Source organism: Algoriphagus kandeliae (assembly GCF_004571135.1).
Taxonomy (GTDB): domain Bacteria; phylum Bacteroidota; class Bacteroidia; order Cytophagales; family Cyclobacteriaceae; genus Algoriphagus; species Algoriphagus kandeliae.
This window is the reverse complement of the sequence record NZ_SPSB01000004.1, coordinates 575434-632245: the sequence shown is the minus strand read 5'-3', so window position 1 is coordinate 632245 and position 56812 is coordinate 575434. Positions and strand designations below refer to the sequence as shown.

General features: G+C 42.6%; 59 protein-coding genes and 1 tRNA gene (2 of these 60 running past the window's edge). 30 read left to right on the top strand and 30 right to left on the bottom strand.

The features are described from left to right. The 6 genes from E4S40_RS15185 to E4S40_RS15160 form a co-directional block, all read left to right on the top strand. A protein-coding gene (locus E4S40_RS15185; RefSeq protein ID WP_135076026.1) for an IlvD/Edd family dehydratase crosses the window boundary here: on the top strand, nt 1-1090 show its 3' portion. The gene continues 629 nt to the left of window position 1, outside the view; only the last 1090 of its 1719 coding nucleotides appear in the window; the start codon falls outside the window, past its left edge; its stop codon occupies nt 1088-1090. A 57-nt stretch (nt 1091-1147) separates the two neighbouring features. Further along, nucleotides 1148-1909: an SDR family NAD(P)-dependent oxidoreductase gene (locus E4S40_RS15180; protein ID WP_135076023.1), complete on the top strand. Its 762-nt coding sequence runs from the start codon at nt 1148-1150 to the stop codon at nt 1907-1909. Nucleotides 1910-1922: 13 nt separating this feature from the next. Continuing rightward, nucleotides 1923-2591: an acetoacetate decarboxylase family protein gene (locus tag E4S40_RS15175; protein ID WP_135076020.1), complete on the top strand. Its 669-nt coding sequence runs from the start codon at nt 1923-1925 to the stop codon at nt 2589-2591. Continuing rightward, the gene (locus tag E4S40_RS15170; RefSeq protein ID WP_135076017.1) at nt 2575-3366 is read left to right on the top strand and encodes an SDR family NAD(P)-dependent oxidoreductase; all 792 of its coding nucleotides are present in this window, start codon (nt 2575-2577) and stop codon (nt 3364-3366) included. The genes E4S40_RS15175 and E4S40_RS15170 overlap by 17 nt, the downstream gene beginning before the upstream one ends. A gap of 26 nt (nt 3367-3392) precedes the next feature. Beyond that, nucleotides 3393-4034 (top strand): hypothetical protein, encoded by a 642-nt coding sequence (locus tag E4S40_RS15165; RefSeq protein WP_135076014.1) that lies wholly within the window; start codon nt 3393-3395, stop codon nt 4032-4034. Between the two features lie 413 nt (nt 4035-4447). Further along, nucleotides 4448-5335 (top strand): Nif3-like dinuclear metal center hexameric protein, encoded by an 888-nt coding sequence (locus tag E4S40_RS15160; protein WP_237563207.1) that lies wholly within the window; start codon nt 4448-4450, stop codon nt 5333-5335. Nucleotides 5336-5378: 43 nt separating this feature from the next. Here E4S40_RS15160 and E4S40_RS15155 read toward each other — a convergent pair whose 3' ends face one another. Together E4S40_RS15155 and E4S40_RS15150 are read right to left on the bottom strand one after the other, a co-directional pair. After that, nucleotides 5379-5930, bottom strand: coding sequence for a retropepsin-like aspartic protease (locus tag E4S40_RS15155; RefSeq protein WP_135076011.1), 552 nt, complete (start codon nt 5928-5930; stop codon nt 5379-5381). A 70-nt stretch (nt 5931-6000) separates the two neighbouring features. After that, nucleotides 6001-6072 (bottom strand) — tRNA-Arg (locus E4S40_RS15150). A 144-nt stretch (nt 6073-6216) separates the two neighbouring features. Between E4S40_RS15150 and E4S40_RS15145 the strand changes: the two genes are divergently transcribed. From E4S40_RS15145 to E4S40_RS15090, 12 genes are all read left to right on the top strand, one after another. Further along, nucleotides 6217-6777, top strand: coding sequence for a 30S ribosomal protein S16 (locus tag E4S40_RS15145; RefSeq protein ID WP_135076008.1), 561 nt, complete (start codon nt 6217-6219; stop codon nt 6775-6777). A gap of 14 nt (nt 6778-6791) precedes the next feature. Next, nucleotides 6792-7322, top strand: a complete 531-nt coding sequence (rimM, locus tag E4S40_RS15140; RefSeq protein ID WP_135076005.1) for a ribosome maturation factor RimM — start codon at nt 6792-6794, stop codon at nt 7320-7322. Between the two features lie 3 nt (nt 7323-7325). Then, entirely contained in the window at nt 7326-8042 is a 717-nt protein-coding gene (trmD, locus tag E4S40_RS15135; RefSeq protein ID WP_135076002.1) for a tRNA (guanosine(37)-N1)-methyltransferase TrmD, read from the top strand. 51 nt (nt 8043-8093) lie between these two features. Beyond that, nucleotides 8094-8459 carry a 50S ribosomal protein L19 gene (gene rplS / locus E4S40_RS15130; RefSeq protein WP_135075999.1) on the top strand — a complete coding sequence of 122 codons (366 nt, stop codon included), beginning with the start codon at nt 8094-8096 and terminating at the stop codon, nt 8457-8459. Nucleotides 8460-8544: 85 nt separating this feature from the next. Then, on the top strand, nt 8545-8826 hold the full coding sequence (locus tag E4S40_RS15125) for a hypothetical protein (RefSeq protein WP_135075996.1): 282 nt from the start codon (nt 8545-8547) through the stop codon (nt 8824-8826). A gap of 150 nt (nt 8827-8976) precedes the next feature. Then, nucleotides 8977-10515, top strand: coding sequence for a glutamate--tRNA ligase (gene gltX, locus E4S40_RS15120; protein WP_135075993.1), 1539 nt, complete (start codon nt 8977-8979; stop codon nt 10513-10515). Nucleotides 10516-10525: 10 nt separating this feature from the next. After that, entirely contained in the window at nt 10526-10738 is a 213-nt protein-coding gene (locus tag E4S40_RS15115) for a hypothetical protein (RefSeq protein WP_135075989.1), read from the top strand. 171 nt (nt 10739-10909) lie between these two features. Next, nucleotides 10910-13678: a TonB-dependent receptor gene (locus E4S40_RS15110; RefSeq protein ID WP_135075986.1), complete on the top strand. Its 2769-nt coding sequence runs from the start codon at nt 10910-10912 to the stop codon at nt 13676-13678. 7 nt (nt 13679-13685) lie between these two features. Next, entirely contained in the window at nt 13686-14345 is a 660-nt protein-coding gene (locus E4S40_RS15105; RefSeq protein ID WP_135075983.1) for a porin family protein, read from the top strand. Nucleotides 14346-14412: 67 nt separating this feature from the next. Continuing rightward, entirely contained in the window at nt 14413-14907 is a 495-nt protein-coding gene (locus E4S40_RS15100; protein ID WP_135075980.1) for an RNA polymerase sigma factor, read from the top strand. Further along, the gene (locus E4S40_RS15095) at nt 14897-15211 is read left to right on the top strand and encodes a hypothetical protein (RefSeq protein WP_135075977.1); all 315 of its coding nucleotides are present in this window, start codon (nt 14897-14899) and stop codon (nt 15209-15211) included. The genes E4S40_RS15100 and E4S40_RS15095 overlap by 11 nt, the downstream gene beginning before the upstream one ends. A 12-nt stretch (nt 15212-15223) precedes the next feature. Continuing rightward, nucleotides 15224-15973, top strand: coding sequence for a Spy/CpxP family protein refolding chaperone (locus E4S40_RS15090; RefSeq protein WP_135075974.1), 750 nt, complete (start codon nt 15224-15226; stop codon nt 15971-15973). Nucleotides 15974-16033: 60 nt separating this feature from the next. Here the strand turns inward: E4S40_RS15090 and E4S40_RS15085 are convergent, their stop codons facing one another. Beyond that, nucleotides 16034-17323: an amidohydrolase gene (locus tag E4S40_RS15085; protein WP_135075971.1), complete on the bottom strand. Its 1290-nt coding sequence runs from the start codon at nt 17321-17323 to the stop codon at nt 16034-16036. A 130-nt stretch (nt 17324-17453) separates the two neighbouring features. Here E4S40_RS15085 and E4S40_RS15080 point away from each other — a divergent pair, with 130 nt between their 5' ends. Next, nucleotides 17454-18152 (top strand): SDR family oxidoreductase, encoded by a 699-nt coding sequence (locus E4S40_RS15080; RefSeq protein ID WP_135075968.1) that lies wholly within the window; start codon nt 17454-17456, stop codon nt 18150-18152. Nucleotides 18153-18267: 115 nt separating this feature from the next. Here E4S40_RS15080 and E4S40_RS15075 read toward each other — a convergent pair whose 3' ends face one another. Beyond that, nucleotides 18268-18645, bottom strand: coding sequence for a four helix bundle protein (locus E4S40_RS15075; protein WP_135075965.1), 378 nt, complete (start codon nt 18643-18645; stop codon nt 18268-18270). A gap of 276 nt (nt 18646-18921) precedes the next feature. Between E4S40_RS15075 and gldA the strand changes: the two genes are divergently transcribed. The 4 genes from gldA (at nt 18922) to dnaN (ending at nt 23565) form a co-directional block, all read left to right on the top strand. After that, nucleotides 18922-19827: a gliding motility-associated ABC transporter ATP-binding subunit GldA gene (gene gldA, locus E4S40_RS15070; RefSeq protein WP_135075962.1), complete on the top strand. Its 906-nt coding sequence runs from the start codon at nt 18922-18924 to the stop codon at nt 19825-19827. Continuing rightward, nucleotides 19824-20543, top strand: coding sequence for a gliding motility-associated ABC transporter permease subunit GldF (gene gldF / locus E4S40_RS15065; protein WP_135075960.1), 720 nt, complete (start codon nt 19824-19826; stop codon nt 20541-20543). Before gldA ends, gldF begins: the two co-directional genes overlap by 4 nt. Continuing rightward, nucleotides 20540-22216 (top strand): gliding motility-associated ABC transporter substrate-binding protein GldG, encoded by a 1677-nt coding sequence (gene gldG / locus E4S40_RS15060; protein WP_135075957.1) that lies wholly within the window; start codon nt 20540-20542, stop codon nt 22214-22216. Before gldF ends, gldG begins: the two co-directional genes overlap by 4 nt. A 224-nt stretch (nt 22217-22440) precedes the next feature. Further along, nucleotides 22441-23565 (top strand): DNA polymerase III subunit beta, encoded by a 1125-nt coding sequence (gene dnaN, locus E4S40_RS15055; RefSeq protein WP_135075954.1) that lies wholly within the window; start codon nt 22441-22443, stop codon nt 23563-23565. Between the two features lie 109 nt (nt 23566-23674). Here dnaN and E4S40_RS15050 read toward each other — a convergent pair whose 3' ends face one another. The 4 genes from E4S40_RS15050 to E4S40_RS15035 all read right to left on the bottom strand — a co-directional run bounded on the left by E4S40_RS15050 (nt 23675) and on the right by E4S40_RS15035 (nt 26614). Then, nucleotides 23675-23947 carry a VF530 family protein gene (locus E4S40_RS15050; protein WP_135076495.1) on the bottom strand — a complete coding sequence of 91 codons (273 nt, stop codon included), beginning with the start codon at nt 23945-23947 and terminating at the stop codon, nt 23675-23677. A gap of 128 nt (nt 23948-24075) precedes the next feature. Continuing rightward, entirely contained in the window at nt 24076-25488 is a 1413-nt protein-coding gene (locus E4S40_RS15045; RefSeq protein WP_135075951.1) for a S1C family serine protease, read from the bottom strand. A 63-nt stretch (nt 25489-25551) separates the two neighbouring features. Then, a complete protein-coding gene (locus E4S40_RS15040) occupies nt 25552-26085 on the bottom strand; it encodes a hypothetical protein (protein ID WP_135075948.1) in 534 nt (177 codons plus the stop codon). 28 nt (nt 26086-26113) lie between these two features. Continuing rightward, nucleotides 26114-26614 carry an RNA polymerase sigma factor gene (locus tag E4S40_RS15035; RefSeq protein ID WP_135075945.1) on the bottom strand — a complete coding sequence of 167 codons (501 nt, stop codon included), beginning with the start codon at nt 26612-26614 and terminating at the stop codon, nt 26114-26116. Between the two features lie 141 nt (nt 26615-26755). Between E4S40_RS15035 and E4S40_RS15030 the strand changes: the two genes are divergently transcribed. Next, nucleotides 26756-27358: a DUF7010 family protein gene (locus tag E4S40_RS15030; protein ID WP_135075942.1), complete on the top strand. Its 603-nt coding sequence runs from the start codon at nt 26756-26758 to the stop codon at nt 27356-27358. 212 nt (nt 27359-27570) lie between these two features. Continuing rightward, nucleotides 27571-28569, top strand: coding sequence for a PD40 domain-containing protein (locus E4S40_RS15025; protein ID WP_135075939.1), 999 nt, complete (start codon nt 27571-27573; stop codon nt 28567-28569). A 164-nt stretch (nt 28570-28733) separates the two neighbouring features. Here E4S40_RS15025 and E4S40_RS15020 read toward each other — a convergent pair whose 3' ends face one another. From E4S40_RS15020 to E4S40_RS15005, 4 genes are all read right to left on the bottom strand, one after another. Continuing rightward, the gene (locus E4S40_RS15020) at nt 28734-30536 is read right to left on the bottom strand and encodes a serine hydrolase (protein WP_161971812.1); all 1803 of its coding nucleotides are present in this window, start codon (nt 30534-30536) and stop codon (nt 28734-28736) included. An 84-nt stretch (nt 30537-30620) separates the two neighbouring features. Beyond that, nucleotides 30621-31565: a sugar phosphate isomerase/epimerase family protein gene (locus E4S40_RS15015; protein ID WP_135075932.1), complete on the bottom strand. Its 945-nt coding sequence runs from the start codon at nt 31563-31565 to the stop codon at nt 30621-30623. Between the two features lie 452 nt (nt 31566-32017). Then, nucleotides 32018-32317, bottom strand: coding sequence for a GIY-YIG nuclease family protein (locus E4S40_RS15010; protein ID WP_135075929.1), 300 nt, complete (start codon nt 32315-32317; stop codon nt 32018-32020). A 281-nt stretch (nt 32318-32598) separates the two neighbouring features. Further along, nucleotides 32599-34113 carry a Gfo/Idh/MocA family protein gene (locus E4S40_RS15005; RefSeq protein WP_135075926.1) on the bottom strand — a complete coding sequence of 505 codons (1515 nt, stop codon included), beginning with the start codon at nt 34111-34113 and terminating at the stop codon, nt 32599-32601. 147 nt (nt 34114-34260) lie between these two features. Between E4S40_RS15005 and E4S40_RS15000 the strand changes: the two genes are divergently transcribed. Beyond that, on the top strand, nt 34261-35904 hold the full coding sequence (locus E4S40_RS15000) for a sulfatase family protein (RefSeq protein ID WP_135075923.1): 1644 nt from the start codon (nt 34261-34263) through the stop codon (nt 35902-35904). A 70-nt stretch (nt 35905-35974) separates the two neighbouring features. Here E4S40_RS15000 and E4S40_RS14995 read toward each other — a convergent pair whose 3' ends face one another. The 4 genes from E4S40_RS14995 to E4S40_RS14980 form a co-directional block, all read right to left on the bottom strand. Continuing rightward, nucleotides 35975-36757: a hypothetical protein gene (locus E4S40_RS14995; protein WP_135075920.1), complete on the bottom strand. Its 783-nt coding sequence runs from the start codon at nt 36755-36757 to the stop codon at nt 35975-35977. Nucleotides 36758-37301: 544 nt separating this feature from the next. After that, nucleotides 37302-38102, bottom strand: coding sequence for a glycoside hydrolase family 25 protein (locus E4S40_RS14990; protein ID WP_135075918.1), 801 nt, complete (start codon nt 38100-38102; stop codon nt 37302-37304). A gap of 14 nt (nt 38103-38116) precedes the next feature. Beyond that, nucleotides 38117-39976 carry an alpha-amylase family protein gene (locus E4S40_RS14985; RefSeq protein ID WP_135075916.1) on the bottom strand — a complete coding sequence of 620 codons (1860 nt, stop codon included), beginning with the start codon at nt 39974-39976 and terminating at the stop codon, nt 38117-38119. A gap of 4 nt (nt 39977-39980) precedes the next feature. Next, a complete protein-coding gene (locus E4S40_RS14980; protein WP_135075914.1) occupies nt 39981-41270 on the bottom strand; it encodes a M20/M25/M40 family metallo-hydrolase in 1290 nt (429 codons plus the stop codon). A gap of 161 nt (nt 41271-41431) precedes the next feature. On the opposite strand from E4S40_RS14980, the gene E4S40_RS14975 reads away from it, so the two are divergent. Further along, entirely contained in the window at nt 41432-43138 is a 1707-nt protein-coding gene (locus tag E4S40_RS14975; protein WP_135075912.1) for a GMC oxidoreductase, read from the top strand. A 3-nt stretch (nt 43139-43141) separates the two neighbouring features. Further along, on the top strand, nt 43142-43735 hold the full coding sequence (locus tag E4S40_RS14970; protein ID WP_135075910.1) for a gluconate 2-dehydrogenase subunit 3 family protein: 594 nt from the start codon (nt 43142-43144) through the stop codon (nt 43733-43735). 35 nt (nt 43736-43770) lie between these two features. Here the strand turns inward: E4S40_RS14970 and E4S40_RS14965 are convergent, their stop codons facing one another. The 7 genes from E4S40_RS14965 to E4S40_RS14935 form a co-directional block, all read right to left on the bottom strand. Then, nucleotides 43771-45105, bottom strand: a complete 1335-nt coding sequence (locus E4S40_RS14965) for a PEGA domain-containing protein (RefSeq protein ID WP_135075907.1) — start codon at nt 45103-45105, stop codon at nt 43771-43773. A 94-nt stretch (nt 45106-45199) separates the two neighbouring features. Then, nucleotides 45200-46270, bottom strand: a complete 1071-nt coding sequence (locus E4S40_RS14960; RefSeq protein WP_135075904.1) for a dipeptidase — start codon at nt 46268-46270, stop codon at nt 45200-45202. Nucleotides 46271-46272: 2 nt separating this feature from the next. Then, on the bottom strand, nt 46273-46983 hold the full coding sequence (locus tag E4S40_RS14955; protein ID WP_135075901.1) for an SAM-dependent methyltransferase: 711 nt from the start codon (nt 46981-46983) through the stop codon (nt 46273-46275). Between the two features lie 22 nt (nt 46984-47005). Further along, the gene (locus E4S40_RS14950; protein WP_135075898.1) at nt 47006-47449 is read right to left on the bottom strand and encodes a DinB family protein; all 444 of its coding nucleotides are present in this window, start codon (nt 47447-47449) and stop codon (nt 47006-47008) included. A 12-nt stretch (nt 47450-47461) separates the two neighbouring features. Next, a complete protein-coding gene (locus tag E4S40_RS14945; protein ID WP_135075895.1) occupies nt 47462-48220 on the bottom strand; it encodes an alpha/beta fold hydrolase in 759 nt (252 codons plus the stop codon). 66 nt (nt 48221-48286) lie between these two features. Then, on the bottom strand, nt 48287-48637 hold the full coding sequence (locus E4S40_RS14940) for a four helix bundle protein (RefSeq protein ID WP_135075892.1): 351 nt from the start codon (nt 48635-48637) through the stop codon (nt 48287-48289). Nucleotides 48638-48724: 87 nt separating this feature from the next. After that, on the bottom strand, nt 48725-49441 hold the full coding sequence (locus tag E4S40_RS14935; protein WP_135075889.1) for a pyridoxine 5'-phosphate synthase: 717 nt from the start codon (nt 49439-49441) through the stop codon (nt 48725-48727). Between the two features lie 61 nt (nt 49442-49502). On the opposite strand from E4S40_RS14935, the gene E4S40_RS14930 reads away from it, so the two are divergent. Together E4S40_RS14930 and E4S40_RS14925 are read left to right on the top strand one after the other, a co-directional pair. Further along, nucleotides 49503-49955: a GatB/YqeY domain-containing protein gene (locus E4S40_RS14930; RefSeq protein WP_135075886.1), complete on the top strand. Its 453-nt coding sequence runs from the start codon at nt 49503-49505 to the stop codon at nt 49953-49955. A gap of 3 nt (nt 49956-49958) precedes the next feature. Further along, entirely contained in the window at nt 49959-50516 is a 558-nt protein-coding gene (locus E4S40_RS14925; protein ID WP_135075883.1) for a CvpA family protein, read from the top strand. A 44-nt stretch (nt 50517-50560) separates the two neighbouring features. Here E4S40_RS14925 and E4S40_RS14920 read toward each other — a convergent pair whose 3' ends face one another. From E4S40_RS14920 to porT, 7 genes are all read right to left on the bottom strand, one after another. Further along, a complete protein-coding gene (locus E4S40_RS14920) occupies nt 50561-51214 on the bottom strand; it encodes a LolA family protein (protein ID WP_135075880.1) in 654 nt (217 codons plus the stop codon). A 33-nt stretch (nt 51215-51247) separates the two neighbouring features. Next, nucleotides 51248-53734 carry an FtsK/SpoIIIE family DNA translocase gene (locus tag E4S40_RS14915; protein ID WP_135075877.1) on the bottom strand — a complete coding sequence of 829 codons (2487 nt, stop codon included), beginning with the start codon at nt 53732-53734 and terminating at the stop codon, nt 51248-51250. A 54-nt stretch (nt 53735-53788) separates the two neighbouring features. Then, nucleotides 53789-54829: a quinone-dependent dihydroorotate dehydrogenase gene (locus E4S40_RS14910; RefSeq protein WP_135075874.1), complete on the bottom strand. Its 1041-nt coding sequence runs from the start codon at nt 54827-54829 to the stop codon at nt 53789-53791. 144 nt (nt 54830-54973) lie between these two features. Continuing rightward, complete coding sequence (locus E4S40_RS14905) at nt 54974-55183, bottom strand: hypothetical protein (protein WP_135075871.1); 210 nt, start codon at nt 55181-55183, stop codon at nt 54974-54976. Further along, nucleotides 55183-55926, bottom strand: coding sequence for a M15 family metallopeptidase (locus tag E4S40_RS14900; protein ID WP_135075868.1), 744 nt, complete (start codon nt 55924-55926; stop codon nt 55183-55185). Before E4S40_RS14900 ends, E4S40_RS14905 begins: the two co-directional genes overlap by 1 nt. Nucleotides 55927-55933: 7 nt before the next feature. Then, on the bottom strand, nt 55934-56692 hold the full coding sequence (locus E4S40_RS14895; RefSeq protein ID WP_135075865.1) for an SDR family NAD(P)-dependent oxidoreductase: 759 nt from the start codon (nt 56690-56692) through the stop codon (nt 55934-55936). A gap of 44 nt (nt 56693-56736) precedes the next feature. Further along, nucleotides 56737-56812: the 3' end of a type IX secretion/gliding motility protein PorT/SprT gene (gene porT / locus E4S40_RS14890; protein WP_135075862.1), read on the bottom strand. It continues 725 nt past the right edge of the window; only the last 76 of its 801 coding nucleotides appear in the window; its start codon lies off the right edge, out of view; it ends in the stop codon at nt 56737-56739.

Sequence of the window (56812 nt, the reverse complement as noted above, 5' to 3'; positions counted from 1 at the left end):
TTTAGGCTTAGCTATGCCTGATAATGCAACGATTCCGGCTGCTGATTCCAGAAGGAAAGTTTTGGCTCATATGGCCGGTATGCGAATCGTAGAGCTGGTGAAAGAAGATATGCGTATGAGCAAGATTTTGACCCGAAAAGCCTTTGAAAATGCCATTATGGTCAATGCTGCTTTGGGAGGGTCTACCAATTTTATTCTGCATTTGACAGCCATTGCAAAACGGATTGGAGTAGAGTTGGATTTGACGGATTTTGATCATTTTTCATCCCAAATCCCACTGATAGCCAACGTCCAACCTTCGGGAGAGCACTGGGTGGAAGATTTATTTTATGCTGGCGGTTTGCCGGCAGTGATGCGGGAGATTCAATCCAAGCTCCATACAGATTGCATGACTATCAATGGAAAAACCATCGGGCAAAACATTGAAAAAGCGGAGTGTTATGATCGGGATTTGATCGGAACTTTAGAGAAACCCATTAAGCCGGATTCAGGAATTGCTGTACTTAAGGGTAATCTATGCCCGAATGGGGCGGTGCTCAAACCATCTGCAGCCAGTCCGCATTTGTTAAAGCACACGGGAAAGGCTGTGGTTTTTGAAGATATTGATGATTACAAAGCGCGTATTGATAATCCGGATTTAGAGGTGGATGAAGCCTCTGTTTTGGTACTCAAAAATGTGGGTCCAAAAGGCTATCCGGGAATGCCTGAGGTAGGAAATATGGGTTTGCCGGCTAAGCTTTTGGAAAAAGGAATTAAAGATATGGTTCGCATTTCGGATGGTCGAATGAGTGGAACGGGGTATGGGACGGTTGTGCTCCATGTTTCGCCGGAATCTGCCATTGGAGGGCCTTTGGCTTTGGTGCAAAATGGAGATTTGATCGAATTGGATGTTCCTAATCGTAGTCTGAACTTACTCATTCCTGAAAGCGAATTGGAACGAAGAATGGCGGAGTTTAAGCCAACTGAATTGCCTTATGATCGTGGCTATGTCAACCTATTCTTGGATCGGGTAAACCAAGCCCATGAAGGAGTTGATTTTGATTTTCTTCAGGGAAGTTCCGGATCGGAGGTGAAAAGGGACTCCCATTAATTTTAGAATAAACCCTGCAAGAGTTTTGATCCCTTGCAGGGTAAAACAAGTACAAAAATGAAAAATCCAAAGACAGTAATTATCACCGGGGCAGGTCAGGGAATTGGTCTGGAGATTGCCCGTAAGATGCTTGAAAATGGATCTCAGGTCGTGATAAATGACTCCGAAAAGAGTTTAGTTGAAGATGCGATAGCCAATCTTTCCAGAATGGGAAAAGGTAGCGTAATCGGATGCTCGGGGGATGCAGCTTCTGACTCGGTAATTCAAGAAATGGTTGAATTGGCTTTGCATCATTTTGGAAAAATAGATCAGGTAGTAGCCAATGCAGGAATTACCCTTTTTGGAAATTTTTTGGAATACAATCGGGATGATTTCATGGAAGTGATGCGAGTCAATCAAGCAGGGACCTTCTTTTTGGTACAGGCAGTTGCCCGAGTTATGAAAAGACAAGAAGAGGGAGGGTCGATCCTGTTGACCTCATCTGTTACGGCTCATCAAAGCCATGAGAATCTCACAGCCTATGCCATGAGTAAGGCGGCGATCGAGATGCTTGCCAAGAATCTAGTTCTTGAGCTTGCCCCACATGGAATTCGGATCAATGCCATTGCTCCGGGAGCAACACTCACGGAGCGAACAACAACCGATCCGGAGTATGCCAAAATCTGGTCTCAGCTGACTCCTTTGGGTAGGCCAGCGTCTACAACTGACATTGCAGAAGCAGCAGCCTTTTTACTATCCGATGCAGCAAGGCATATCACAGGTCAGACCTTGGTGATTGATGGAGGTTGGACTTCTGTAAGTCCTTCACCTTATTCCTAATTACTGACGAGGTATGACAAAACCCCTGTCGAAAGAGCTTTTTCAAAAAGCCCCTGCACCTTGGGATTTAAAAGGTGAAGGGGTGATTTTGGTATATAAATTTCCCAAAATCTGGGTGGAAGAGCAGGGTCAACTACCCGAATATCTGAAAGGGAAGTTTACAGGTGGTTTAGGATATCTCATGTTGGTCAATTATACCCAAAGTCCAGTCGGACCTTATCGGGAATTATTGTTAATCCCCGGAAAATTCAAACCTCAGGGGAAGCAGTCCATTACTCGGATTTTTGTGGATTCGGAGCAAAGCACTCAAAATGGTCGAGCTAATTGGGGTATTCCGAAGGAAACTATGGACTTTGATTGGATAGAGGAGGATGAGAAAATCAAAATTCAGGTAAAATCTCGAAAAGAGCCCCTTTTCTCCTGTGAGATCAAACCTTTTGGATTTCCATTTCCTGCAAGTACCAAACTTCTTCCTATTGATCTCTACCAACATTGGGAGGGGAAAGGATTTTACACGAAGCCTTCCGGAAAAGGGAAGGCCAAGTTGGCGAGGGTGAAGATTCAAGAAGTCAACCCGAAATTTTTTCCTCAAGTGGATCAAATCAAACCACTTTTAGCAGTTCATATCCGCCCTTTTCAAATTCATTTTCCAAAACCCATCATTCATGAAGGGAGCTTTTAGCCAAAAAAATATCATCGTCACAGGTGCAGCCTCAGGAATTGGAAAGGAGCTGGTAAGGCTACTGTATGGGCAAAAAGCCCATATTTTGGCGGTGGATTTCTCAGAAGAAGGTTTAGATGAATTGGAAATGGAATTCCCGGGTATTCAGATTCTAAAGGTAGATTTAAGTCAAAAGGAGGGGAATGAAAAGATTTTGGATTGGGTTCGGACTCATTGGGTTCGAGTCGATGTGAGCATTGCTAATGCAGGAAAGGCGGAATATGGAAAAGCCGAGCAGCAAAACTGGAGGGAAATGGATCAACTTTTCCAACTTAATGTTTTTAGCCCCATACAATTGGGGATGGAATTACGTCAACAGCTGAAAGAAAATTTTGGAAGACATGTGATTGTGGCTTCGGCTATTTCCTATTGGACAGTGCCGGGTTACAGCATTTATGCAGCTAGCAAGTCAGCCCTACTTCAATGGGCCCGTACTATATGGAAAGAATCAGGTGGGGATTGGTTGACTTTGGTATTTCCAATTGCTACGGATACGAAGTTTTTTGATGCAGCAGGAAAATCTATTCCCAAGGCATTTCCCCTTCAAAAGCCCCAAAAAGCGGCAGAAAAAATATTGAAGGGAATTATCCAAAGAAAAAAACGTATTTTCCCTTCTAGCTTGTTTCCTTGGATGATGAATTTGGATCGTTTTTTATTTTTGATCCAACCAATCTATCAAGCTTTAGAAAGAAAAAAATTAGAGAAATGGGTTCTAAACAATCCTAAAAATGAATAAGTTACCCTCATCTAACCCTTTAAATTATGAATAAGTCCTACCTCTTTGTTTTGGCGATTCTGGCGACTTTAGCCTGTTCTCCAAAGATGCCCGATACCCTTCCATTTCAGGTTGCAAAAGCCTACGGATTCGAGAATTTTGATGAGCTGAAGTCCATATCCTACACATGGAATGTTCAGCGGGACTCGGTAAATGTTTTTTCAAGAAATTGGTCTTGGGATATCAAAAATAGAATGGTAACCTACACGGGTCCTGATACCACTTTTACCTACAGTCAGGATTTACCTAAGGAATCTCTTCCCGATGCAGATAAGGGTTTTGTCAATGATAAGTATTGGTGCATGATGCCCTTTCAACTGGCTTGGGATACAGGATATGAATATGAGGTGACTGAAAATGTACCTACGCCTCTTCATCAGCAGAATTCTACCAAACTAACGGTGGTTTATGGCTCGGGGGATGGTTACACGCCAGGAGATGCCTATGATTTGTATTTGGATGAAAACCACCACATACTTGAGTGGACATACAGGAGACAAAATGCTCCGGAGGGAAGAACATGGACTTGGGAAAATCTTCAGGATTTCGGTCCGATTAAATTAGCAACCGATCATCGGGACGGAGCAGGTAACCGCTTTATTTGGATTTCTGATGTGGAAGTGGAGTAGTTTGACAATCGCTCAAAACTTACCAACCACCCCGATTTTGGGGTGGTTTTTTGTTGTCCTGAATGTAAAATCGGTGAGAGGAAGAAGTTTAACCCGGATTATGCATCTACCAAATCACCTTTCACCATTATTAAGCAGGATTATCCATTCTTTAGAATTCGAAGGATTTGATCACTCTCTTTTTCTCTATTGCAGAAATAGTGCGGACCATAATATCCGGATGTTGCAAATGGGTTTAGAGGAGTTTTATAGCGGCTAGCCATTGGATTAATCTTTTGAAGTTTACCAAGAGTAAGTTACTAAAGGTAATTTACCAAAAGTTAATTAAGTGACTAATTAAAGCTAAAATGCCGCTTGTTAACAATTAGCATTTTGTTCAAAAATTTTGGTAAATTCTTAAAAATATCCAGACCATGAAAAAATCCAGAAGAAGCTTTCTAACCCAATCAGGTCTGCTCTTGGGAGCAGGTTTGACTATCAATCCTATTTGGTCATTTGCTCAGCCCGAACAAAGAGAAATTACAGTTGGGGGAATCATGGATGCCTTTATCGCACAGGTTTCTGGAGCTCCTTTTCCGCAAACGGTGGATACTTTAAAAGTAGGTTCTCGAGATCAGATAGTGACTGGTGTGGTGACTACCATGTTTGCTACCATGGAGGTAATTCAGCGAGCGATAGCATTGAAGGCAAACTTTATTATCCCCCATGAGCCCACTTTTTTCAATCATTTGGATGAAACTGACTGGTTGGAAAAGGACAAAGTATTCCAAGCAAAGTATGATTTGATGGAAGAAAATGGGATTGCTTTATGGAGAAATCATGATTACATCCACAGGTTGGCGGATGATGGAGTTCGGCTAGGAGTCGTGAAAGATTTGGACTGGATGGCCTATTATCAAGCAAACAGTCCGGTTTTAAATATCCCTCAAACTAATCTCGCATCCCTAATCCAGCACATTAAAAGTAAATTGGATGTACCCGCGATGCGCTATGTAGGGGATTTGGATCAGCCTTGTGAAAAAGTCCTGTTAATTCCTGGAGCAGCAGGAGGAAGAGCTCAGATTGAAGGAATCATGAAGTATAATCCGGATGTGCTGATATGTGGGGAATCCAATGAATGGGAGACTCCTGAGTATGTGCGTGCTGCTAATTCGCAAGGGAAAAAGTTGAGTTTGATCGTCATCGGGCATTCCGCAAGTGAAGAAGGAGGGTCTGAATTTTTGAAGAGTTGGTTGGAATCTCAGTTTCCGGGTCTGCCGGTATTCCATGTCCCTTCCGGGAATTCTTTGAAAATCATTTGATTGACAAATTGCCCGAGGTAATGTTTTGTGATTTTGGTGGTGTTTAATTGGCTGTTTTCTCAGCCTTTTTTAAATATAGAATCAGATTGTTGTAGTCGATGATCGCTTCATTATCTGATAAAATATCAGCACCGATGATACCATCCGTTTCTTTTATGCCCAGGCTTATAAAGGCATTATTTACGTGATTAAGATTCATCAGCGTCAATTTTTGATTTTCAATTTTGACACTGCCTAACTCTATTGTGTTATTTCCGGAATCTTCCATTCTTAGGTTTGCTCCTCCGGCCCCGGTTCCTGTGCTTTGGGCTGCTCTTGATTCCATGTTGAATTTATTTTTCCGTTTGGTTTCGATAATAGTCAGACCTGCCCCTGTATCTAAAATAAAGTTTGCATCTACACCATTAATCTTTCCTTTTAGATGTAAGTGACCGGATTTTTCTTTTTCCATTTGCACTTTGGTGTAGCCACTTTCAAGTAGGTATTCCGAAAGAGTAGCGATTGGTTTTAGGTTGGAAGAGATATCTTCTTTCTGCTTTTCAGTACAATTAGAAAGTAAAATTGAAATGGTGCAGAGCAAAAGAATTTTTTTCATTCTTGATCAGTTTTTTGATTTTGGAGAGTTTCAAAAAATCTCAAGCTTTTTCATAGTGGAAAGAAATAAGTAGCCCCGACAGGAATCGAACCTGTATCTAAAGTTTAGGAAACTTCTATTCTATCCATTGAACTACGGGGCCAAAGGGACCTGCAAGATACTAGAAATGCCAAAAAACCCGCAAATATTCTGGAGTCAACTTATGGGGATTCAGAGTTTTACCCTATCTTTGCACTCCAAATTTAGGATGGACGGGTTCCATCCATTAAACAAACAATTATAAACTATGTCAGTAAAAATCAGATTAGCACGTCGAGGCAGAAAGAAAATGGCCATTTACGACGTGGTTGTCGCTGATGCGAGAGCTCCACGGGATGGACGCTTCATCGAGAAAATCGGAACTTACAATCCGAACACGAACCCTGCATCGATCAACATCAACAATGAGCGCGCTCTACAGTGGTTGTTGAACGGAGCCCAGCCTACCGATACGGTTAAGGCTATGCTGTCTTACAGAGGGGTAATGCTTAAAAAACACCTCCAAATCGGAGTGGTGAAAGGTGCGATCACGCAAGAACAAGCGGACGCGAAGTTTGAAGCTTGGGTAGCTGAGAAAGAAGCTAAGATCCAAAGCAAGGTAGACTCTATCGGTAAAGCGAAAGAAGAAGCTCGTCAAAAAGCTCTTGAAGCTGAAGCCGCTAAGAATCAGGCTCGTCTTGATGCGATCAAAGCAAGAGAAGAAGAGGCAAAAGCAGCAGCTGCTGCAGCCGAAGCTCCTGCTGAAGAAGCCGCTGAAGATGCTGCTCCTGAAGCTTCCGCAGAAGGCGAAGAAGCTACAGAAGCTTAATATAAAATCTCCCCATGAACAAGGAGCAGTGCTTTCAATTAGGCTATGTGGCCAAAGTTCATGGACTTCGTGGTGAAGTAATGGTGGTTCTCGATGTGGACTATCCAGAAGATTATGAAGATCTGGAGCACATCTTTCTCGAACAAAAAGGACGCTTGGTTCCATTCTTTTTGGAGCACTTTGTTCTTCAAGCCGGGAATAAGGCTTTGGCCAAATTTGAGGACTTTGATACCATTGAACAGGTAGAACCTTTAGTTGGATCGGGAATATATCTCCCACTGACTGCTTTACCTGAGTTGGGTGAAGACCAATACTACTACCACGAGTTGATCGGGTTTGAAGTAGAAGATGAGAAAAACGGGGTCTTAGGTCCTGTGGAAACCATCTACGACTTGGAAACCCAAGACCTTCTGGGAGTGAGCTACCAAAATAAGGAAGTTCTTATTCCGATTCAGGATGAGATCATTCTCAAGGTAGACAAGGCAGCAAAAAAAGTTTTCTGCCGATTACCGGAAGGATTGCTTGACATTTATCTGGAAGACTGAGACATGCACATCGATATCATCAGTGTGGTACCAGGACTGCTGGAAGGACCTTTTTCACATTCTATCCTGAAAAGGGCAGAAGAGAAGGGTTTGGCTACAGTGAGGGTTTACAATTTGCGTGATTTCGCCATAGGAAAACAGAAGCAAGTCGATGATTATGCTTTTGGTGGCGGAGCCGGCATGGTGATGATGGTAGAGCCCATTGCGAAATGTATCGAAAACCTCCAAAGTCAGCGGGATTATGATGAAATCATCTACATGACCCCTGATGGAGAGACCTTCGATCAGCCCATGGCAAACTCGCTTTCGCTTCAGAAAAACCTATTGATCCTTTGTGGACATTATAAAGGAGTAGATGAGCGGATTCGGGAGCGTTACATTACCAAGGAGATTAGCATTGGGGATTTTGTGTTATCTGGAGGAGAACTTGCGGCCGCTGTGGTGGCAGATGCGGTGATCCGATTGATTCCCGGAGTACTCAACGATGAAACCTCAGCTTTGACAGATTCTTTTCAGGATCACCTGTTGGCACCGCCTGTTTATACTCGTCCTGCTGAATGGCAGGGGATGAATGTACCGGAGGTATTGCTTTCAGGTCATGAAGCAAAGATCAATGAATGGAGATTTGAAGCCTCGGTTCGCCGGACCCGTGAACGTAGACCCGATTTGTGGGCTAAGTCAGGTTTGGGTGAAAGCGATTTGAAAAAGAGAAAAAAGTAATTCAACAAGCCACGTGTTGGCCAAACAGCGAAAGCATAAAATATAGAAGCTATGAGCGAACTAATGAAAATTGTAGAAGCGGAATACAACGAAGCAAGAGCTAAATTCCCTTCTTTCAAAGCCGGAGATACCATCAACGTACACGTACGAATCAAAGAAGGTAACAAGGAGCGGGTACAGCAGTTTCAAGGAACTGTAATTCAGCGAAAAAACCCTAACTCTAACGGAGAGACCTTCACTGTACGTAAGATTTCTAATGGAATCGGTGTAGAGCGTATCTTCCCTATCCTTTCTCCAGCTATCGAGAAAATCGAAGTATTGAGACAAGGTAAAGTACGTAGAGCTAGATTGTTCTACTTGAGAGGACGTCAAGGAAAGGCTGCCCGAATCAAAGAAAAAATCCAGGTGAAGCACTAAGCTTCATCCGATTCAACATAAAAGGAACTCAATTTTGGGTTCCTTTTTTCATTTGTTTAAATTCATGAAAGCATATTAAATGCTCATGAAAGAAACTCAAATCCTTGATCCTGGACAAAAGCTCGGAAAAGTAGTAGTCAAATTAGCCCAGCTGCTTTTTGCTACATTTTCCGTCTTATTATTCCTATTGGCCTATTTGGGGAATCGAGGACTTTTTCAGGACTGGAATATTAAAATTGAGCCCGAATTTTCTTGGTTCTTGTCTTCCTATCAGCCTCATCAGGTAGTAACATTATTTTGTATAATCGCGGGAATTAAGTTTTTGCTCCTATTGGGAATCATGGTTTGGATTGATCGGGATATTTAGAATCAACCAAGGCTATCCCTCAAATTTTTTTTAAAGTATTTATTGCCGCTGATTTGAATCGAGCCTTTCCCTGACAAATTCCTATCTTTGCAGCTTGATTCTAAACTATAGGCAGTTTTGCCTGTTTCAAGCTAAGCATATTCTAAATCCATGAGCAGAGAAGTTCGCGTACGTTTTGCCCCTTCCCCAACAGGACCTTTACATATTGGAGGAGTCCGTACTGCCTTATACAATTACCTTTTTGCAAGAAAACATAACGGGAAATTTATCCTTCGAATAGAAGATACGGATCAGGCGCGCTATGTTCCGGGTGCTGAGATCTACATCAAGGATTCCTTGGATTGGTTGGGAATTACACCGGATGAAAGTCCATGGAATCCAGGTTCAGTGGGTCCTTACCGACAGTCAGAGCGAAAGCCTGACTACATGAAATATGCCTTGAGTTTGGTGGAAAAGGGGCTTGCTTATTATGCTTTTGACACTGCTGAGGAATTGGAAGCTATGCGGGAGCGATTGACTGCTGCTCGGGTTGTTCAGCCTCAATACAATAGCATTACGCGAACCCAAATGAAAAATTCCCTCACTTTACCTGAAGATGAGGTGAAAGCGAGACTTGCATCCGGAGAACCGTATGTGATTCGTGTCAAAATCCCTAGAAAGGAGGAAGTAAGATTGTATGATCAAATTCGCGGTTGGGTCATGGTTCATTCTTCGACGCTTGATGATAAGGTTTTGATGAAATCAGATGGTATGCCTACTTACCATTTGGCAAATATTGTCGATGATCATTTGATGGGAATTACCCATGTGATCAGAGGTGAGGAATGGTTGCCTTCGGCTCCTTTGCATGTATTGTTGTATCGCTATTTTGGATGGGAAGATACCATGCCGGAATTCGCCCATTTGCCTTTGCTTCTGAAGCCAGATGGAAATGGGAAACTTTCCAAGCGTGATGGAGACCGTCTTGGGTTTCCTGTTTTTCCGATTGATTGGAAAAATGAAACCACTGGAGAGACTGCAACTGGCTTTAGAGAGCAAGGTTACCTTCCAGAAGCATTGTTGAACTTCTTGGCATTTTTGGGCTGGAACCCTGGAGATGATCGGGAATTATTTACAAAGGAGGAATTGATTGAAGCTTTCTCAATTGAGCGAATCGGAAAGGCAGGGACCAAGTTTGACATTGCTAAAGCCAAATGGTACAACGAGCAATATCTTCGGGCAAAAACCGATGCGGAATTGGCACCTTATGTTCAGGTAAGTGCCGAGAAGGAAGGTTTCCAAGTTTCTGGTAAAACTGCCGAAGCTATCGCAGCTTTAACAAAAGGTCGAGTTTCCTTCCCTGCAGAAATGTGGCAGGAAAGTCGATTTGTTGTGGTAGCTCCAACTGAGTTTGATGAGCAAGTAGCAGCGAAAAAATGGAATGAAGATGCCGTAAAAGTGCTTTCTGCTTATCAGGAAAAGGTAGATTCTTTCGAAGGAGAATTTGATGCAAGTTCTGCGAAATCCTTGCTTGAGTCAACAGCAGAAGCAGAGGGGATCAAACTTGGGAAGGTAATGCAGGCGGTTAGGCTTTCTGTTACCGGAGCGGGTGCCGGTCCGGATTTGATGGAGATATTTGCTATCTTAGGTCCTAAGGAAGTGGCTCAGCGAATTCGATTCGCCTTAGAAACCTTGCCACTTGCTCAATAAGTTGAATAGTATGAGCAAAAAGAAAAAAAAGAAAAACGAAGAACCCAAAGTCCATGGGGATCTGAAAGGATTTAAAATGGAAATCGATTCGTTTGGGGAAATTTCTTCTACCTTTTCGATCGATAAGATCAATGAGTTTTTAAATAAGAATGTGGAAGACAAAAAACTAAAGGATCGGGATGATTTGGATGAAATCCAGAACGGTTCTGATGAAGAAAAATAAAGCTCCTTTTGGAGCTTTTTTGTTTAGATAGAATAATGCGTGGGTCCTTCTTTACTTCGATTGGTTGAAATTTTGAAAATCTTCAACCTCCTAAGACCAGCTCCGTTTGTTATTGGGAATAATTACAGATCAATTCTGTAATTTCACCAGCTACTAAACCATCGCTTTCCCTTGAAAAAACTTTTACTAACTCATTTCCTAGGCTTCTTTTTGGTTTTGACTGCTTTTTCCCAAACCAGTACCGTAACCGGTGTGGTAAAGGATGCTGAAACAGGAGAAACCCTTCCTTTTTGTAATGTTTTCATTAACAATACCACCATTTCCACGACCACGGATTTGGATGGTGCCTATACGCTTCAGGATTTGCAGCCTGGTGCTACTGAAATTGGCTTCTCCTTTATGGGATATGAGGCGGTCACCAAGCAGGTAACTTTAAATCCCGGTGGCACACTCACCTTGAACCTATCGCTCAAGCCACTGGAGACCGAATTAAGTGATGTAGAAATTAAAGCGAAGCGAGATAAAGCTTGGGAGAGAGATCTTCGGAAGTTTGAAAACTTGTTCCTAGGGAATGATTTGGTGGCAGCGAGAACGGAGATCGAAAATCCATGGGTCATCGATTTTCCTCCTTCTGAGGAGAGGAATACTTTTTTGGCAAGTTCTCAGTTGCCAATTGAATTGGTCAACAATTACCTCGGCTATAAAATCACCTTCGATTTAACGGAGTTTTTTGATAATCCGGTGAATTACAGGATCTCTGGTGCGGCTCGGTTTGAGGAAATGGAGGCAGGGTCTTCTGATCAGGAGCAAGAATGGGAGAAGAATCGCATGGAGGTTTATCGGAAATCTCCTCAAAATATGTTTAGGGCGATGATAGCAGGAACCCATGAAAAAGAAGGGTTTTTTCTCTATGGAGACAAACCGGGCGGAGCAGATTCCCGAAATATGCGATCGGATATTTTCGCCAATGAATTGGGGAAATCCGTGATTCCTTACAAGCCTGAGCAATTGGTAGCCCCTGCAGACAAGCCGGGCGAGTATTGGATTTATTTGAAGGGAAGAATTGAGATACATTATCAGAAGGGCTATAGTCAACAGAATACCTATCGAGATGCTCCATATCCGGTTTCTTGGTTGGAGGTGAATGGAGGAAGAGTTCGGGTCAGGGAAAATGGGATGATCCTTAATCCTCAAGATGTGGTTTTTTCAGGGGATATGGACCGAAGAAGAGTCGCTTCCATGCTCCCTTTGGACTATGACGCTGAGCGGGCTATTCAGCTTCAAAATTTGGAAAAAACCGCGGCCAATTACCAGGAGCGAATTTACATTCATACCGATAGACCTTATTATCAAGAGGGCGAGGAGGTCTTTTTTCAGGCCTTTATCAATTATGGAAATCCTTACCTCAAGAATGATCTGAGTGAGGTTTTGCATGTGGAGCTGCTATCCGAGGATCGGGACTTCATTTTCAAAAAGAAATACAAAATCTTCGAAGGTGCAGCTGGAGGCAGTTTCTTCATTCCAGATTCACTTTCGGGTAACCATTTTTACCTAAGGGCCTATACCAATTGGAATCGGAATTATGGTCCTGATCACTATTTTACTAAGCCGATTTTGGTAATAGCACCAGGTCAAGAAGTAGGAAAGGTTAATCCCTCAGATGGAGTTTCCGAAAATGTAAAAGTAAGAACAGATAAGCCTCACTATGGGAAGCGGGAAAAAGTCAACTTGAAAATCAACACTCAAGAATTATCAGGAAAGCCACTTTCTGCACGACTTTCAGTCACCGTTTATGACTTGACACAGGTCCAACCTGTTTTGGAAGGGGCAGAGAGCGTGAATTTGTTGGCTCTTGAAAAAATTCCCGAATCGGTCGGTTTGGATAGGTTTTCCTACGCGATAGAAAAAAGCCTGAATGAACAGTTTCTTTTGAAAGATCAAAAGGGTAGGGGAACTGCTGGAAACGTCACTGTTTTCGTCAACGGATTTGAAGGAATCGTTGAGTTGGAGGCAAATCGAAATGGGGAGTTTGCCATGGAGGAAATGGAATTTTATGGGCCTATGCGTTTGGCTATTCAAGGAGTAGATTCCAAAGGTCGACCGCTGCCTGAGGTAGAATATTTAGAGTCACTTCCAGCACCTATTGCTTCATTTCCGAGTGTGAATTGGCCGAAAATAATTGAAAGTGGGGAGAAACCTATTCTGGAAAAACCTTCCGAAGAGTTTGTGGAGTTGGAAGAAGTAGAGGTGGAAGAAAAGGCTCCTTCTTCTAGTGGTGCGATCTATGGAAATCCGGATTTTGTGGTTACGAGTGAAAAAATCATGGCTACCGGGAGTGCTGTGGATTTGGTGAATAGCCTGGCTGGAAATGTACCGGGAATGCGTGTGACAATAGCCGGTGCAAGCGGTAAGCAACAAATCCGACTTCGTGGAGGAGCTACTTCTGTTTTTGGATCCATGGAGCCTGTGGTGATGGTGAATGGGGCGATTTTGGTTTCTGGACCCGATGCCACGGCAGCAGATAATCTTCGAAATATCAACCCCAATGATATTGACCGGGTTGAAATCGTTTCCCGAACGGTTTCCATGTTAGGTGATCAGGGTAGGAATGGAGTTATAGCGGTGTACTTAAAAGATGGCATGAGTTCACAGCAGCAAATGGCAATTCCCTCAACTATTTCGGAATTTGTAATAGAGGGCTATGAGGTACCAAGAAACTTTTTTGAGTTTTCCTATGACACTATATCTGAAGCACCGAGTCAGGATTTGAGAAAGACCTTATACTGGAATGGAAATTTAGTGAGGGATGCTTCTGGTGAGGTAGAAATTAGCTTTTTCACGAATGATCAGGCTGGTCCGATGCGAGTGGAGATTCGAGGATTGAGTTTGGATGGAAAACCAATTTCAGGCACCTTTACCATCAATCAGGCTAATCAGTGATGCATTTATGAGAATATCTGCTTTGATTTTTTTATTTGTTCTACTTGGAATGGAGGCATTCTCACAGACGAGTGTGGGAATTCGCGGAGGATATGCTAGTTCTTCCTTCAGCTATCGTCCTGCAGCCAATATTCGTAACCAAAGCACGGAAAGTATAGCAAAACCGACTTTTTCCTTGGTGGTGGAGCATTTCAATGCAAAAAATGCTGGAGTGGAGTTGAACCTGCAATTGATCACTTTGGGTTTTCGCCAACTAAATGATGCTGATGATCCACTCGAAAACCGAACGGAATTCGATTACTTGAAAATCCCTTTTTTGGCTTCCTTTTATGCCGGAAGATCAGGGAGATTTCAGGTGAAAATCGGTCCCCATGTGGGGTATTTGTTAGGCGCTAGAGATGTTCAGCGGGAATTTGAAAATCTTTCAATCCCGGAAATTCCTACGTATGGAGGGGAAGGAGATAATCCAAAGAAATTCATGTATGGGATCAATGCCGGAGCAGGGATTTCAAAGGTTTTTGGAAAAAGCGCTTTAGCAGCAGAGGTGCGTTTTTCCTATGATTTTACCAATCCTGAAAGTCAGGACCGGATTTTTGATATGAATTCGACCACCTTGGAACTTGGGCTTTCGTATCTATTTCGAGTTCGGGAGCGAAAGGAACCCTAGCGAGTTTTTTAAAAATTTTCAGACTCGCTGTCCTATTTTTTGTCATTTCTCCGATTACTAATTGAATATGAAGCACAGTGAGCTGGAAAATATTCTGAAGAACTATCATCGAGAGGCCTTTCTCTGGTCCCGGCAATGCTGTGGTTTTGAGGACGAATTGGCCAAAGATGTGCTTCAGCAGAGTTATTTGAAAATCCTGGAGGGTAAGGCCAAGCTTCGATATCCCGAAAAAGTCAAATTATGGTTGTTCTCTATAATTCGATTCACGGCCATTGATGAACTTCGAAAAAATGGAAAATGGCTACCAATTGATGATTCTTTTGATTTAGTAGAAGAGGAGAACGAGGAAGTCGAAATGGACTATCAAAAGCTATTGATGAGATTGTCGCCCATGCAAAGGGAAGTGCTTTTGATGGTTTTTTATCATCAGATGACTATCGCTGAAGCAGCTGAAATCCTCCAAATTGGATTGGGTACCGCTCGGACACACTATGAGCGGGGAAAAAAGAAACTGAAAGAACTGATTGAAACTTCTCAAACCGAAGCAGAAAATGGAAAATGAAGACGATTTGATAAAAGGGTTTTTCAAGGATTTGATAAGACAGGATGAGAGTCTTTCCATTCCTGAATTTCCCGAAACCAAAGTAAAAAGCTTTCCTTGGTGGATTCCAACGGGCATCGCAGCAAGCTTTATTTTGGGAGCTTTTTTGCTATTTCAGCGTCCTGAAGTTCCCGAAGCACCTGCTGATGTGATTATCATTTCCCTTCAGGAAAACGAGAATCATGAGCAAGAAATTTTGATTGAAGAAAAAGCCTATATCGATATATGGGAATCAAGCACCTCTTCCCTTTTAACTGAATTCTAATCCAACGCTACCATGAAAAACCTATTTGTAATCGCCCTTTTCCTGATCAGTCATTTTGTTTCAGCTCAGGATATCTTCAAAAAAAACCTGTACTCAGCCGACCAAATTATGGAGGCCCGGGAGAAGATCAATCTGACTGATGCCCAAGCATCCAAAATCAAAAAAATCCATGCTGAGAATGCAGGTGAGTTTTCAACCCTAAAATGGGACTTGGATGAAGCAAATTCCAAACTGGAAAAAATGCTTCAAGAGCCTAAAATCGACCAAGTGGCTGTAAATAGGCAGCTTGATAAGGTTTTGGAGCTGGAAAACCAACTCAAGAAAAAGCAACTGAGTACACTAGTCGCTATTAAAAATGAGCTGACTGAAAATCAGATTGAGATGCTTAGTCAAAGTCAGGTTTATGGTCTAAGACGTGTAGGTCCAACGGGTACTTCAAGCGTGATTGGGATTTCTGGTTTGAAATCCAATGAAAGTGTCCGAATAGGACAACCAGCTACCGGCTATTCTGCCGTATCTCCGGAATCAAAAGTTGGGGTAGTGGTTTCTGGAACCGCCTCAGATGATCAACCGCTTTATATCATTAAATCCGATGCTGGGACTGTAGAAAAGAAGTCTTCCCAAGCCCTTGATTTAAATCCTGGCGATATTGAAAGTATCTCTGTCCTGAAAGATAAATCTGCCACTGAGGTGTATGGTGAGAAAGGGAAAAATGGAGTTATCATCATCACCCTGAAAAAAGGTGCAAAGTTTAAAAAATAAAAGTTGATTATGGTTTAAATGAAAAAGGAGACCTATACAGTCTCCTTTTTTTGTTTGATATTACTTCATTCCCATATAATCTACGACGAAATAGCTCATCACTCGAAGGCCGAGGATAAAGCCACTTTCATCGATGTAGAAATCAGGAGTGTGGTGAGAAGGAGTTTTTGTTGGGTCTCCACCTTTTTTCATCCCGCCTAAGCCAATAAATAAACCTGGTTTTTCACGTTGGTAAAAACTGAAATCCTCAGCTCCAGTCACTGGCGGATTGACCCGAACATGATCCTTTCCTGCAGCTGCTTCCAAAGTTGGGACCATTTTGGCAGTGAGCTCAAGGTCATTGACTGTGGATGGATAGAGTTTTTGGATATTTACCTCAGCTCTAGCTCCGGCACTTTCAGCGATGTTCGTTGCGATTTCTGTGATTCGCTTATGTACTAATGCCTGTTGCTCGTCTCCAAAAGTTCGGATAGTTCCTATCATTTCCACTTTTTCTGGGATAATGTTGTGTCGAATTCCACCATGAATAGCCCCAATTGTCACTACAGCTGGATTTTGGGTAATATTCACACTTCTGGATAAAATGGTTTGTAAGCCAGTCACAATCTGAGAAGCGGTGACAATAGGATCTACTCCTGACCAAGGGGAAGCCCCATGTGCCTGCGTTCCGTGAACAATAATTTCCAAATTATCTACAGCAGCTTGTGCAGGTCCAGGTCTGTAGCCAATGGTTCCCACTTCAGTCTGAGCAGAAATATGTAGCCCGAAAATGGCATCTACGTCTTCCATGACTCCCTCTTCCACGAGTTGCTTGGCGCCCCAAGTGGTCACACCTTCTTCATTGATACCCTCTTCGGCAGGTTGGAAAATGAATTTGACATTGCCTTCCAATTGATCCTTCATACTAGCTAGAATTTCAGCCACACCCATTAAGATGGCGACGTGAGTATCATGTCCACAGGCATGCATGACGCCTGTTTCCTGACCATTGTAAACGGTCGTCACAGTAGATTTGAAGGGCAAATCTCCACGCTCCGTAACTGGCAAAGCATCCATATCGGCTCGCAGGGCTACGGTAGGTCCGGGTTTGCCTCCTTTGAGATAACCTACCACACCTGTTACGGCCATATTTTCCTTTACTTCTATGCCTAAACTTCGCAGGTGATCTGCTATTTTTTTGGCGGTTCGGAATTCCTGATTTCCCAATTCAGGATTTTGGTGAATATCCCTTCGCCATTCGATTACTTTGGATTCAATTTCACTGGCTTTTTGATCGATTTGTGGGCGAAGGTTTGTTTGCCCAAAAGCCATAGTGCTAATCAGAAATAAGGGGAGTATAAGCTTCTTCATACTAAAATTTGGTTGGTGATGGAAAGGCAATTTATCCATTTCGTGATAGAATAATCTGACTTTTTTGAAATTTGAGAATTATTCGAACCAAAAGGGCTAAATCTGTTTTTTAAAACAAAAAGTAATAATCATGGAAATAAAAGATAAAGTAGCAGTTGTAACAGGAGTCAGTAAAGGAATTGGATTGGAAGTAGTCAAAATTCTTTTGGAAAAGGGTGCGATTGTCGCTGGTTGGGGGAGAAATAAACCAGAACTAACGCATTCCAATTTTCACTTTTTCACCTGTGATGTAGCAAAAGAAGAATCGGTCGAAGAAGCTTTTCAAGCCACAAAAGCCAAGCTTGGAGATGATATCAGAATCTTAATTAATAATGCAGGTTTTGGTGTTGCTGGTCCAACCGAGACTTTTTCTTCAGAAGATTGGAAAGCCATGTTTGACACCAATGTTCATGGGATTTTTTACACAACCAAACGCCTGATTCCGACTATGAAAGCTGCTGATGAGGGACATATCATCAATGTGGCTTCGATTGCGGGGTTGAATGGAGTGAATCAGTTTGCTGGGTACGTAGGAACCAAGCATGCGGTAAGAGGAATCTCCCATTCTTTGTATATGGAACTTCGGGATTATGGAATCAAGGTTTCCACGATTTACCCGGGTTCGGTACAAACACATTTCTTTGATGAAATTCCGGGTATTGAAGCCAATGAAAATATGATGAGACCGGAGGATGTGGCGACGACTATTGTACAAACTCTTGAAACCCATCCAAACTATTTCGTGGCTGATGTGGAGTGTAGACCATTGAGGCCTAGAGGGAAGAAGTAGGTTTGTCAGTAGGCAGTTTGCAGTATTCAGTTTGCAGTATTCAGTAGACAGTAGTCAGTATGCAGTAGTCAGTATGCGGTTGGCAGTTTGCAGTTTGCGGTGGATTATCGTGTTTCTATTTTTTATTTCGAGGTGAACTGAATTTGCCTGGATTTGAAATCATGAATCCAATTAGTTTACCGACCTCTTTTGCATTTTGATCGAGTTCATTATAGAGATCTTCAGAAATATATCCACATTCCAGAGCAAATTTGAGCCAAATCTGAGTTTCAGAATTTTCCATATCTGCATCCGATAACTTTGAAATGAAGTGAGAGGGGTATCTCCTTTTTCGATACCCCTCTCCTATATTCACACAAACTGATCGACTAGATCTTCTAATTTGATCGATCAAAGCGAACTTTTCTTCTGAACGAAAAGATTTTGTGACTTCAAAAATTTTCATAGCGAGTTTAAAACCTTTCTGATAGGCCAAAAGATCCTGAAAATCCATTTTGATAATTACAAGAGTACGTTTTAACTAAAATACTAGAACATTCAGGCTTTTGGAATTATTTAAAATCAAATTTTAATTTTTATCAACTGGCATACTCCAACTGATAAACTTTGCCCACTGCCCACTGCCCACTGCCCACTGAAATCTGCCTACTGAAATCTGCCCCCCGAATCCTTGCCATTCCCCGCTCATTCCCTATTTTTGCCTTAGACCTTTCGACCGGGTTTTTACCCTTGCCATGCGGGTGAACTCCCGGTCGGTCTTTTGTAGCCTATGTCTTTAGAAGTCTCTCAACTGTGTAAAAATTTTGGTTCTCAAAAAGCGCTGGATGGGGTGACTTTTTCTGCAAAGCCCGGTCGTATTTTAGGGTTTTTAGGTCCCAATGGAGCGGGAAAATCTACGACTATGAAAATCATCACGGGCTATTTGCAGGCAGATTCCGGAGAAGTACAAATCCATGGCATTGATGCCCTGGCTCATCCTAAACAGGTAAGCCCTCTAATCGGCTACCTTCCTGAGAAAAATCCGCTTTATGCTGACATGTTTGTGAAGGAGTTTTTATCCTTTGCGGGAGGCTTGTATGGACTTTCAGGAAAAATGCTGAAAAGCCGTATGGAGGAAATGCTTGAAAAAACAGGCCTAACGACAGAACAGCACAAAAAAATCGGTCAACTTTCCAAAGGATATCAACAGCGGGTTGGACTTGCCAAGGCATTGATTCATGACCCCAAAGTTTTGATTTTGGATGAGCCTACGACAGGTTTGGACCCGAATCAATTGGCGGATATTCGTGGCTTGATACGTGAAATCGCTAAGGATAAAACCTTGATTCTTTCCACCCATATTATGCAAGAGGTGGAGGCGATTTGTCAGGATGTTGTTTTGATTTCCAAAGGTCAAATTAAGGCTGCGGACTCCTTGGCTAATTTCCAGCAGCAAGGAAGCGGAGATCAATTGATCGTCGAAACGGAAGAACCTTTGGAACTTTCTTGGTTTGAAGCTTTTCCAAGCGCCTCCTTCGGTCCGAAGGGTGAAATGCAAGTAATTATTAAAGCGGAAAATATCACGGAAGCCCGAAAGGCTATTTTGGGAATTATTCAGGAAAAAGAATTGAACCTGATTTCCCTAAGTCAGGAAAAGAAAAGTCTAGAGGAACTTTTTAGACAATACACCAAATGAAAAGTCTGATCATCAAAGAAATCAATGCTTTTTTGGGTAGCCTGTTAGGCTATCTGATCCTAGCCTTGTTTTTGGTAGCAATCGGATTGATCGTCTGGGTGTTTCCCCAAAGCAGTGTCTTGGATTATGGTTACGCTGATTTGGAGCCACTTTTTACCTACACCCCCTTTGTTTTCACCTTCTTGATTCCGGCTCTTTCCATGAGAGCTATTGCAGAAGAAAGGCGAAATCATACCTGGGAATTGCTCCGAACTTCTCCATTGAATTTGGTGCAAATTGTCTTTGCCAAGTATCTCGCACTTCTCATTCTAGTTTTCATCGCAGTTTTGCCTACCCTTTTGTATTTCTACAGCGTGTATGAATTGGGTGATCCGGTAGGGAATTTAGATCAGGCTGGCTTTTTTGGAAGTTGGATAGGCTTATTGCTCTTAGGAGCGGTATTTGGAGCCGTTGGAATTTTTTCCTCTGCTTTGACCTCCCAACAGGTAGTAGCCTTTGTATTGGGCGTATTCTTCTGCTTTGTGCTTTATTTTGGATTTTCGGCAGCTTCAGATTTGGGTTTGGGAACTTGGGCCTATTGGATTGAAGAGTTGAGTTTGAGTTTTCATTACATCAATCTGAGCAGGGGCGTGATTGACTCCTCAGATATCTTTTTCTATTTGGGGATGATTTGGTTGTTTTTAGGAGGAGCTGTATTGGTCTTGCGGAATAAATGAGCAGAAAAAAACAACATATCGTCCGAAATATTGGGGTTTTGCTTGTTGTCTTGCTCATCTTTTTGGCCTTTGGAGCTTTTTTGCGTTTTCGAATCGATTTGACCGAGGATAGACGCTATTCGCTTCATCCGGCCACAGAGGAAGTCTTGGAGGAGGTTCAAGAACCTATTCATGTTGAAATTTTACTCGTAGGAGATGACTTGCCTGCTGGAATGCGAAGACTGCAACGATCTATTGAAGAAACCGTCCGAACCTTTGATGCTTTTTCTAATCAAAAAATCAGTTTCTCCTATCTGGATCCTCTCAGTTTGCCGGAGGAAGATCAGGAAGAATTTATTCTTCAATTAAACGATTATGGGATCAATCCAACGAGTTTGATGGTCAATCAAACTGGTGGGCAGCAAACCAAATTGATTTTTCCGGGAATTCTTGTTTACAATGAGGAATTTGAAACCGGGGCACTCATTCTGAAAGGGGAAATGGGAATGGGGCAGGAGGAGATCCTAAATCAGTCCATTGAAAATTTGGAATTTGAACTGAGTAATGCCATCCGAAAATTAAGCAATCCAGGCTCCGGAGCGATTGCCATGGTTATGGGGCATGGGGAGATGAAAGAGGATGATGGCTATGGTTTGGTAGAAGCACTTGATGGTGATTTTGAGCTGTTCAAAGTCCCCTTGGAGCAGGCTAGAACAGTTGAAGATTTGGTCAATTTTGAATTGATTTTTATTCAAGGCCCACAAGAAAGTTTTACAGAGCGAGAAGTCTACCTTCTTGATCAGTATGTGATGCATGGAGGGAAATTGGTGGTTTTGACCGATGGGGTTTTGGTGGATGTGACGCAGGCCGGTGGGGAAGGAACCTTGGCATTTCCTTTTGAAAATGGGCTTGAAAATCTCTTGTTCAAATATGGAATTCGGGTCAATAAAGATCTGATTCAGGATTTGAATTTTGGGTATTTTCCAGTTATGGGAGGTAATTTCGGAAATCAGGAGCAATTGGTTCCGTTGCCTTGGCCTTTTTACGTACAGGCCTCCCGAATGCAGGATCATCCAATTACCAAAGGTTTGGATGTGGTCAATTTCCGGTTTGTAAGTAGTTTGGATACAGTGATGGCACAAGGGATCCAGAAAACCCCGCTTCTTTTTTCCTCAGATTTTACAAGGATTTTACCAGCCCCCGCTCGGGTAGCCTTTCGGGATATGGAAATGGAACCGAATGTGGCTGATTTCCCTTTACGCAATCTTCCCTTAGCTTATTTGTTGGAAGGGGAATTTACATCCCTTTACAAAAACAGATTTTTGCCAGAGGGTTTTGACCAGGCCGATTTCAAAGAAAGTGGAGAAGGGAAAGTAGTGGTCATCGGAGATGGGGAGGTCTTCCAAAGTCAGGTAGATTTCCAATCCGGAGCACCTTTAAATCTGGGTGAAGATCCTTTTAATCAAATGGTTTTTGCGAATCGTATTTTTCTAAGAAATCTGGTTCAGTATCTACAGAACCCTGATGGAATCATTGCTAGTAGGACTCGGACTTTTCAAATTCGTCCCCTTAACCGCGTGAAAATTGTAGAGCAAAAGAGTTTTTGGCAGATTCTGAATGTAGGATTGCCGGTCGCTTTGCTTTTGCTTTTGGGAACTGGAGTTTCTTTCTGGAGAAAGAAAAAATATTCCTAGAAAATCTCCTTGGAAAAGAACTCAAAAAACAGGAATTTATTTGGTGATGGAGGCTTTTCGTCCCCTGTTAAATCGATTTTATTTATAAATTTACCCCCATTCCATAAAGTAATCTTTAAATAAGCCCTATGGTATGAAATCGAGCATGTTGAAGAAAGTCACAAGGAAGGATTGCTGTCAACCATGCGAGATTTTACATGACCTTGTATAAAACTTATAAGCATATGAAATTTATTGTTTCTTCTTCTGCGCTTTTGAAGCAGCTTTCGGCAATCAACGGTGTCGTCACTACCAATCCGGTAGTACCTATTCTTGAGAATTTTCTATTTGAAATTAAGGATTCGATGTTGACAATCACGGCTTCGGATCTCCAAACTTCCATGATTACTGAAATCCACGTTGAGGCCAAAGAAGATGGAAATATTGCGGTACCAGCTCGGATTTTAATCGATACCTTGAAAAACTTGCCTGAGCAGCCGGTGACTTTTAGCATAGATCATGATACCTATGCCGTGGAAATCAGCTCTGACAATGGTCGCTATCGCTTGGCGGGAGAGAATGCAACGGACTTCCCCAAAATCCCTACTGTCAACAATCCAACGACGGTGGACATGTCTACAGAGGTGCTTTCAAGTGCGATTTCCAATACCATTTTTGCAACAAGTTCTGATGAACTTCGCCCAGCGATGACCGGGGTTTACATCAACTTGAGTGATACCAATACAACTTTCGTTGCTACGGATGGTCATCGGTTGGTTCGTTACCGAAGAGTGGATGTAGCTTCTTCCAGCCCAGCTAGCTTGATTATCCCAAGAAAAGCCTTGAACCTGCTGAAGTCTACTCTTCCTTCAGAGAATATTTCTGTGACTGTGGAGTTCAATCAGTCCAATGCTTATTTCAAGTTTGGTCAAATCAAAATGATCTGTCGTTTGATCGACGAGCGATTCCCGGATTATGAAAACGTAATCCCTGCTGACAATCCAAACATCATGACCATCGATCGTCAGGACTTGTTGAGTTCACTTCGTCGTATTGCGATCTATGCTAACAAGACGACGCATCAGGTACGATTAAAATTGACCGGGTCTGAATTGATGATCTCTGCAGAGGATTTGGATTTCTCCAATGAAGCAAATGAAAGATTGTCTTGCGAGCATGATGGAGAGGATATAGAGATCGGGTTCAATGCTAAGTTTTTGGTAGAAATGCTTGGTAACTTGAATTCCAAGGAAGTGAGCTTGAAGTTCTCAGCACCGAATAGAGCAGGCTTGATTTTGCCAGCAGAGCAGGATGAAAATGAAGATATCTTGATGCTCGTGATGCCGGTGATGTTGAATAACTATGTATAATCTTACACAACCATAAACCACCAAAGCCCGGATCATTGATTCGGGCTTTTTTGTTGATTGAGTAATAACCCTCTAAGGGATTTTAAACCCTTGGAGGGTTAGTCAAAGGTTACTTTGTATCCTGTAGCATCTTTAGATACAAGCCTTCTACCCGCTCTCTGGCCCAAGGGGTTTTTCTGAGAAATTTTAGGCAGGACTTGATTGACGGATCATGGGTGAAGCACCGGATAGTAATCCGCTCTCCTAGTTCTTCCCAGCCATAATGAGCGACCAATTGCTCCAAGATGGTGTCGAGGCGAAGGCCGTGAAGAGGATTGTTAGGTTGATGCTCCAAGGGGAAGGGATTATATTTACTGGGTATAAATAGATAGTTAAAAGTCATTGTCAAATGGTTATTAGTCATAGCATTTGATGTTTGTTTTCCTAATTCTCCTCCGATAACTATCGGAGCTGGGTTTTTCTATTAGGGAGTAGGTTCTGCTATCGGAAAAGCCACCAAATCATCAGAAATCAATCTTTACTATCCGCAGCTTTAGATTCAGACTCCACCTGAAAATACCCGATTACTCCACTCATGCACTCCAAAAGCACATTTTTGCCTTTGTTCTTATCCAGTATTTTTTGGAGATCGTCTAGAGTATGAACTTCCTCTTCGTTGGCTTTTATGATCAATTCTCCCAGCGGCCATTCCATTTCATCTGCTTGAGTTCCTTGGTGAATATGGGTGACCACAAGCATGGGCTTTTCCTCGTCTAGAATTTTCAGCATTTCGATCTGTGCATAGGGGTCCACTTCTTGAATGGCTTGAATAATCTCAAAACTCAACGGTTGAATAACCATCCCAAAGACTTCCAAATATTTCCTCTCGCTTAAAATCGGATTTGAGATAATTCCCAATTCAGGATTAGGCATGGCCTTGGCTTTGGTGCGTTGAACTTTTCCTTCCCTCAAATAGCCGATCTCCACTTCCTCTCCTATGGGTACGAGCTTCATGACATCAAAAATATTCTTGTGTCGATAAAGCCCCTCCTTCCCAATCACAATTCCATGTCGATCAAATTCCACCTGATTGATGGAAAGAATAACATCACGAGGCTGAATTTTAGCAGCTTCTAAAAAGCCTTTTTTTAAGACTTTGGAAACTATCACACCTTTTGCACGGCTCTGCTTCAAAAAAGGGTTAAAGTTTTCTGCGTTCTTCTGCAATTTCCCCCCAAGCCCAGCGAAATGGGGTTCATTCAATAAGAGCAGGTTTTTGATGATAATTTTGATAAAACTTGCTGGAGTGATAAATCCAATATTTTCGGCATCTACAATTACGGCTGTGTTGAGTCCCACCACTTCGCCATTTTTGTTGATGCTTGGTCCTCCGGAATTGCCGGGATTGATGGCAGCATTGGTTACAAATCGTTCGGTGGTAAATTCCGAACCGGAAATAAAATTCGTGATTTCCCCACCCGTCATATTGGGTTCTATCATGCCTAAAGGATATCCAATTGCTTTAATCGCTTCTCCACGGGGAGGATTTGCCCCTTTTTGAAGGGTTAGGTATTCAATGGGTTGGATAGCCATTTTTTTGAATCGAGCAAGCTCCTCTTTTGTCAGTTTGATAAGGGCTACGTCAGGCTCGAGTTGTTTCACCATTCCAACAACTTCTGTTTCGAACCTCTCCTCACTTGTCAACATGGAGCTGATTTCGATTTTCACGGCATTTCTCACCACATGGGCATTGGTCACGATGTAGCCTTCGAGATTTTTGTGTTTTACGAAAAAGCCCGAACCGGACCAGATACCAGGGATTTTGATGGATGGATTTAAAACGGACTGTATGTCTTCTTCCAGATAGCCTTCGACATGGATTTGGACAACCCCGCTCATCATTCGGCGGGCGATCTCGTTTAAACTTTGTTTGGTAGTAGTCATCAACTCAGGGAGTAGCCGCTAGCTTTAATATAGGAAGGTTTTTTCTGAATACCTGCTTCAATCCTATTCTTCCCCGATTTTTGAAAGTTGCTCGATTAAATCCCGCTCTTTGCGATAGCTTTTTCGAATCACCCAAATAAATCCAAACCAGAAACCTATCCCGGTAACAAGGCAATACACGAAGAAAATGGAAGAAAGGTGGGGTTGAATGGAAATCAAAAAGAAGCTTAGCCCGACTCCATAGGTCAGATAAATAATGGGTGTCCACACAAACTGAATTCGCTTGCGGTTTTGATAATATCGATGGACTTTTTCCACAAAAACAGCCGTAGCCTGATGAGGTTGGAGATGCCGTAGTTGAAGGCGGCTTAACAACTCCAAGAATACCCGAACTCCAAGGGATCCAAGCATCAGTGAAAGTCCTGTGATCAATATCCAATCTCCAAATTGGCCAATTTCATAAAAGAAGAACGCTAAGAAAAACAACGTGGTCGATAAGATTCCTATGGTCCAATATTGGTCTTTTTTCAGCTTTTTGAGAGCTGACTTGGCCAAACTCAGTACTTGGTCTGCCTGCAAGATGGGTGACTTTTTCACTTGCGAATTGTAAATCGACTGTAGGAGTTCAAGAGGTTCCATGGCTGATGCAGGGATAAAGTTGTTTTTTGATTCGATGAATTTTGACGCGAAGATTTTCCGGACTCAGGCCTAGCGTTTCTTCAATAGTTGCGTAAGGAATTCCCTCCAAAACCATCAAAATAAGCATTCGATTTTGAGGACTGAGCCGATCAATGCAGGCATACATGCGTTGGATTTGATCCTCCTTTTCAGGATCGTATTCAGACTGAGGTTGGATCGCCAATTCCGCCGACTTCTGGGCTTCTTTCTTTTCTTTTTTCAACTGAAGCAAGCAGGTATTCACGGCAATTCGGTAAATCCAGGTTTGCCAATTCGCATCTTCCCGGAATTGCTTTCTGTGAATCCAGGCTTTGACGAAGGTTTCCTGCAGGGCGTCCTCAGCCAAGGCACTGTCCTGCCTGAAGTAGCCCAAGCAGAGCCGGAAGACCGCATCCTTGGTTTCCTCAAATCGGTTTTTGAATAGTTTTTCTTCTTCGCTGCTGCTCAAGGCTTTTTTCGATGACTACTTATTAGAGTTTGCTTTTTGGGTATTGTTACAAAATCGGGAATATTTTTTTGGAGTAGAGAAAAATTGAAAGAATGCTGTAACAATTTGTGGGAAGTCAGCTCTAAATCAAAAACACAAAAAATGAAAACGACTACAACTACCATGAACGCGCACCAATTAGAATTGCTCGATGCATGGAGAACCGAACTTAGTATACGTTGTAAAAATGGCATCAACTTTATTTTTGCTGCAGCCTTGATTTGGGCAGGGATTGCGGTGATCTGGAATCTTGAGTTGAGCTTGTACAATCAAAGTATTCTCACTTTTTCTATCTCCGGACTGATGTTGCCACTGGCTTGGATTTTTGGAAAAATCATGAAAACGGTTTGGAATGTGGAAGGGAATCCCCTAAATAAAGTGGGTTTGATTTTCAACCTGGCTCAACTCTTTTATTTCCCTTTTCTCTTTATCCTTTTGGGAAATAAGCCTGAATACTTTGCCTTGGGTTATGCCATCATCACCGGAGCCCATTTCTTTCCCTATGCCTGGTATTACAAGACCAATTGGTTTGGGATTTTTGCAGGGCTAATCCCTTTTGGTTCGTGGATGCTGTCAATATTCTTCCCAGAAATGATCGGGCTGATCCCTGCTTTTGTTTCGGGCTGTTTGGGGATTTTGGGGCTGGGATTGGTGAGGGATTATCGATTAAAAATCCTGCAAGGCAATCAGGCAGCAATCCTTTGAGGTTTCTAAAACCTCGAAGGATTTATTTTTTCTCAGTTCTGAATATGCTTTATCCAAGAAAAATTTGCGTAAAAAATGATTAATTTTCTAGGTTTTCAGGTAGTTGTAAAAATAATTTCCTTATCTTTTAGTTATTAATTTCTAATTTTTCCGACCTACGGATCATCAGGAGCAAATTATAATAATGGTTTAAAAATGATAACCGGATTAAGATGAAAAAGTCAATAATTCTATTTGTTTTCTTTGTTGGTCTTCTCTCCTGTAACCAAAACAAATACCCTGTCGGCATTTTCCCGGAAGAGGCGACCAATTTGTCAGTAATCAATTCTCCATTTGACGATGTTAATTCGGATGTACCCACAATTAATCATGGGTTTAAACTTGTTTTTTCATCCAATCGAATTAATTCTCAACCCAATCATTTTAATTTAGTAGAATCCAACTTGGTTTTTTATTGGGATAAGTCAGAGGGATTCTTAAGAGTAGATCGAGGTAATACCCTTTTTGATACCTGGTTGAGAGATTGGGTCAGAAAAACGGAAACGAATTTCAATGAAAAAGGGCCATATACCTTCTTTGATTCGGAAGCTGGAGATATTTTGCTCTTTAGCCGGGACGATGCCGAGGGTGTTTATTCCATTCTTTCCGAACCCCGAGAAGCTAACTCACAGGAAATCGAAGGTGCTGAGGCTTCTTTGAGACTAATGGAAAATGGATCGAGTGTAATGTACCCCTCCTTTTATGGAGCCGATTATTTGAAAGGTGCTGGAGTAGAAAGCCAAGGCCGACCTGAAAAAATGCTTTTTAGCTCGGATCGGGATGGGACTTTTGATATCTATGAGGTGGATTTGCCAGCAAGCGGATCGGTGTTGGAATACCTCCAAAGTGCCGAAGAAAAGGATATCCAAAAAATCGGGATGAATACCACCTCCAATGACCACATGCCTTTTGTCTACGGGGACTTGCTGGTCTTTTCCTCTGACCGTCCTGGAGGATATGGAGGCTACGATTTGTATTACTCGTTTCGCAGTGGAGGTGGCTGGACCGAGCCGGAAAACTTCGGCCCCAAGATCAATTCCGAATTCGATGAATACAGACCTGTGGTCTCGAACGCTATGGGGTTTGAAAATCAATTGATGATCTTCTCCTCCAACCGTCCCGGTGGATTGGGTGGATTCGATTTGTATTTTGTGGGAATACCGAAGTTTTAGCCTTGATTCCAAAATCAAACCTTCGAGGTCTGTAAAAGACCTCAAAGGTTGTGGGAATATCCTTTGAGGTTTCTAAAACCTCGATGGATTTGAATTAGCAACATAAACCTTCGAGGAGATTTCTCAATCGTTCCTCTTTCGAAATGACACCTCAAAGGTTGGGTTTACTGCTTCCTCTCCCCTCTGAAAGTCCCATTCGGCTGGATAAAGCTTACCGCGATGATTTCCCCGTCTTTTTCCTCAAACTTCACTTTAAATCCCTCCAGCACCTTTAGGTTAAATTCATGTTCCCCGATATTGACCAGTTCGTACTCAGGCTGACCGGGCACAAAGGCATAGAGCTTTTCCTCCTTAATGTAAATCTTCACTTCCTGCACTCCCATCAGCATATACGCTCCCTCATACTTTTTCAAGTCATCCATTGAAAGCTCATTTTCCTTAGGAGTCCGCTTGAATTCGATCGGGTCGAGGGCAGGCTCCAAGGCGGCTTTTAGTCCGGAAATATCTCCTGTCATATTGCTGACAAACTGAAAAATAAAGGGATTGTCTCGATTGGGTTCGCCCTGATAAATCAGATACATATTGAAGGTATCGTAATCTTTGTGTTCCAAGAATCCACCCAATAGGCCCGTCTGCACAAAGAGCGTATCATTCTTCAGGTCAATCTCCATTTTACCATAGCCGGGATGTTCGTAAGTGCCAGAGTAGTCCATCAGAATGTGGGAAGGCTTGGTCAGGCTAACTTTTGCGGTAGAGTCGGCAGCTGCTTTGGCTTTGGCTTGTGCTTCTTTTGCTTCTTCCAGTCTCTTGACTGTCTCGCCTAGCCAGTCTGCCGGGTCTAGTTCAAGCATATAATCTGAGATTATATTTCTTGCCACCCCAGGTAGCGGTGAACCGTTTTGATTGGTCAAAATCATGATTCCCAAACTGTCTGTTGGGAAAAATGATGCTGAAGCCGAAAAGCCGTCGATATTTCCTCCATGCTCCACCCGATAGTGTCCCCTATAGGAAGCCAAAAACCAGCCATAGCCATAGTTGGAAAACTGTACATCGGGATGTTCTTTGGAAGGGGTGCCAGCCGACACGACCATATGCGCACTCATGGCTTCTTTTACATAGTCTTCGGGGATGATTTGCTCACCTTTGAATTTTCCTCCATTGATCCAAGTGATCAGCCAGTTGGACATCTCAGATACACTAGAATTGATCGCTCCTGCCGGACCCATGGCTGCGATGTTGTAGTAGTCCATTTTTTTGGTCTTGCCTTCCAAATCAACAGAGTAGCCAAAAGATTTATCAGCATCCTTTTCCATGTCGGGAATGCGGAAATTGCTTCGGGTCATGCCCAATTTGTCAAAAAAGAGTTCTTGTACATTTTGCTCCCAACTTTTGCCGGTAAGTCGCGCTCCGATTTCTCCCTGGAGGAAAAACATCCAGTTGTTGTAGTACCACTGCTGTCGCAATCCGGTGAAAGGTTCCTGAAATTCGATGCGTTTGATCAGTTCAGTCTTAGACTCGGAGGGAAACATAAACCAAGAAAAGTCATGCCTCGGCAATCCCGTCCGGTGTGCCATCAGGTCTTTTACAATGATTTGTTCATTCATCCAAGGCTTGGCAAAGCGGAGTTCGGGGATATATTTCCCTGGCCGCTCATCGAAGTCGATTTTCTCCTCTTTGCGCAGCACCCCTAAGACTGCGGAAGTAAAGGCCTTGGAGGAAGAGCCGATGGCAAAAAGCGTGTTTTCTGTCACCGGAACCTGATTTTCCACATCCTTATAGCCAAATCCTTTGGCATAGACGATTTTATCCTTTTGGACGATAGCGACCGCAAAACCGGGAGTATTTAGGGCTACTCGTGCTTTTTCGAGTTCGGTATCCAAAGTTTGGAAAACATCTCCCTTCTTTTGGGATAATGCAGAACTGCTAAAAATCAGTATGAGGGTGAGGGGTAGTAAAAATCTTTTCATCAGAATTTTTTTTAAACTATTTAAAGATAGCATTTACCTCTATCCTTAAAAAAAGTAAAGCTCCCAATTTGGGAGCTTTAGACTTTATGCATTTTCCAAAGTCCGTCGTACCTGATCCAGATTGACTCGGACTTCTTCGATGGTTTCCCATTCTCGGCCCCGCTCTCCATGCTCGATGCCTACATAGCCGTGATAGTTATGTGCTAGGACGAGTTTCATCATGCGCTCGTAGTCCAGGCCAAATTCACGGCCTTGGTCATCCCATACCCTCGGTTTCAGGCTCACTCCTTTAGCATAGGGCATCAGTTCGTCTACGCCACGGTAGGAGTCATAGCTTAGTATCTCATCTCCGTCTCGCTTCATGACGAAGTTGCCGAAATCAGGTAGCGTACCTGCGCGGGGATGAGCAGTTTGTTTGATGAGTTCGGCTAGCCATTTTCCATTGGAAGAAAATCCACCATGGTTTTCAATGATCACGTTGATGTCAAAATCATCTGCAAATTCGCAGATTCTTCGTAGAGTCGAGCTACATACATCGATGGCTTCCTGTTCAGCGGATGGATCTTGACTGAATGGAACGGCGGTGTAGGCATTGATCCTTATAGAGTGACATCCTAGAAATTTAGCGGCTTCCACCCATTTCTTGTGATTTTCTACTGTTTGTCGGCGCTCTTCCGGCGTGGCCGCGCCCAACTGACCTTCCCGATCCACCATAATTAGTACGTTGGTGACGCCTTCCCCCTCTGCACGGGTTTTCATTTCTTGGAGATAAGCCTTGTCTTGGGCTTTATCCATGAAAAACTGATTGACGTATTCAACTGCCTCGAAATTGTGTTTTTTGGCTTCGATAGCAAAGTCCAGATTGTCCATTTTACCACCAAAGAGTAGGGGATTGACAGACCATTGTGCCAAAGAGATTTTAAAAATTGGGTCTGCTTTGGTTTTGGATAAGGCAAATTCTGGAATTCCCAGCCCAAGCGCAGCGGCGGCAAGGCCGGAGGTTTTTAGAAAGTTTCTTCTGTTCGTCATAGGTGGTTAGATTATGGGTTAATGATTATTGATTTAAAAGAGTAACCTAAGTTAATGAATTTGAGGGAGATTGTTTTTGGGTGTTAATCATAAGTAACCGTCACTGCGAGCCTGTCTACCGGCAAGGTAGGGAGGAACGACGAAGCAGTCTCAAAGGGGAAATGGTTGTTAAAAAAGAATTCTTCGGGCCATTTAGGAAAAAGAATAACTTTTGGTTTTTTTCTGGCCCTCGCAATGACGTATGGATCGTCACAGTGATGTTGACCGTCACTGCGAGCGAAGCGAAGCCCGCCTCCCGGATGGCAGGCAGTATCAAAAAAGGGAAGTACAATTTGTGAGATTGCTTCGGGCATCAAAAGAAGCAGGGAAGCTTCAGGGTATTTAGGTTTTTGCCCTCGCAATGACGTGTGGATCGTCACTGCGAGGAGGAACGACGAAGCAGCCTCACTAAATTACCATTCTCTAATTTCATCCCACAAATCTTTCCATTCGGGATTTATGATATTAATTAAGCTTTCTTTCTTTTTTCGATTTCCCCCTTTGATTTGTTTTTCACGATTTATGGCTTCTTCAACGGAATGAAAGGATTCATAGAAAACGAGCTTTGTAATTTTATATTTAGAAGTAAAAGAATTTTTATTTAGACCTGTTTTATGCTCGTGTACACGTCTTAGTAAATCACTTGTGACGCCAGTATATAAAACGGTATGGTTGGAATTAGTCTTGATATATACTGCTCCACCCTTTTCCATCAATTAAAATTTTGTTAAATCAAATATAATTAATAGCCCAATGAAATTGGAATAAGGAATAGACGATTGACCTCTGAGATTGCTTCGGGCCATCTAGGAAAAGAATAGCTTTTAGCTTTCGGTTGCGGCCCTCGCAATGACGTAAGGACCGTCACTGCGAGCGGAACGAAGCAGTCTCAAGGAAGAGAAGAGCAAATTATGAGATTGCTTCGGGCATTAAAGAAAACTGGGCTGCTTAAGGGTTTTTAGGTTTATTCCCTCGCAATGACGTAGCTACCGATTTAGATCTCCCATCCGCTTCGATACTCCCTTGTAAGCAACTGATTCGCTTCTTCATCGTTTGTGATCTTCACAAGATTGGCATCAAAGTGGACTTTTTTACCAGCACGCAAAGCAATAGCGCCGAGATTAATCGTATCGGTAATGCATTGGGCTCGAGTAAAGCTGCCAGGTGTTTGTCGATTCTCCAGCATAGCATCCACCCATTGATCGGTTTTGCGATCTACTTCTCGGGAATTGATCCGTTCAGAATCTCGGCCTGCCATCATCTTACTTTCCGGTAAAAGCACAGGGTTTTCACCTCGGAAACCACCTAAAATTTTCCCTTTGGTTCCCACAATCATCAATCCCTCTTCAGGAGTATCCTTTCCATCCATTTCCAGTTCTTCAGGAGCAAAAGGTTTCATGCCCCCATCATACCAGAAAAGGTCAAAAGCTGGTAATTTTTCCTGCTCAGGGAATTTCCATTTGATCATACAACTGGCGGGGAAGGCCACGTCATTTTTTACCCACTGATAGACCTGATTAACTTCCTCTCGGGTCGTGGTTCCAAAGGCTTTTGCAGAAATAGGACTTCGATGGATGCCCAAGGTTTCAAAGAGTGGGAACAAACTGTAATGTCCCATATCAGCCACGCTGCCTCCTCCGAATTCATACCAGCCTCGGAAAACATTATGCGTGTAGTTTTTATGATAGGGCATATCCGGAACCGGGCCGAGCCAAAGTTCCCAATTCAATCCATCTGGGATAGGCTGAGATTCCGCAGGTCTTTTGGTCCACTGCTGCCAAACAGGTCGATAAGACCAATTGTGGATTTCTTTCAATTCCCCTATCAATCCCGCATCAATCCAAGCTTTGATCTGCCGGTATTCGGGCCGATCCGACCAAGCTAAAAGATGAGTAACCAAGCCAGAATCTTTGGCTTTTTGGATGACTTTTCTCCCTTCAACCAATCGATTTGCAATGGGTTTGTGGGTTACCACATGCATTTTAGAATCCATGGCCGCCAAAGCGATTGGCGCATGGGTATGATCTGGCGTCATGATTTTGACTACGTCGATTCCACTTTCTTTGGCGAAAAGTTCTCGATAGTCTTCGTAGCTCGCACAGCCTTTGTAGCCACCTGAAGGACTGTTTTTGGCATAGAATTTTTCAACATATTCTTTGCCAATATCCCTGCCTCCAGGAATTCCGGGTTTGCCTTCCCACCAGGAATCGTCTCCGATGGTTCTTCGAATATCATTTCGAATTCCATAAGGAGACCAGTCGATGTAATCTGTTGAGAATTTATTTACATCGCAGACTGCAACTACACGGACTTTGGGGTTGTTGAGAAGTCCGCTCATTTCGCGGAGGCCTTGGGTACCGCAACCGATATTGGCAACTGTCAATTGATCGGATGGAGGGATTTTGCCTAATCCCGCGATTACATTTGAAGGGACAATGGTGAATGAGGCGGCAAAAGTAGCAGCGGAGGCCAGAAAATCCCGGCGGTTCAAGTGGTTGGATTTAGACATGATCTAGGTTTTTTGGGTTTGAAATGGAATTTAAGAATTTCAGTCAAAAAAGGAGAGCCTTTGATCAAAGTCCTCATTCCATATTTTTTGATATTGGTAAGCTTCTCTTATAGAAAATCCTAACTTATAGGATAAATTCAATGCCCTATGAAAAATCTAGCTTTCACTTTTTTGATTCTCTTTGTGATTTTCTCTTGTCAAAATAAGGAGCCCCAAATCCAAGAAATTGTTTATCCCGAGCGGCCCAATATTGTCTGGATCGTCGTCGAAGATATGTCTCCCGAACATCTGGAAAGCTATGGAGGTACAGGAGGAAAGACGCCTAATTTGAATGCGTTGGCAGCGGAATCCCTGCAATACCAAAATGCCTTTTCCACGGCAGGAGTCTGCGCTCCTAGTCGAGCAGCTTTGATCACCGGAACTTATCAGACCTCCATCGGGGCTCATCATATGCGAACCACCGGAATGTCAGCCAATGCCTTGGATGCTTACCCTCCTGGTTTTAAAAGTTACAATGTGGTCTTGCCGGAAGGGATGATTCCCTATCCCATTCATTTGAGAATGGCGGGCTATTATGTGAGTAATAATGTAAAGGAAGATTATCAGTTTGAGAGTCCGGTTTTTATGTGGGATGAAAGCAGTAGAAATGCCCATTGGAGAAATAGAAAAGATCCCGACCAACCTTTCTTTTCGATTTTCAATTTTACTACCACCCATGAATCCCAGGTTTGGGCTCGGGAAGGTCAAGATAGCTTGCTGGTGGATCCAAAAGAGGTGACTGTGCCTCCGGTTTATCCAAATGATTCCCTGACCCGAAGAACGATTGCCCGTTTTATCACCAATGTGATGCGGATGGATGCCCAAGTCGGAGAGGTGATTGCCCAATTGAAGGAAGATGGCTTGTATGAGAATACCATTATTTTCTTCTATTCCGACCATGGGGATGGGATGCCCTATTTCAAGCGTGAACTCTACGATAGGGGATTGAAGGTGCCTTTACTGGTTAAAGCCCCTTGGCTGGAAGGTGGTACTAAGACGGATGAATTGGTGAGTTTTGTGGATTTTGGACCAACGCTACTTTCTCTGGCTGGTGTACCGATCCCTGAATCCATGCAGGGACAGGCTTTCTTGGGTAAGCAAAAATCCGAACCAAGAAAATACATTTATGCAGCCCGTGACCGGATGGACAGCGAGTACGATCGGGTCAGGGCAGTGTCCGATGGTCGATACAAATACATCCGAAACTACATGCCTGAAAAGCCCAATTACCAGAATATTCAATATCGCCTTCAGAATCCCTTGATGGGGCACCTTTTAGAATTGAATAAGCAAGGAAAGCTCAATGAAAATCAAGCCCGTTGGTTTGCCCAAAGCAAGCCTGAGGAAGAACTGTACGATACCCAAAGCGATCCTTGGGAGTTTAACAATCTGGCAGGCAATCCAAAATACGCTGAAAAGCTTGCAGAGCTGCGCAAAGCACATGAGGATTGGATAGCCAAGTTTGGTGACAAGGGAGCCCTTAATGAGATGGAAATGGTCAAAGCGATGTGGAATGGAGCGGAAAATCCTCCGGTCACTGCGGAAGCTGCGGTGAGTTTCTCCGAAGGAAATGTCACCCTTACTTGCCCTTCACCTTCAGCCCTGATCGGCTGGAGAAAATCAAGTGCGGATGCATGGAAGATTTACACCGGGCCTTTTGAGGCGACAGCAGGAGATTCCCTGTATGTGAATACCCATCGGATAGGGTATGAGGCGGTGGAGGTTTCTATAAAATTGGGGAATAGGGATTGAAAAAATTAGGCGAAACATGAACTACAGAAAAATAATCAGTTCTTTTTTCAGTGAAACATGTTCATGAGGGCTATTTTTCATACCCAAGCAAAGGATACAATAAGAAAAGTCCAAAATTCAAGGTTCGGGCTTTAATTGTATCCTCGTAGGTTACAGATTGACTACCTCCGGGACTCGTACGGGGAAATATAGAGTAGTCAAAATCAGCCCGTTGATAACTGGCTTCCAAGCCTAATTGAAATTTCCCTATAGCCCTGGATACTTGCAGATTTCCTCCCGCTGTAATAGAGGATGAATTGGGTCTAGAGCCGACATGAGCCCATGTAAGAGTTTCATTACCAACTACCCTAACCATCTCGTAATAAGGGTAATTGATCTGTCCGTAGCCTAGAAATATTCCCGTTCGATATTCCCAACTTCCTTTTTTCAAGAAATATCCTAGCCCAGGAGTGATTGATAGCATGTTGTTATTTTCATGAGAAAAGCGAAAATCCAATCCGTAAAGATCATTGACGAAATCTTCCATTTCGGTAACAGAGATCGGATTGTTTGTAACACCTGATCTCAGAAATACATAAAAGTGACTGGCGAAATGATAATTAAGAGTTCCGTGAATAGAATAGCCAACATCTGCAAATCCATTGCTAGCCTTTGAAATACTCGCAAGATTGGGTATGCTGGAATCTGGAAAATAAACCGCAGCATTTTCCATATTTTTTCCTCCAAATACACCCACTGGAATGGCAGGGCCTGCACTTACAGATAATGAAAATCTTTGAGGTGGATTTTCCTGGGAAAAGGAAGATTGAAGCATAAAGCCAAAGAATAAAACCAGAAGAAAAAGATTTTTCATTTAAAGAGTATTTAGGAAAAAATATAAAAAAAATGTCAAACACATTAATTGACTCTTGAAAAGTAAAAATACTTTAACTAAGCCATGCCCAAGAAGATTGAATCACGCAATACGATGACAGAGAAGCGCTCAATGAAATGGAAATGGTCCGAAACTGGTGGAATGTAGGGGAAAATCCACCGGTCACTGCGGAAGCTGCGGTGAGTTTCTCCGAAGGAATGATCACTCTTACTTGCCCTACACCTTCAGCCCTGATCGGCTGGAGAAAATCAAGTGCGGATGCATGGAAGATTACACCGGGCCTTTTGAGGGGACGGCAGGAGATTCGCTGTATGTCAATACTCATCGGATAGGGTATGAGGCGGCGGAAGTGGCTGTGAAGCTGGAATAAATTGAAAAAAGTTTTTGGTCTAGTTGTCCTGGGGCTTATGAATCTAGACTCTCAAGTAGGTAATTAGAATAATCCCGCTTTCGGAAAAGCATTATTGCTATGTAAATAGGAAGAGCAATAGCAAAGCAAACTTGAAAGATTTAAATACAGCATTTAAGGCATTTTCAATTTATGAAGCTGGAATCTTCCCCCACGTAGGATATTCAAATCTATTCTTTCTCCAATACCTTCTAGACTTCCCCTTTCTGAAAACTGCCAGATTACCCAATTTTTGGTCTCTGGTTCTAAAACCCGATTATAATTCGCAACCCAAATAGGATATTCATCAAATCCCTGATTGTGAAGAACCTCCCAAAAAAATCTATCTCCAGTATAAATCATTGGTTTTACTCCATAATGAGCTTCTACAAGATTCAGCCAGTTTTTGATGCCTTGACGCAATCGGTCCCTGGATTGAATGGTGCTGTGCTTTTCAATATCCAACACAGGGATGAGATTTCCTGATTCTAATTTGACAGTTCGGATAAAATTTTCAGCTTGGCGGGTGCTATTTTCATTGGGGCGGTAATAGTGGTAAACCCCTCGGACCACAGGCAAATTTTTGGCTGCTTCCCAGTTTTCATGAAATCTCCTGTCCAGTCCATCGCTCCCCATGGTAGCACGAAAGACTAAAAACTGGACAGGACGATTTTGGAGTTGAAGGGTCAGCTTATTGAAGTCAATTTTTCCTTGATATTGAGAAATGTCAATACCCAAAATTCCATCTGGAAATTGATTAAATACCTGATCAAACTTTTGTGTTTCAGTCCAAGCAGGAGTTTTTCGGGTATAGTCAGATAGCTCCCGCTTGATCCTTTTGCTGTATTTGATTAGAAATACAGTTCCTCCAATCAGCGTAAGAAGGATTAGAAAAATTACCCAAATCCAGGAGTTGGAAGCCTTTTTTCGGGGCATGTAAACAACTTGACTTATTTCACTTCAAAAACTGCAGATTCCCAAGGACCCAAAACCAAATCAATTTCAGCCCCAGCATCAGCCACTCTCAATTGGGTCCTTTTCTTCCCAAACATCAGCTCTTTGATCTCTCGCTCACCTTTTTCAAGACTCCATTCTTTGAGCAGTTCCGGAGAAAGTTTAAGCGTCGTTTTCACTGATTGAAATTCATCGAAGTTGGTCACAACAATCAGCTTCTGGCTTTCATCCCATCGCGCAAAAGCGAAGGTCTTGTCCGTGTATGCTTGATTTTGCTTTCTATTGTAGGAATGCAATTCTAGGTATTCACCCATTAAAGCAGAGCTGTTTCGGGTGAAGTTGAGCACTTCGGAATAGTAGTTTCGCAGGGCTTTTTCATTGTCTGAAAGTTGCCCTCCGTCAAATTTCCCCCCATTCATCCATTTCTGATGCTGCGGAACTCCAATGTAATCGAAAATAGACGTTCGGCTAGGCTGTCCAAATCCTGCCATTTCTGCTCCCGGTTCGCCTACTTCTTGACCGAAATAGATCATGGTTGGAGAGGTGGAAACAGTAGCCGACACGACCATTGCAGGCATAGCTTTCCATGGATTCCCGGCAAACTCAGGACTGGCAATGCGCTGCTCGTCATGGTTTTCCAGGAAATGAAGCATGTGGTGCTCGATATCTTTCAGGCCTTCCAGTATTGGTACCAGATTATCGGTGGATCCATGACCCTGCATGATATGCTTCAGGGTGTCATAGAGCTCCACCTTGTCATAGAGGTAGTCCATTTTTCCTTTGTGGATGTAGTCCCGGTAAAGACTGGGATTATATACTTCTGCTAAAAGAAAAGCCTCCGGATTAGTCATTTTGATATGGGAATTCAGGTAGGACCAAAACTCTACAGGAACCATTTCCGCCATATCAAATCGGAACCCATCCACATTTTTGGTTAGCCAAAACTGAGTGATGTCCTTGAATTTTTTCCAGGAATCCGGCACGTCTTTTCCCTGCCAAAAGTCATAATGTGCTTTCCAATCCAAGGAATCAGCTCCGACGGGTAACTCATCAAAATCTTTTGTTCCGTTAGGTCTGACCCCATAATTGATTTTTACTGTCTCGAACCAATCGTAGAAGTCGGGCTGGGCTTTTCTGGAACCATTGCCTGTCCATTTGGCTGGGTTTTCATCAAATTTCCCATCAGCCAAGGGGTGCTTTTCTCCACCCAAAGGCTGATAGCCATTTTTAGGTTCGGGTACCTGAAAGGCTTCCCCCGGGATGTAATAAAAGTTGTTGTCTCGGGCATATTCCACCGAAGTATCATCATCCGCGCCGAAATCCCTCACTCCAGCAGGATTGTTTTTCCCTTCATAATGCCGGGAAACATGATTAGGGACAATATCGATGATCACCTTCATCCCATGCTTGTGTGTACGTTCGATCAAAGCTTCGAATTCCTCCATTCGTTTGGTCACATCCACGGCCAAGTCAGGATTGACTTGGTAATAATCTCGCACGGCATAAGGCGAACCTGCCCGTCCTTTGATCACATCCGGATCATCGGAGCTCACACCGATCTCGGGAAAATCTCCAATCACACCATGATGTGGCACGCCGGTGTACCAGATATGTGATACCCCGAGTTTTTTGATTTCTTCCATGGCGGTATCTGTGAAGTCATTGAACTTCCCAACTCCATTTTCTTCCTTAGTTCCCCAAGGTTTGTTGGTGGTATTGGTATTGCCAAAAAGTCTGGTAAAAACCTGATAGACAACGATTTTTTGAGGTTTCATAGGTTCGCTTTCTTGAGGTTTTGGAGGTTGGCAGGAAAGAATCGCCGCCGTTATCATCGCCTGGATTAAAAATTTTTGCATCGGGTTATCGAGTCAATCGGTAGAGCAAAAGTGTATTCCGCTTTATTAGGTCTGGGAATTGTTTCATGTTGATAGTTTCACCTGGAGCATGAGCTCCACGGCCTGAAGCTCCTAAGCCATCCAAGCCTGGAAGTATATCCGCTACATAAGCGATATCTGCAGCTCCTCGACTTCCCGGATCACCCGGTTTCACTTCTCCCAATCCCATATCTAAACTGACCTGATTAAGGACAGCAGCCAATTCATAATTTTCTGCTCGAGGACTCATGGAAGGAATTCCATCTCGGAAGGTGATTTCCGCATCAGTTTGATTAAGGTTGCGATCGACAATTTCTTGCATTTTGGCTCGCGTTCTTTCTTTTTGTTCCTCTCCTAAAAACCGCAAGTCTCCAGTCACATAAGCTTCACGAGCTACGATATTTGTCTTACCTAAAGCTTCTCCTTTTCCTGTTTTTTCATCATACGAAATATCTGACCCTCCTATAATCTGTCCTGGGTTAAAAGTCAGGTATTGCTCGCCTGCAAGCTCTTCCCGAAATTCTGTCAAAATTCTTGCAGCTTCATAGATGGCTCCATAGCCTACTCCTTCACGGAAAACTCCACTGGAATGACTTTGACGTCCTGATGTTTTCAAGGTCCAGCCACTAGAACCTCTTCTGGCAACAGTCACTGAATTAAAGCCCTGTGCGGTTTCATATCCCAAAGCAATATCATGGGATTTGGCCCGCTCAATAAAATCTTTTCTCGAAAGCTCATTGTCACCCGAACTTTCCTCATCACCCATAAAATACACGGTAATGCTTCGGTCATCCAATAAACCCAATTCATGCAATGCTTTTAGACTGGCAAAAACCAGCACATCTCCACCTTTCATATCATTGGCCCCTTGTCCGGTTGCTGTGCTGTCATTGAGCCAGGTAAAAGGAGTGAATGGCATATCCTTTTCGAATACGGTATCTAAGTGCCCGATTAGCAAGAGTTTCTTGCCCTTTGTTCCTTTTCGGGTTGCTACAAAATGGCCTGCTCGATTGACTTCGGCAGGAACTTCTACCCATTCGGTTTCAAAGCCTATTTTCTGAAATTCTCTTTCAAAAACACGACCTACTTCCCGGACTCCCTCCTTGTTCAAGGAACCGGAATTAATATTGAGAACCTCCTCCAAAAGAGCGACTGTCTCTTGGTAATTTTTATCAATTAATTCGACAAGTTGCAGCTCCTCTTTATTGAGTTTTTGCTGTGCAAAACTTAGAAAGGGCCCAAAGGCCAGAATCAAGATTAGGGCGAGTTTTTTCATCTAGGAAAAATAGGGGAAAATGGGGATGAGGGCAAGAAGTATTAAGGAGTAATAAACATGAAAAGAAAACTATACTTTTTACTGTTTTGCTTTTCATGATCTAAACAGGGTTTTTATAGGAAAATTGGCTATTATTATTCTTTCCAATAAACCTATTGTAAATGGCCAATTTTAATATTGATGCAGATAAAAGCCTTACTTATGATGCGATCGTCATCGGGTCAGGCATCAGTGGAGGCTGGGCTGCAAAAGAACTTTGCGAAGCAGGACTCAAAACGCTGGTGCTAGAGCGAGGTAGAATCGTGGAGCATGTGGTGGATTACCCTACCATGAATTTGGACCCTTGGGACCATGAACTTCGAGGAGGGCTCACTCCGGAGCAAGCTGCTCGACACCCCAAAGGCGGTCGATCGGGATTTATCGGAGCATTCAATGAGCACTTTCATGCCAATGATCTCGAAAATCCCTACACCGAGGTGAAGCCTTTTATGTGGGTTCGGGCTCATCAAATGGGTGGCCGATCCTTGCTTTGGGGAAAGCAAACTTACCGTTGGTCTGATTTGGATTTCGAAGCCAACGCTAAGGATGGTCATGGAGTGGATTGGCCAATTCGATACAAGGATTTGGAACCTTGGTATACCCATGTAGAGAAATTCGCCGGAATCAGTGGAGAGGCAATAGGTTTACCACAATTACCGGACTCCCATTTTTTGCCTCCTATGGAGTTAAACTGTGTTGAAAAGCATGTGAAAGAACGGATCGAAAAAGATTTTCCAGGAAGAAATTTAATAATAGGCCGTGTGGCTCACTTGACTGAACCTTTGAATGGGAGAGGCAAGTGTCAGTTCCGAAATAGATGCGATAGAGGCTGCCCTTATGGAGCCTATTTCAGTTCGAATGCAGTCACTCTTCCAGCAGCAAATGCAACCGGAAATTTGACCATTCGACCTTTTTCCATTGTTCAATCCATTGTCTATGATGAGGGAAAAGGAAAAGCTTCAGGCGTACGGATTATAGATGCTGAAACAGGTGAGGATATTGTTTACAAAGCGAGGATTGTATTTGTGAATGCCTCAACGCTTAGTACTACTCAAATCCTATTGAACTCTACTTCCAATCGTTTTCCAAATGGTTTAGGGAATGACTCTGGTGAATTGGGGCACAACTTAATGGATCATACCTATAGAATTGGTGCTATGGGGACAGTTGAAGGTTTTGAGGATAAATATTACAAAGGCCGGCGCCCTAATGGAATTTATATTCCCCGCTATGTGAATTTGAAAGACGGGCCTCAAAGTGACAAATTTGTTCGAGGTTGGGGTTTCCAAGGTGGAGGATACCGACATGGATGGGGAGCTGGAAGCAACCAAGAGGATTTTGGAGGAGAATTCAAGGATGGATTAATGAAACCTGGACCTTGGGAGTTTTTCATCACTGGATTTGCAGAATGCCTTCCGTCTCATGAAAACAAAGTTTATCTCAATAAAGATGTCTTGGATAAATGGGAGCAACCGACCCTTTCCATTGATGCAGAATGGGGGCCCAATGAGTTGGCTTTGAACAAACAAATCCGGATTGATGCCAAGGAGATGCTAGAGCGAGCAGGATTGAAGGATATCCATGACTTTGATAATGAGCACGAGATGGGGTACGGAATCCATGAAATGGGAACAGCAAGAATGGGGCGTGATCCTAAGACCTCTGTCTTGAATGCTACGAATCAGGTTCATGCATGCAAAAATGTTTTTGTGACAGATGGAGCTTGCATGACTTCCTCCTCCTGTGTCAATCCTTCCTTGACCTATATGGCCTTGACTGCTCGAGCAGCCAATCATGCAGTGTCTGAACTTAAAAAAATGAACCTCTAAGCCATGAATAGACGAGACGCACTCAAAAAATCAGCTTTGGCACTTGGAGCAGCCACTGGAGCTCCCACTTTGTTGAGCTTATTGCAAGCCTGTGCTAAGCAGGATAGACTGACTTGGACTCCCATTTTTTTAAATGAGGATCAAGCGAAATTTATGACCGCTTTTGTAGATTTTCTATTACCAAAAACTGAAACACCCGGAGGCTTGGATGTAAAGGCCGATGTCTTTATCGACTTGATGTATGCCAAAACCTATGATGAGGCCGGTCAGAAATATGTGGTTTCAGAAATTGAGAAATTCAATACCGACTGTAAGGAAAAGTATGGAAATGTCTTTGCCGAGCTTTCAGATGAAGATAAATCTACTTGCTTTAAGGATCATGAATCGAATTCACCGAAATATGCACCTAAAGTTTGGGGTACTGCTGTGGGACCACAGGAACCCGTTGGTTTTTACAGGGGGTTAAAATCCATGGTACTTTGGGCTTACTTTAGTTCGGAAGAAGTCGGAAAAAATATCCTAAGTTATGATCCTATCCCTGGAGATTATTTAGGATGTATTCCTCTATCAGAAGTGGGGAATACGTGGAGTTTATAAAAATAAAATGGCCCCGATTTTCGGGGCCGTTTGCTTTATTGTAGTCTAGCTTGAATTTCTTGAATTAGCCCTTCATATTTTTTCAGAATTCGGGACCAATCTTCAAACTTCTCATCGTCTTTTACTGTCACTTGGTTTCTACCATCAAGGTAAGCTTCCTGGCTCACCAATTTTACAGCATAAGCTAATTGGTCAGAATTGCCACCGCTGCTGACAATTACACGAGTCCGAATTACACTTGACTGGAAATTTTCAACTTGCCAAGAAGTGGTCAAATATCCAGTATTGAAATCTACTGTCTCAAGGATGTCAAAGTATCGAGTAATGATAGAGGAAAGAATTCTCCAAGCTTCTTCAGATGAGTATTGTGAATTGACTGGAACCGTGATACGAACATTAGCCAAGTCTGAAGAAACAGAAGAAGTGTAAGCCTCATCTACAGTCATTTCGATGTAGTCAGTTACAGGAGGTTCCTGCATATTGGCTTGGTTGTAGTAGTTTTTGATGTATCGTACGTATCCGTCTTTCAATACCCTCACTTCCACGCTTCCGTTGGAAGGCACTTTTAGATCATAGCTTCCGGTTCCAACCGTTCTTCCACCGATTTCAATAATGGCATCAGTAGGGTTGGTAGTGATTTTCACTAAACGATCAGAAAGTAATGCTTGCTCTCTAGTCGGAGGCTCCGGATCAGTTTCCGGCTTATTACAAAATACTTTGGTGTATTCTACATAGCCATCCTTATTCACAGTCACGGTCACGCATTCTCCGAGCGAAATATTGATATCTTGATTTCCTTTTCCAAGAGAAACCCCATTGGCCGTTACTACGCCATCCGCAGGAAGAACTTCTAGTCGAACTTGTCTGTCCTTCAACTCAAAGTAGTCTTTGATGGGCGGGGTTTCACGATCAGGGGAGTTGTAATAAGTCTTGGTGATGGGAGCAAAGCCTGGTTTTTTCACTTCCACAGTGTGAAACCGATCTTTTTCGATCACAAGGTAAATAGCCTTTTTCCCGATGTTTCTACCATCTACGTAGATATCAGCATCATAAGGTTCAGCAGAAATCTCTACTCTTCGAGCGTCCAACGAAACACGCTGATCCTTATCCCACTTTAGATCTCGGTTGTATTCCTTGATGACAGGCTGGAAGCCTGGCTTGGTGATTTTGATCCGATTTCGGGAATCCTTTTCGAGCTTGTATTCGATAGTCCCTATGCCTAATTCCTGCTTTTCTGAATCATCGTAATCATTCAGCAGGATGAATTTGGCATCAGAATGATTGGCTGAAATTGTTAATTTTTGGGCTTGTGCTGTTGAAAAAGCAATAAAACTCAATATTGCCCAAGACAATAGGTACTTTTTTATCATAAATTTTAAGGGTTGGCGATTTTGACTGCAAATAATTCAATTAGAATTATTTATGCAACTTAAGCGAGTACAGATTTGAACAAAATTCTCTTGGTTAAGACCAATTTTTCCTCAAAAAGTTCAACCAATTACCGCTCATTACTTGTTGGATGTCCTTTTCTGAATAACCTCTTTTTTGGAGTAAATCTGGGATTTTCTGCAAGTCTGCGATGGTTTCCAAATCCCAAGGACATTGTTCTTTTCCGAAGGCTCCATCCAAATCAGAACCAATTCCGATATGATTGGCATTTCCAGCCAATTGGCAGATATGATCTAAATGATCCAATACGGTTGAGATGGTAACATTCCGTTCCTTGGGGGTACTTTTTCCGCGAATCCATCCCGGACTCAGCATCCAAGCATCAAAAGCTCCACCGATCACTGCTCCGCGCTCGATCAAAGCTTTGATCATATCGTCGGAAAATTGGCGATTGTGATCGACTAGGGTTCGGCAGTTGTTATGACTTGCCCATACTGGACCTTGAAAAATTTCCAAAGCATCCCAAAATGCTAAGTCACACAAATGCGTGGCATCCAGGATTATTCCCAATTCAGCCATTTTTCGGAGCAGGTCTTTGCCTTCTTGACTCAAAGGTGCTGATGCATCTGTTCCAAAGGCATACCTTCCCGGGCCGTAATGAGCGGGGCCTAAAGCTCTCAATCCTGATTCGTAGGCTTTTTCGAGGTAATCTAAATTCACAATGGAATCTGCTCCTTCCAATGAAAGGATAAAACCAATGGGTTTTTGGCTAGAATCTTTTCCATCATGCCAAAGTGAAACATGGTTTTCCAGCTCAACTTTATTACGGATTTGAGTCATCTCACCTTTTTCAACCATGGCTTGATACCAAGCCAATTGACCTTGAGTCTGAGCCCAAGCCTGTTCGGGAGAATGCCATCCTGGCAAAGGATTGTCAGGAGCTATATAACGGGCGATTTGTGTAGCGACCACGAGCCCAATGTTCCCTTTTCGGAGTTCGGGAAGTGAAACGACCGCATTACCTCGATCCGGTTTATCATCAAGACCTACTTCCCGAGCATTGATTTCTGACACCGGCCTTGTGAGGTCCCGATTCCATTCCAGGGCATTCATACTTAGGTCTAGGTGAGCGTCAACAGTGAACATGGTCAAAAGCTTTGAAGGATAAATACAGTAGGGACTTTGTGAAGGTCGATGGGTGATTTTTTCCAGTCCTGAATAGTTTTGGTTTGGATCAATTCTTCCGAAGCGGTAAGGTTTTTTGCAATGCAAAGTTTGGTTTGGGGAGAAAGCATTCTAAGCAAATCCTCCAAAAGCTGATTGTTCCGGAAAGGTGTTTCCATAAAAATCTGTGCTCTTTTTTCCCGAAGAGATTCTGCTTCCAACTTTTTTAAGGCTTGAGCTCTTTCTTTTTTATCAATAGGCAAATACCCATGAAAAGCAAATGACTGTCCCGAAAAACCAGATCCCATCAAGGCTAAAAACATGGAACTGGGGCCTGAAAGGGGTACGACTTGAATTCCTCGAGTATGTGCGTGGGCAACCGCTAATGCTCCTGGGTCAGCTATTCCCGGGCAACCTGCCTCTGAAATAATTCCAACATCAGCACCTTTAAAAAGTGGTTGAAGCAAACGATTGATGGATTCAGGTGGAGTGTTTTTGTCCAAAACCTCCATGTGAATTTCTTCCAAATTGACTCCAAGTTTTAGGCTGGAAATATAGCGACGAGCATTTCTTGGGTTCTCAACCAAGTATACTTTGGTATGTTGGATGACTTCCCGGACCTGAGGGCTAATGACTGCATCGGCAGTATTCTCAGCAAGAACATTGGGAATTAAGAAAAGCTTTCCTTGGGGCATTTTTGAGGGTTTATTGGCAGATTTAGTCAAATTTTCTGCCCTTTTTCAGTATGGCAGAAATCTGGCCTGAATGGTGAAAGTGGTGAAATAGGATATGGGAGAACAAGCGGAATCGGCTTACCTCACCAAAGAAGGGAGTGTGAATAATTCCTTTCCAGAACTCCTCCTCAGAGCTTTCGATGAGCTTCTTTAAATTGGAGAATCCCTTCTTTATTAGAGCTTGGCTGGCTTGAATGTCCTTTCCTTGCCCATTGTCTCCAAAGCCTAAGGTGGTGTTTTGGACATCAGTAGGGATTTCAAAAAAAGTCCCAAAAAGATTGACAATTTCACCCATATGCAAGAGAATAAATCCAATGGAATTGGAGTCTTTATTAAGTTTCCAATTCCAGTGTTCGTTTTGAACTTCTTGAAGATTTGAACTGGTCAGCTCCATCTGAACCAACATCTCAAGCATGGCTTCTTTCATCAATATCCAGTTTTATATTAGAAATCTACGAATTTCCCGAACAACTGCTTCTGGCTTTTCAGCATGAAGCCAGTGACCGGCTCCCTCAATGAATTCAATCTCATAATTCGGGAAATGGGCTAAAATATCAGGTAGGTCACTTTGCTGAATATAATTGGAATTGGCACCGGCTAGGAATAGGGTAGGACCTGAATAAACAGTGTCTTCCTCTAAAGCCTTGCCTACCTCTTCGATATTTTCAGTGATGACAGGTAGATTGATCTTCCAATAAAAACCATTTCTGTCCCTTCCTAGACTCTTTAAAAGAAACTGCCTAATTCCGGGATAAGGAATATACTTTGCCAGTTGGTCATCGGCGTCCTTTCTGGAATAGGTTTCTGAAAGATTAATGGAATTTAATCCCTCTAAAATCGTCTGATGGTGAACAGGGTAATACCGAGGTGCAATGTCTGCAACGATTAATTTTTCAACCCGATCGGGATAAGTTACTGCAAAGTTCATGGCAGTTTTTCCACCCATGGAATGTCCCATCAAGTAAGCTTCACTTAGCCCTTCTTCATCCATTAGCTCTCTCAAATCCTCCACCATTACCTCGTAATTCCATTCATCCGAATGAGGGGAATCTCCATGATTCCGTTGGTCAACAAGGTATAGCGTAAAATCATTTTCCAATTCCTTAGCAATGGAAAACCAATTATCTGCCGAGCCAAAAAGCCCATGTAGAATGATTAGCGGTTCACCAGTGCCGGATTTTTTAAAGTTTAATTTCATAGTGTTTTAGTCAATAGTCCACTGTCAACAGACGACAGCCAATAAGTGAAAATTTGAGTTTTGTGTCTAAATTGAATTCTTTAAGGCTTGAATTTTTTTGATTAAATCCTCATAAGCGTAATATAGTTTTGAGAAATCTTCATCTCCAATGATGCTTCTCTTTTTGCCTAAATAAAGGCAACTTACCACCTCAATTGCGGACCGAACAGAATATCCAAGAAACTTTTTGAATTCTGGTGTGGATTGTCCTGTGGACCCTTCGGCAATATTTAAAGCAACAGAATCTGCAGCTCGTTGAATTTGTGTAGCCAAAACAAATTTTTCTTCTGAAGGGAAAGATTTGACCAAAGAATTTACTTCAGCAGAAAGTTCAATCGATAATTTCCATACTCGCAAATCTTCGAACTTAAAAGCCATAACATTAAAATAGTTGGTTAAAGTACCTATTTCTGAGGTGATCAAATACATTCTGTGGACTGTAGACCGTTGTCCGTTGACCAAAAATCAAATCTCCAACCTCCTCCTATACATCTGAATTGTGTTTTCCAATCCATAGTATAATGCATCGCAGATGAGGGCATGGCCAATGGAAACTTCATCCAAGAATGGAATTTTATGCTTTAGGAAGGCAAGATTATTCAAGTCCAAATCATGGCCAGCATTAAGCCCCAATCCGAGTTCACGGGCGATATTTGCAACTTCCACATAGGGCTGAACAGCCTTTTCACGGTCCTTTGGAAATAGAACAGCGTAAGGCTCGGTGTAAAGCTCCACTCGATCTGTTCCGGTTTCTTTTGCAGGCTCAAAATATTTGGACTCTGGGTTGATGAAAATTGAAACTCGACAACCAGATTCTTTCAACTCTGCCACAATATCTTGAAGCATACTTTGATGGGTGATGGTATCCCAGCCTGTATTGGATGTCAAGGCATCTGGCGGATCAGGTACAAGCGTAGCTTGGGCAGGTTTTACCAGCTTAACCAATTCCATGTATCGCTTGTCTGGATAGCCTTCAATATTGAATTCCGTAGTAACTACTTCTGCCAAATCCAATACATCCTGATATCGGATATGTCTTTCATCAGGCCGAGGGTGCACTGTGATTCCCTCCGCTCCGAAACGTTCGGCATCCTTAGCAACCTGAACAACATTTGGGTTATTGCCGCCCCTTGCATTGCGAAGGGTGGCGATCTTATTGATATTTACACTAAGCTTGGTCATAAAAAGCCTGAAAAGGGTATTTTTGTCGATAGAACAAAGTTATAACATAAACTGAGTAGCGATGAGTTTAAAACAAAAGATAGAAAATGAAATTAAGTCAGCCATGCTGGCAAAAGATAAAACCCGGCTAACAGCCCTACGTGCCGTCAAGTCCTTGATTCTGTTGGAGGAAACTAAGGGTGGCTCAAAAGGTGATTTGTCTGCTGATGACGAGATGAAATTACTTACAAAGGCTGCAAAACAGCGAAAAGATTCTGCAGATATCTATGAGCAGCAAGGACGTTTTGATTTGCATGAAGTAGAAATGGCTGAGCTGAAGGTGATTCAGGAATTTCTTCCAAAAGCTTTATCTCCAGATGAATTAAAAGCTGCGATCGCTGAAATCATCTCCAAAACTGGAGCAAGCGGTATGAAAGATATGGGAAAAGTGATGGGAATGGCTAGTAAAGAACTGGCAGGAAAGGCAGATGGCAAGGCTATTGCTGATCAGGTAAAAGCACTTCTAAATTCATAAACATTGGAAATTAAATCCTTTCTGGATATTGTCATTGTTCTCCTTCTAGCCTTAGGAGCTTATGAAGGCTATAGAAAAGGGTTTCTTTTGGGAATTCTAGGTATCGTTGGCTTCGTGGTTGCCTTGGTTTTAGGCTTTTATTTTATGGAGCCTGCCGCGCAATGGTTGGAGGAGAATGTAGAGACCGTCAATCTATCTTATCCAGTCATTGGCTTCTTGATTATTTTCATAATTAGTGTGCTCCTTATCAACAGCGTTGGTTGGGTTCTGAAAAAATTTATGGATCTGACCATTTTAGGTTCCTTTGATCAAGTCGCAGGATTGTTTTTCGGAGTTTTAAAAATTGGATTCTTCCTCAGTCTCTTTTTGTGGTTCACCAAGGAATTTGATTTGGATTTGCCTAAAAAGTGGGAGCGTGAATCTGAATTGATTGGTTATGTGGAACCTATGGCCCCCGCCGTTATCGATGCGGTAGAACCATTTTTTCCATCTGTAAAATCTACCAAAAGCAAACTCGAAGAGCTGGTGGAAAAAGTAAAAGAAGCCGCAAAGGGAGAGTAATAAGATTGATTTCAAAAGAAAAGCGCTTCTGATTGGAAGCGCTTTTATCTTAAATCAATGATTTCAATCCCAGGATATTTTTTGGTATCAAAGGCAAAATAAGTCGCCGGTAAATTAGCGTTAGGCTGAAGGTTTTTAAAGGTGTAGGCATACATGCCGCCTTGCCCATCGTACATTTCCCAGCCTAAAAGATCCTTGCTGCTTTTGTCGATCATCAATTTGACCCGTTCGAAAGGAGCATTTCCATTTGCTGCAATTAATTCCACCACATCCACAGACTTTCCTTGAAATTGCTTAGCAGGCAAAAGAGTGTAATTATAGCCTGATTCATACATCCTGTAAATGTTGGATGGTGTGAGTTCACCTTCCATTTGAGAGACGTCATTGATCGTTACTTCTTTGTATCCATCTGCCTGAATAAAAGTCCAAACGGTCTTGCCATCATTGTAGATTTCCTGCTCTGGAAGCTTGAGTCGGTATTGTTCTCCTTTGACGGCTATTTCCCCGCTCTCTCGGTCACTACTTCCGGTGGCGTCCTGAAAAGTAAAGTCAAATTGAGCCGTAAAGCCGTTCATCGATTGGAACTTTTGGCTCATTGCATCCAAGATGACTTTGGCTTTGGGGTCTTGTTGAGCCTCAACCTGAGCACTAAAAAGACCAATAAATAGGATGCAGAAAACTAGGGCGATTTTTCTCATGAATTTGTAGCCGTATTAATCAAAAAACAGCGACTACAAACTATTCAATAACTGTTCCAAACTAGATTCATCTTGGATCAGAACTTCTCTGGCTTTAGAGCCTTCAAATGGTCCTACAATTCCTGCAGCTTCCAATTGATCAATAATTCGTCCTGCGCGGTTGTAGCCAAGTTTAAGTTTACGCTGAATCAAAGATGTACTGCCCTGCTGATGTAGCACTATCAATTTTGCTGCTTCATCAAACAAAGGGTCCCGATCTGATAAATCAATATCCCCGATGGAATTGTCACTATCTTCTCCCTCATATTCAGGTAGGAGATAAGCATCCGGATAGCCTTTTTGTTCCCCAATCCAATCGCAAATGGCCTCTACTTCAGGTGTATCTAGGAATGCGCATTGTAAGCGGATTACTTCCGAACCTTGAGATAAAAGCATATCTCCCATACCAATCAATTGATCAGCACCTCCTGTATCGAGAATGGTTCGGGAGTCGATTTTGGAAGTTACCCGGAAGGAAAGTCTGGCAGGGAAATTAGCTTTGATGATACCTGTAATAACGTTTACTGAAGGACGCTGGGTCGCAACAACCAAGTGAATGCCAATAGCTCGCGCTAGTTGAGCCAATCGGGCGATCGGACCTTCAATCTCTTTTCCAGCCGTCATCATCAAGTCCGCCAACTCATCGATTACAAGGACGATGTAAGGCATAAAACGATGTCCTTTCTCAGGATTGAGTTTTCGGGCTATAAACTTCGCATTGTATTCCTTCAGGTTTCTGGCGCCCGCATCTTTAAGCAAATTGTAGCGGTTATCCATCTCGATACAAAGTGAGTTTAGCGTATAAATAACCTTTTTTGTATCTGTAATAATCGCTTCTTCAGAACCTGGAAGTTTTGCAAGGAAGTGTCGCTCAATTTTATTGAAAAGTGTCAATTCTACCTTTTTTGGGTCCACCAGGACGAATTTTAATTGAGCCGGATGCTTCTTGTATATCAAAGAAGCCAAAATCATATTCAATCCCACAGACTTTCCTTGACCTGTTGCACCTGCCATCAGTAAGTGTGGCATTTTGGCCAGATCCACCACGAAAACTTCATTTGAAATGGTTTTACCAAGAGCTACAGGAAGGTCTTTATCGGAACGCATGAATTTCTCAGTGCCGATGACTGCTCGAGCTGGAACTAGTTCCCGGTTTTTGTTTGGAACTTCAATACCGATGGTGCCTTTCCCAGGGATCGGAGCAATGATTCGAATTCCCAAAGCTGCCAAACTTAAAGCGATGTCATCTTCTAGGTTTTTGATTTTGGATATCTTCACCCCCGGTTCAGGAACGATTTCATAAAGCGTCACAGTTGGACCGATGGTCGCTTTAATCTCCTGAATTCCGATTTTGAAATTCTCTAATGTCTCTACGATCTTGTTTTTATTCTCTTCGAGTTCCTGCCGGGTGACAGTAACCTTTTGAAGATCATATTCATTCAGGAGATCTAGGGTAGGATATTGGTAGCGAGGAAGGTCCAAAGTAGGATCGTAAGGATCCAAGTTTTCGACTTCTTCGGCCGTTTTTTCCTGGTTTTCAGCTTTGGTTACTGAGAACTGTTTTTCTTCTACTGGTTTTGGAGTTGGCTTTTCGGTGTTTTCTGCAAGAAGGTCTACCTGCTTGACCTCAAACAAATCATCCATTTCGGCATCATTTTCTTCAGCCTCCGGTTGCCCAGAATTTTTTACTGTCCAAGAAGAACCATCATCCAAGGCTTCATCTTCCTCTTCTTCCAATCCAAAAGGGTCCTCATTTTTAGAGTTTGGCTTGATAGCCAATTCATCCTCGGAGATTTTTTCTTCTTCTAATGAATCCAGTTCAGCTTCTGAAGCCTTGGCACTGAACCATTCCAATTTGTCAATGTCAAAAAAGAAGACCACGAAAACCAACAGCGAACCAGCCAGTAAAATGAAAGTTCCCCAGCTCAAATAGTCTGCAGAAAGCTTTGCTAATTCATATCCAAATCCCCCTGAGAGGAAGCTCCAATAGGAATAGCCTTTCACCAAAATGACAATGTAACCGGTGAGAAGGCCAAGCCAAAAGGTAAAGAAAAGCGCAAAACTTGTGTATCGGGTAAGGGAAATCAGTGATACTTTAAATGCCCATCGAAATCCCAAAATGAATAAGAAAGGGGGGAAGAGAAAGGCTGCAACACCAAACCATCGATAAATGAGCAGATGACTTGCCTTGGCTCCTAGTAAGCCCAACCAGTTTTGAGATTCCCGGGCTATTTCCCTGCTTTCTTCACTCGTTGGATTCATGACCAAACTCTGGTCTGCCGGTCCGCTTAATAAATAGCTGATAAAGGCAAAAAACAGGAAAATTCCTAAGGACATCATAATGATTCCTAGGGTAAGGACGATTTTGGAATTTTTTAATCCCCCAAAAGAAAGTTTGATTCCAGAGCCTTTGGATTTAGGCTTGGCGGATTTTTCTCCCTTTTTTCTAAAAGTATTTTGTTTAGGTGAATTGCTGGGCATAGATGCGGTTCAATTCCAAATTTGAAGATAAGGTTTCGGCTCGGTTTCGGAAAATTAGCTCGAGAAATAAGTTACCAAGCCCTTTTTGATGCGTTTGATTAGACTTGGTCCTTCATAAATCATGCCTGAATAGACCTGAATCAAGGAAGCTCCTGCCTCAAGTTTTTCAATCGCATCTTCCGGGCTAAAAATTCCCCCTACACCAATGATAGGGAAGGAACCTTGAGATTTTTGGTGGAGGTAGCGTATTACATCTGTACTTCGGCTTTTCAAAACTTTTCCACTTACTCCACCTGCACCGATGGCTTCCACCTTGTTTTTGTTCGTTTGAAGTTGGCTCCGGTCAATAGTAGTATTAGTAGCAATTACACCTGCTATGCCAGTTTCTTGAACGATCTCAACAATGTCATCCAGCTGTCCATCTGTCAAATCAGGTGCGATTTTGAGTAGGATAGGTTTGGGGTTTTGCTTTGCGTCATTCGCGGCTTTTACGGCTGTCAGTAAGGCCTTGAGGGGTTCTTTCTCTTGCAAATCCCGAAGGTTTGGAGTGTTTGGCGAACTTACATTCACCACAAAATAGTCCACATAGGGGTGCAGCGCCTCTAAGCAAAAAAGGTAATCATCGATGGCTTTTTCATTTGGTGTGACTTTGTTTTTACCAATATTTCCACCAACGATTACATCAGATTTCCGTTTTTTTAGCCGTTCTACAGCTTCCAAGACGCCGCCATTATTAAAGCCCATTCTGTTGATCAAGGCTTCATCCTGGGGAAGGCGAAAAAGTCGAGGTTTGGGATTCCCTTCTTGAGGTTTGGGAGTTAAGGTCCCGATTTCAATAAATCCAAAACCCAGCATTGCCATTTCGTCAATCAGCTTGGCATCTTTGTCAAAACCTGCAGCCAAACCAACTGGATTTTTGAATTTTAAACCAAAAACTTCCCGCTCCAATCGCTTGTCTTCATATCGAAAAGCCATTCGAATGATTCCTCCAATCAAAGGAAAATTGAAGGCGAATTTGGTCAGGCTAAAGGTGAAGTGGTGTGCGGTTTCTGGGGATTGGGTAAAAAGAAGTGGCTTGAGTAGGGTTTTGTACACGGGAAATTGGTTTTTTCGCTATAGGCAAAAGTAGGCAATCCAATTAAAACTTTTCTGAGATAATTAATTCTTGAGTAACCGAAATTGGATGAGTATCTCATCGATTGAGTTTGGTGTTATCATTATCCTTTTGTTGAAAGGGATTTAAAGAGGGCCGCCTTTGGACCATTTATTGGTCAGTCCGAATACACCAATAAAATTAAGTAGGATTCCAATGATGAGAAGCATTTCTCCATTTGGGTTCCCATTAATTTTAAAATATGCTCCTAGCAAAACTGCACTGTTGCTCATCAATAAAAGTCGAACCAAAATTAATTGACGACGAGTTAGATTTTTAAAAATTGTTCTCCACATTATTGAATTATTTTAAATTTTTCTCCTGCTCCCTTTCTCGAATAGGCATTGAAATGCCACCATTCTGACCCTATTCCAGTAAAACCAGCCTGAGTCATGACTTTCCGGAGGATTTCACGGTTTTTGATTTGGAATTCAGTAAGGACTCCTTCTTCCAGCATTTGGACTTCCCGATCTGGATAGGCAGCATAGCCAAAGAAATCATAACCCGTTCCCATATCCAAAGTTGAGTCCGCTTGGGTATCATAAATGGTCAAGTCTACTGCTACCCCATAATTGTGCAAACTTCCTTTTTTTGGATCGGCTACGTACAATGGCTTAATGCTGTCCGGCTTGTCCAAATTATCCCAAAGAATCTGCTGGACTGAAAGCGGCCTGACCCCATCATAAACCAAAAGTGTAAGGTTTGGATATTCTTCCCGCAAACTTTCCTGAGCCGATTTTAATTGCTGGGCAACTTCAGGCTGGAGGTAGGCATGAGTCAAATCTCCATACACATCCTGTCCAAAAAAATTGTCGGTAGTGGAATACTTCAACTCAACCCGAATTCCAGGAATGACTTCTTCCAAATTGACCAATCCCTGATCGATTAAGGTTTGTTCCAATGCTGGAATTGATTCCTGAGGAGCTTCCGATAGGGGAGCTAGATTTTCTTTTTGTTGTTCGGAGAATACTTCCTGATCGCTTTTTGGTGCAGAACAACTCCAAATAATCGAAAGAAGGATAAGGTTCAAATATCTCATCCGAAGATTATGCATTCTTGTTCACCAATGTTGCAGAAGCCTGAGCAGTTGGAAGTACCACAATATCTGCCAAGACTACATGGGCTGGTCGATTGACACAAAACTCCACGATTTCGGCAATATCCTGAGCCAACAAAGGTTGATATCCTTGGTAGACTTTTTCGGCACGCTCTGAATCTCCTTTAAATCGAACCAACGAAAACTCGGTTTCGACTAATCCCGGATGAATACCGATTACTTTTATCCCGAAAGGGTTTAAATCAATGCGCATTCCTTTGGTAATAGCGTCCACAGCATGCTTGGAGCCACAATACACGTTTCCGTTTGGATAGACTTCTTTTCCTGCAATGGATCCAATATTGATGATAGTGCCAGATTTTCGCTCAGTCATTCCTGGGATGATAGCTTTTGAAACGTATAAAAGTCCTTTCACATTGATATCCATCATGGCATCCCAATCCTGGGTATCACCTGTTTGGATAGGGTCAAGTCCATGGGCATTCCCAGCATTGTTGATCAATACATCGATATTTTTCCAGCGATCGGGGAGGTTTCCTAGAATCTGAAAAACTGCTTCCTTATCCCTTACATCAAAAATCAAAGGTAGAACTTCGATTCCCTCAGGAACTTCTTTTTTCAATTCCTCCAATCGTTCTTTTCTTCTTCCGGTTACGATTAAATCATATCCGTTCTTAGCCAAAATCAGTGCACAGGCTTTTCCGATTCCAGAACTTGCTCCGGTGATTAATGCGATTTTTCTTTCCATAGTCACAAGTTAACTGAAAAGAAAAATATCCAAAAAGTAAAAGCTTACTGGAAGTTCAAATAGAGGGTGACAGACTTTCTTTTAATGCTTGAAATCGCATCCCGAATATCTGGGATGGTA

What these genes read in the sequence shown, in the direction of transcription:
- E4S40_RS15180 (WP_135076023.1), top strand. Translation starts at nt 1,148, where the DNA reads ATGAAAAATCCAAAGACAGTAATTATCACCGGGGCAGGTCAGGGAATT.
- gldF (WP_135075960.1), top strand. Translation starts at nt 19,824, where the DNA reads ATGAAAAGTCTGATCATCAAAGAAATCAATGCTTTTTTGGGTAGCCTG.
- E4S40_RS15015 (WP_135075932.1), bottom strand. Translation starts at nt 31,565, where the DNA reads ATGACGAACAGAAGAAACTTTCTAAAAACCTCCGGCCTTGCCGCCGCT.
- E4S40_RS15095 (WP_135075977.1), top strand. Translation starts at nt 14,897, where the DNA reads ATGGAAAATGAAGACGATTTGATAAAAGGGTTTTTCAAGGATTTGATA.
- E4S40_RS14905 (WP_135075871.1), bottom strand. Translation starts at nt 55,183, where the DNA reads ATGTGGAGAACAATTTTTAAAAATCTAACTCGTCGTCAATTAATTTTG.
- E4S40_RS15010 (WP_135075929.1), bottom strand. Translation starts at nt 32,317, where the DNA reads ATGGAAAAGGGTGGAGCAGTATATATCAAGACTAATTCCAACCATACC.
- E4S40_RS14965 (WP_135075907.1), bottom strand. Translation starts at nt 45,105, where the DNA reads ATGATAAAAAAGTACCTATTGTCTTGGGCAATATTGAGTTTTATTGCT.
- E4S40_RS15160 (WP_237563207.1), top strand. Translation starts at nt 4,448, where the DNA reads ATGAAAAAATCCAGAAGAAGCTTTCTAACCCAATCAGGTCTGCTCTTG.
- E4S40_RS15175 (WP_135076020.1), top strand. Translation starts at nt 1,923, where the DNA reads ATGACAAAACCCCTGTCGAAAGAGCTTTTTCAAAAAGCCCCTGCACCT.
- dnaN (WP_135075954.1), top strand. Translation starts at nt 22,441, where the DNA reads ATGAAATTTATTGTTTCTTCTTCTGCGCTTTTGAAGCAGCTTTCGGCA.
- E4S40_RS15075 (WP_135075965.1), bottom strand. Translation starts at nt 18,645, where the DNA reads ATGGATTTTCAGGATCTTTTGGCCTATCAGAAAGGTTTTAAACTCGCT.
- E4S40_RS14950 (WP_135075898.1), bottom strand. Translation starts at nt 47,449, where the DNA reads ATGAAAGAAGCCATGCTTGAGATGTTGGTTCAGATGGAGCTGACCAGT.
- gldA (WP_135075962.1), top strand. Translation starts at nt 18,922, where the DNA reads ATGTCTTTAGAAGTCTCTCAACTGTGTAAAAATTTTGGTTCTCAAAAA.
- E4S40_RS15080 (WP_135075968.1), top strand. Translation starts at nt 17,454, where the DNA reads ATGGAAATAAAAGATAAAGTAGCAGTTGTAACAGGAGTCAGTAAAGGA.
- E4S40_RS14940 (WP_135075892.1), bottom strand. Translation starts at nt 48,637, where the DNA reads ATGGCTTTTAAGTTCGAAGATTTGCGAGTATGGAAATTATCGATTGAA.
- E4S40_RS14995 (WP_135075920.1), bottom strand. Translation starts at nt 36,757, where the DNA reads ATGAAAAATCTTTTTCTTCTGGTTTTATTCTTTGGCTTTATGCTTCAA.
- E4S40_RS14955 (WP_135075901.1), bottom strand. Translation starts at nt 46,983, where the DNA reads ATGCCCCAAGGAAAGCTTTTCTTAATTCCCAATGTTCTTGCTGAGAAT.
- E4S40_RS15030 (WP_135075942.1), top strand. Translation starts at nt 26,756, where the DNA reads ATGAAAACGACTACAACTACCATGAACGCGCACCAATTAGAATTGCTC.
- E4S40_RS15000 (WP_135075923.1), top strand. Translation starts at nt 34,261, where the DNA reads ATGAAAAATCTAGCTTTCACTTTTTTGATTCTCTTTGTGATTTTCTCT.
- rimM (WP_135076005.1), top strand. Translation starts at nt 6,792, where the DNA reads ATGAACAAGGAGCAGTGCTTTCAATTAGGCTATGTGGCCAAAGTTCAT.
- rplS (WP_135075999.1), top strand. Translation starts at nt 8,094, where the DNA reads ATGAGCGAACTAATGAAAATTGTAGAAGCGGAATACAACGAAGCAAGA.
- E4S40_RS14985 (WP_135075916.1), bottom strand. Translation starts at nt 39,976, where the DNA reads ATGCAAAAATTTTTAATCCAGGCGATGATAACGGCGGCGATTCTTTCC.
- E4S40_RS14975 (WP_135075912.1), top strand. Translation starts at nt 41,432, where the DNA reads ATGGCCAATTTTAATATTGATGCAGATAAAAGCCTTACTTATGATGCG.
- gltX (WP_135075993.1), top strand. Translation starts at nt 8,977, where the DNA reads ATGAGCAGAGAAGTTCGCGTACGTTTTGCCCCTTCCCCAACAGGACCT.
- trmD (WP_135076002.1), top strand. Translation starts at nt 7,326, where the DNA reads ATGCACATCGATATCATCAGTGTGGTACCAGGACTGCTGGAAGGACCT.
- E4S40_RS14920 (WP_135075880.1), bottom strand. Translation starts at nt 51,214, where the DNA reads ATGAGAAAAATCGCCCTAGTTTTCTGCATCCTATTTATTGGTCTTTTT.
- E4S40_RS15165 (WP_135076014.1), top strand. Translation starts at nt 3,393, where the DNA reads ATGAATAAGTCCTACCTCTTTGTTTTGGCGATTCTGGCGACTTTAGCC.
- E4S40_RS15115 (WP_135075989.1), top strand. Translation starts at nt 10,526, where the DNA reads ATGAGCAAAAAGAAAAAAAAGAAAAACGAAGAACCCAAAGTCCATGGG.
- E4S40_RS15050 (WP_135076495.1), bottom strand. Translation starts at nt 23,947, where the DNA reads ATGACTTTTAACTATCTATTTATACCCAGTAAATATAATCCCTTCCCC.
- E4S40_RS14980 (WP_135075914.1), bottom strand. Translation starts at nt 41,270, where the DNA reads ATGAAAAAACTCGCCCTAATCTTGATTCTGGCCTTTGGGCCCTTTCTA.
- E4S40_RS14895 (WP_135075865.1), bottom strand. Translation starts at nt 56,692, where the DNA reads ATGGAAAGAAAAATCGCATTAATCACCGGAGCAAGTTCTGGAATCGGA.
- E4S40_RS15125 (WP_135075996.1), top strand. Translation starts at nt 8,545, where the DNA reads ATGAAAGAAACTCAAATCCTTGATCCTGGACAAAAGCTCGGAAAAGTA.
- E4S40_RS14960 (WP_135075904.1), bottom strand. Translation starts at nt 46,270, where the DNA reads ATGTTCACTGTTGACGCTCACCTAGACCTAAGTATGAATGCCCTGGAA.
- E4S40_RS14970 (WP_135075910.1), top strand. Translation starts at nt 43,142, where the DNA reads ATGAATAGACGAGACGCACTCAAAAAATCAGCTTTGGCACTTGGAGCA.
- E4S40_RS15105 (WP_135075983.1), top strand. Translation starts at nt 13,686, where the DNA reads ATGAGAATATCTGCTTTGATTTTTTTATTTGTTCTACTTGGAATGGAG.
- E4S40_RS15100 (WP_135075980.1), top strand. Translation starts at nt 14,413, where the DNA reads ATGAAGCACAGTGAGCTGGAAAATATTCTGAAGAACTATCATCGAGAG.
- E4S40_RS15170 (WP_135076017.1), top strand. Translation starts at nt 2,575, where the DNA reads ATGAAGGGAGCTTTTAGCCAAAAAAATATCATCGTCACAGGTGCAGCC.
- E4S40_RS15025 (WP_135075939.1), top strand. Translation starts at nt 27,571, where the DNA reads ATGAAAAAGTCAATAATTCTATTTGTTTTCTTTGTTGGTCTTCTCTCC.
- E4S40_RS14900 (WP_135075868.1), bottom strand. Translation starts at nt 55,926, where the DNA reads ATGAGATATTTGAACCTTATCCTTCTTTCGATTATTTGGAGTTGTTCT.
- E4S40_RS15155 (WP_135076011.1), bottom strand. Translation starts at nt 5,930, where the DNA reads ATGAAAAAAATTCTTTTGCTCTGCACCATTTCAATTTTACTTTCTAAT.
- gldG (WP_135075957.1), top strand. Translation starts at nt 20,540, where the DNA reads ATGAGCAGAAAAAAACAACATATCGTCCGAAATATTGGGGTTTTGCTT.
- E4S40_RS15045 (WP_135075951.1), bottom strand. Translation starts at nt 25,488, where the DNA reads ATGACTACTACCAAACAAAGTTTAAACGAGATCGCCCGCCGAATGATG.
- E4S40_RS15090 (WP_135075974.1), top strand. Translation starts at nt 15,224, where the DNA reads ATGAAAAACCTATTTGTAATCGCCCTTTTCCTGATCAGTCATTTTGTT.
- E4S40_RS14945 (WP_135075895.1), bottom strand. Translation starts at nt 48,220, where the DNA reads ATGAAATTAAACTTTAAAAAATCCGGCACTGGTGAACCGCTAATCATT.
- E4S40_RS15020 (WP_161971812.1), bottom strand. Translation starts at nt 30,536, where the DNA reads ATGAAAAGATTTTTACTACCCCTCACCCTCATACTGATTTTTAGCAGT.
- E4S40_RS15145 (WP_135076008.1), top strand. Translation starts at nt 6,217, where the DNA reads ATGTCAGTAAAAATCAGATTAGCACGTCGAGGCAGAAAGAAAATGGCC.
- E4S40_RS14930 (WP_135075886.1), top strand. Translation starts at nt 49,503, where the DNA reads ATGAGTTTAAAACAAAAGATAGAAAATGAAATTAAGTCAGCCATGCTG.
- E4S40_RS15085 (WP_135075971.1), bottom strand. Translation starts at nt 17,323, where the DNA reads ATGAAGAAGCTTATACTCCCCTTATTTCTGATTAGCACTATGGCTTTT.
- E4S40_RS14915 (WP_135075877.1), bottom strand. Translation starts at nt 53,734, where the DNA reads ATGCCCAGCAATTCACCTAAACAAAATACTTTTAGAAAAAAGGGAGAA.
- E4S40_RS14935 (WP_135075889.1), bottom strand. Translation starts at nt 49,441, where the DNA reads ATGACCAAGCTTAGTGTAAATATCAATAAGATCGCCACCCTTCGCAAT.
- E4S40_RS15005 (WP_135075926.1), bottom strand. Translation starts at nt 34,113, where the DNA reads ATGTCTAAATCCAACCACTTGAACCGCCGGGATTTTCTGGCCTCCGCT.
- E4S40_RS14990 (WP_135075918.1), bottom strand. Translation starts at nt 38,102, where the DNA reads ATGCCCCGAAAAAAGGCTTCCAACTCCTGGATTTGGGTAATTTTTCTA.